Origin of the sequence: Legionella fallonii LLAP-10 (assembly GCF_000953135.1) — a bacterium.
GTDB classification, from domain to species: Bacteria; Pseudomonadota; Gammaproteobacteria; order Legionellales; family Legionellaceae; genus Legionella; species Legionella fallonii.
Genome location: NZ_LN614828.1, coordinates 57,672 through 115,342, shown reverse-complemented (window position 1 = coordinate 115,342; position 57,671 = coordinate 57,672). Strand labels below are relative to the sequence as shown.

The window sequence follows — 57,671 nt, the reverse complement described above, 5'->3', positions numbered from 1 at the left end:
GGCTCTTTGGGATCTTTATGCCAATACCACCCAGCTTCATGCTCGTTCAAATACGAGTGACTTGCAAAAACAAGCGTATTAAGCAATAACATCAACACTACTAAAAACCATTTAACCATTGATGTCTCCTTGACTATAAAAACCCTTAAGACGTTCACTTATACCGTTAGCAGTCTGTTGGTAATCCGGTTCCTTCATTCTTCCTTTAATGTCCTGATAAAATTCAGAAAAATCGATGTGTTCAAACTGGATTAATTGCATTTGCTGCGGCGTAATCCCTGAACAATTTGAATATTGACCATATCCAAAGCTAATCCCTAATTGATTGCGACGGCCTTGTTCCTGAACGATACGCGCTAATTTGGATTGGAAGACACAAAAGGTTTGATGATGCTCCACACAAACAGATCCCCCTGGGAATTTTTTTCGTTTGTAGCAATATCTACCGGTGGGAACTGCTAATTTATTTTCTCGATTTGTTCCTAATTTCTTTTCCTCATCACTGCAATGCGCAAGATTCAGATCAATCCCCCATCCTTCATCACGACAGCAATTGGCCACGTTAAGCATTAAATCGGAACATTCCATTTTTTGGCCTTGAAAAAGGTAATTAGCGTTTCCATTGAACGTTTTCGATGCATCTGCCACTGCGGATAACGAAGACATGGCTTTTTTAAATTCATTTTCATCTGACGGATTATAGGTATGCGTACTGCAATCACCCTCTAAACAAAAAGCATCCTGCCCACAAATCAGTTCATTCTCGGTACATTGGTTTAACGGACATTGATACGTTTGTTGATACGTCATGCATCGTCCATCTGTCTCTTTGACACATACGGAAGCCGATTGCTCACACCTATCTAACTGAGTTGAGTCACAGGTATTTTCTCCTTGTCCCCCACAACTGTAGGACGCGCGTTCCTTCCAACAAGCACGGGTAAATGGGACTTCATTGATTACACGCGTTTGGTTGGGTTCAACACAACTTAATGGTTCGCTAACATGACAAAACCCTTCTTTAGTTTTTTGTTCTAAATGCTGGCATTGATTATCCCAGTACTCTTGGCTTTGGTTGGATTCCACCGTCATGGATACGGTGTGTGTATAAGGTACGTTGCAACGTCCGAATCGGCATTGCCCTACTTTTAAAGAAAGGGTTTTATCGGTACAACTTACCGTTTTTTCAACGACAACTAATCCCTTGTTGTCCGTAATACTAATTTTTACTGAGGTACACTGTTCAGGAAAGACTATGGCGGATGCGACTTGAGAACCTTGATATAGGGTATAGCAGGTGGATTGTCCCTGTGTGCAAGTATCCATTTGGTTCAAATCAATGGATATTGTATAGGGGCTATACTTCCTCCCACGATGTCGAAGGTATAGACTGTAATTTTCAGCTTTATAGGGAACCACCTCCAAACGAAGATGTTTTGCACAATGCAATATTCCGGTTGCTTTACTGCTCAAGCAGGTTTTTTCTTGCCAAGTGTACTGGCACTCTTGGGGTTTTAAAGTACAGGTCGTTTTTTCAGTATTTTCCCCACGCATAATGGCGTCTCCATGTTCGGCAATTTGATCAAGCTTTTGCATGGATTCTGAATTTGGATTAATGCGATAGGAAGGCCGCTGACTAAATCCTTCGACTACCTCTTTTCCCATTGTATTAGTAAGCATCTCCGATTGAGCATCGGACTCAAGACGAGTATGTTTTTGAGTCACTCCGCCGTAATAGTGTTCTTGAGGTAAATTGGCTTGATATCCTGGAATATCGTATACATTTAATGACGTTAAAAGATCAACTGAATACTGTTGATGAGTCGATGCAAATTGTTCTCCATCTTTGTAGGATTGATTCACATTTTTTGCATGACTTTGAGCAAACAAAATCATCACAATGAGTCCTAATATACACTTCATTTCCAGCTCCCTTCCAAGCGATTTATCATCCGTGTTACGCGTCTATCATCTACTGGCTGTGCTTCATTGATTTTTCCCAAGGCATAATTCAACGAGACATCCCCATAAAGCACATCAAAAGCTATAGGTTTACAATCCATATTGGAGGGGCATTCTGGAATATGTTTGGCATAAACCACAGCAGGAACTTGTTTAATGCCAAACGTTTGAAACAAAATAGGATCCAACTGCATCCCAATCCCCACTTTTTTACTCAACTCCTGTATTGCGCTCATCGTCTCTTTAAATGAATTGTTAATCAGACCACGAATCACAGGCGTTGCCCCACTGATTTTGCACTGAAGCAACCAAGACTCAAGACTCTTGCCAGGCATGGAAAATGACAAAAAAACCACGACATGACTTACTTTTTTTAAATGCGTACTCATCGATTCTGAGCGCTCAAAACGCTGCCTTAACTCGGTTGTATACTGAGTCATTTCTTGTGATTGGTTATAGGGTGTAAGTCCTTTGCTAATTTGCTGAATATCATTCCCATACTCCTTAGCACGAATACTCGCCTGTCGTTCAATCTGAGAGAAATGTTCTATTTCTTGGGAAAACGCAGGATTAATTCCATTCAAAAGGAACGTGCTCAAGGTACTAACCAACAGTATTTTGTTCATCACTCATCCCTCAATTAAAAAGCACAACAGTTACGCTTTCGCCAAATCAGATAGCCAAAATCTTCGCCTTTATACGGGTATTCATGCCCTGCTTCCCACAAAGAAGTAGCACGTCCCAAGGGATAACAAGAACCTGTAGTAGGTAAAGGATTAACCATTTGATAGCGGTATCGTGATTTAGGAAGAATGGGGCTGTAATGCGAAGAACAAATTTTAGTATCCAAAAAATTATCAGCAGCGATTGAGTCCGATAAAAGCCCCTGACGATGCATTTTGAAATTCATGCGCTCAGATAACAAGACAGAAGCCTGTACACCACCCACATGCTCTTGCACATGTCCTGTAAGGGGATACATACTTCCTTGCGCACCTGCACACCAAAACAATTTATCTATCGGACTGTCCACAAGAGAAGTTGCAGCATCCGCCGCACATGATGCTTGAGCGGGTAAAGTCCCAAATAAAACCGCCTCAGGATTGATGATGAACCCCAACTCGTCATCATTCCACATGGCATCTAATTCGCTAGGATAGGCAATGTCAAAATCACCTTGTTCCACACAAATGCCATCGGTTAAAACATTCAACCAATACATCAATGGAAATTTGTACCAATGCACATGATAAAACGACTGATTGGATAAATTACTGTCTGTTTCAACAGTGCCTTTGCGGTAATATTTACCAAAATTTAAGGAAATACCACCTAAGTTCACTAAACAAAAAGGTGTTCGGGTGACATCAACCAAGTTGACAGGTTCCCAATAGCCTATAGTGATTCCAATACGAGGGATTGGATTTCCAGGACATTGACATACAGGATATTCAGAATTTTTTGTATCTGGCAAATGATTAGAGGAAATCAAGTTGCTTTGACCAAGACTAAAAGGAAAAAGACACGACCAACACACATCCGTAATGGGATTAACAAAACGACCATGACACGTACCCGCAGACACCATACCTGACATGAATAAAGTAATTACGAAAACAATTGATTTCATAAAGACACCTCTTCAATTTGTAATCGGTTTCCAACTTGATAGACGAGTGCAGGAACATGAGTGATTTTAAATTTTTCACATAAAAAGCCATTTAGATCAAAATAAACGGCTTGCTTCATCTGATTGACCGTATGTTTTATAGAACCCGATATCAGAATAAGTTTTACCTTGGGATGCTTTGTTTGTTCTTGCATAACCCAAGCAACTTGCTCTGTATCATCACCATTAAACAATAACAGTGTGCTACTTAGATTCACGCGATCCAAAGGATTAACAGTAGTTCCTTTGGGTATAATGATATTCCCTTGCGCATTCTTCACATCGTAAGGAACTGTTACTGCCGGATTAAATAGCCACGTTCTATCTGAAGTAGCCCTGGGTAGATTAAGCGGTTGAGGTCGGTTAATATGCTTTTTAACTGTTTTTTTAAATTGATTTTGTACTCGTTTCCACTCTCCATTTTCTTGCATTGATTTCATTTTTTGTTGGATGTACTCCATAAAATCCATTTCAGATATCACAAACGTTTTACCAAAAACCCCTAAATCTTTTGCATAGGCACAAGGCAAGTACACGAAACAAAGAATGATTAGAATGGCTTTCATGATTCAGCCTCTTTTTGAATCATGGAAATTACCGTTTGTGTGTAATCCGTGCCGCCTTTAATCACAGCCTCTTTGGGCAAAATAATCAGTGACTGAGAGCGAGATAATTCGTTTAATGATGCCTCTAAACGATAAGAAAAAGATTTTATAGCCGTTTCTTTTTCCTGTTTGGAATGGTTGTTCTTAGCTTCATTCCTGACAAACTCAGAAGTGATTGCTACAATATCAACTGTTCCAATGTTTTTCGGTTTCATCAACCAGAAATTAAATCCCTGAAGAATCAAAAGCGGAACACCTATCGACAAAACTGTACTCAGTACTTTATTCATAACCATATACCTCTTGAGCCACCTGAGAGAAAGCTTCATGCTTTGGAATGCCTTGAGATCTTAGCCGTTTTAACGCTTCGACTTCTGTACCTCGGGTAGAATTCACTATTCGAGAAAAAGGTTCGACAATAAGACGATGAACGGTAATATTCTCTTCGCAAATCATTACAAATTCAGAATATTCATTAGTGATTTTTAGACTGCGTATTAATCGTTCACCATAAGGATCTAATTGATTACTTTTTTTAAGTACATCAATCGTACTTTTTGAAGCACCTAGAAATATTTTAAAAAAAGCATTGTCATAGCACATTTTTGCGGTTGGATTATTCTCATAATCATCCATTCCATGAGCAATCGTAATAAAATTACCCCCATATTTGGGAGCCCGACGATACCCTTCATTTGCAAAATTAGCATTTCCATTTTTTCCATCATCAGCAAGATGCTCATAGGCCTCGTCCATTAAGCAACTTTTAGGGATGTCTTTGGGTTTGTAATACATTGCATTACCGACTTGATACATCAACAGTTTAGATACGATTTTTTGTAGCTCTTTATTTTTATCTAACCCGCCAAGCTCTAAAAGGACTAAATTCTTACTAAAATCAAGCGAACAAGGCGGTTCAAAGTACCGGCCATACCGTCCGTCCTTAGTATAGCTATGCAATAATCGTCCGAGATTCTTAGAAATAGGATCTTCATTGAGCTCTAAATATTCTGCTATTAACGTAATCGTGGTGGTGTTCTTATATTTAAGCCACATCATCTCAATGGCTATTTCAATATAACTACGCTCTTCATCAGATATATTTCCTGAAGGTCTTGCCATCATTCCAACGAGCTGTATGAGTTGATTGTGTACGTCTTTAAATGCCGTATCATCTTTTGCATGAGCATCGATTGTTGAAAACATATTGAGGCTAATGGGATTTTCATGGGTAAAATCAATCATTTGCCCATCAAGAAGATCACATACTTTGGCATAGGATCCCCCTACATCAATGATATAGACAAACCCTCCTTGGGATAAAAGGCTTTGAATGTAATCATTCATTAAAAATGATTTACCTTTCCCAGGTGGGGCAATAATGACTACATTGTAATTACGTACCACATTGTCAAAAAAATAAATGGGAGTGAACTGTCCTCTGCGTTGAGGATATATTTGCGCGAATCGACCAGATCCTTTCCATTCTCCCTGGATAGGTAATAAATTGACGGTGTTAAAACTTGTAAGAGAACGCAGACGCCCAAATGATTTGTAATCATCAAACATGCCTTCAGCAGGAGTAAAGGGCATAGAGGCGAGTAGCGTTTGTAACTGTAATCCAGAAGGTGTTCGTAAATCAAAATGACTGCTTTTGAAAATATCTTTTGCACGTCTCGCATCACGGCGTGCATTTTGCGGTGTGGTGTATAACAGAACATTGTAATAGGAATCAACAAGCGAATCCTCACTATTCAAACGTTCCCTTAATTCTTCGATTTCAGCATATTTTTTATTAAAATTCTTAACCCATTTAGCAATAAAGGGTTGCTTTGCATTTTGCCCTTCATCGGCATATTTTGCATCAAGTGCTGCCATCACTTTATCTTTATCTTTAATCCGTACAACAAAGCTAAAAAGAAAGGGACAACCAATTTGCAATGAGGTATTAAACATTTTTCCAAAGAGATCGCCCATCTGCCATTGCATCGGTGTTTTTGGAAATTGTCTTACTGATAAACATTTGATCACTTGCGTGCTGTCTTCACGCTCTATATCAATTTGATGCGCCTTGACGCGCATTTTTGCTTCTATGTCAGAAATTTGATGACGTATTTCAGTATTGGGATTGTACTGGGTTTGATCTTCATAAAGCCCATCTGTTGGAAAAAGCCATTCTCGCTTTAAACTAATTACCTGCTCAACGGTAAGTTCTTGACAGGCAATATTAATTGATTTCAAATTGTTTTGAATGTCTTCACGTAACGTACCTAAAACCAATCGATCATCATCAATCGACTTTCTTGGAATAGAAATGCATAGGAACAATCGAAAATCCCGTAAAATAAAATGGCTTTCTTTAGTTAACGAGCGATAAACGCCTTTTCGATAAAACTCTGCGCGACGATGCGCTAAAGCATTTAATACCTCACTTCCTTGATTACGTTGTCGCTCCATCTCATCAATCATCGGGCCAATTTTGGGTGACGCCCAAAATAAAGCGTGCAAACAACTTTCAGGAGGAAGAATGTCTGTTAACAGGCTGGATAAAATCGTTACTGTCTCTTCACTTGCTCCGATGAGCGTGGAACATTCAAACATGATGTGGGAAGATTCTTTATAAGAATAAATATCTTCTTGTGCATCATATACTTCATCAGGAAGATAAGAAGCCAAACTGTACGCATCAAACAAACCTTCTATTTGTTTTCGAGCATGCGTTTCATTTATTCCTAGTTCATCACGTAACGTTTCCATCAATGCACTAAAACCATGACTTAAAAACGTAGCCGAGTTTTTCAGGGAATTTTTTATTTTTTTAATCGACAAACTCATCATCCCCTCCTTATTTGAATGCCCTGGGTGGATTTTGAATCCAATGTCCTTTCTGAACGACACTATAGACTTGGCTTGCTTGGTGGTAGCTTCCTTCGGTGTCCTCATAAGGCGCAATCCATACGCGCATGACTCCTTCACCATAACGCAAAGGATCTCCAGGCCTTCCCTCCATAACCAGAGGATTACGATTAGGTGCTACTGCTAACGACTCCTGCGTGACACCTCCTTCTCCATTGATTAAGTCGTATACTTGATCCATGCGTTTGCACGATCCTCCGTTAGGTGCTGGACAATCAAACTCTGAATTCACTTTGGTACACCCGGTGAACATCAAACAGCTCAAAATAAATCCACTCATTAGTATTTTCATCATATGTCCTTAAAAAGCCTGGAGAAATTTCATTTTTTCATTAATTGTGTTTATACGAAGGCGTCGAAATGTGGCTAAACTCACTGCAAATGAAATGCCCCCTGTTACAACCGCTGGATTCAGATTACTTAACACATTGCCATTTTTTATTAGTTCTATTGGAAGAAAAATCCAAATCAACTGAACGATTAGTTCCATACAGGTAAGGAAAAAATTTCGATACGATTTATTGTTCCTATAAAAATCTGCCATAGTGACCAGTGTTGCGCACGAAGACAGCGAAAAATAAAATCCTGAGCCTAAACCAAGGCAAAAAAGATATTGAGGCCATTGGTGGTGCCACAGTTGCTGAACAAGCTCTTTAGGGTTTGTGGAAAACAAAATGGAAAGAATTAGCCCAATAAATAAATAATAAACAAGGAATAACCCCATCAAAAAATAGGCTCTTCTTGACCAAAAATCTGTTGTTTTATTCATGATTAATACTCCCTATATTTAAATTAAAATGAGTGTTCTTTATAAAATTGATTGGCTGCTTTTTCTTCAGGAGTTACATCAGGAGCGCCTTCAAAATGAGCATTTGGATTTCTTATCTCGCTAGGATTATCTGGAGCTAATGTATCGGTACCCCCATCCAACCAAAACCCTTTAAGAAACACGACATCTACGACCACTTTAGGAGGTAGTTGAATAATAGGGTGGTACATTTCCGCACGTTTAATATTGTATTGGGCATACATTTTTGCCGAACCTGCCGCACCAGCGGAAGCCGCAGCAAGCGGTATGCGGCTTGGATTAACCGTTGACACGCTTCCTAAAGGAGAGGTACTGTATTCGCTAGAATATTGTTGGCCAATATTTCCCATGCTTTGCCAGAAACTACCCCAAAATGCTTTGTTTACCATGGGTTCTTCTCGCCATACTGCACGACCTCGAATACCATTTTTAGAATCTGAAACAATTCCGGTAACCTGAGTATCAATACTTGTTCCATCCGAATGAATGCAACTCAAGCGTTCCATTCTTATCTTTCCTCGCTCACTTGAAATATCCCCAATAACCGCACCACTAACAAAGCAATCCTTTAAATGTGATTTATGACCATTGGGCATAATTCCATCATCAAGAATTTGAAACATCATAATGTCAGGATTTGCCTGGCTTAGAACTCCTGCCGATACATCTGCCCCTTGAAGAACCACTGCTTTAGCAAAGGTATTCGAAAAGACATAATTATCAGGAGTTTTAATGCGTGATTTGGCTCTTTTTTGCAGTTTTGCCGTATATTGAATAAATCCTGAATCAACCTCCATCATGTTGTTCTTTCGATCTTCACCAGCCCGAGGTAACATCCCATTAGTTACTTCACCTTGGTGTAGCTCAGTACCTAAAGGCAGTGGCTTTTGCATTTGCAACTTAACCATTTGTTGCTTGAGTTCGGTCAATGCTGCTTTCATTTCAGAAATTTCTTTCTTTTGAGACTGAATTACTTTCACTTGCTGTTGTTTGTCCACGCCTAATGCTTTGATGCTTTTATCGAAAATCTGAGATTTTTCTTGCTCTGCCTTCCATGCATTTTGTGCTTTTTCAATCCAATGGGCTTCATTACTCGTTGCCGATATTGGGCTTGCCAAATTATGTTTTTTGAAGTTCTCTTTGTCCGTTTCTTTATTCGGAGTTGTTTTACTGCCCCAAAATGCAAACCCTGCAATAATAAGAACAATGAAACTAATTACGATACCCAAAAGGATGTGTTGTTTCTTTTTTAATTGACGAGACATATTAGCTAATCCTGTAAAGTCTGGTGGTTTCAAAAGGAATCAAATGAGTTTTAGCCAGTGCAATTGCTTTCGTTCCAGGCCAGTTAAACGAAGATTCACGAATGTCTAAAGGTCGATTGGTTATATTTTTTAACTCAAAAATTTCACCCGTTAATTGATTGCCCTCAACCGTTAAAAGCCGCTTAAGTTGTGTTATAGGAGATTTATAATAAGAGGTTGTTTTAGGAATGGTTTGTGTAAACCCTTCCGGCAAAGTGCCATTCACTAATGCCTTGATAAAATTAACTAATGATTTTTCATACCCTGAGGTCTTGGGGGCTAATGCACGTATTACAGGCTTTTTATGAATTTTGAATACAATGGTTTGAGAAGGAATTGGTTTTGGATCCACATGTACATTATAAAACATCCCTTTTTCAGTGAGTACGTTAATTGTAAACGAACGTGTATGATATAAAGGAGAAGGCAAGAACGTAAGGATCCCTGTTGATTCGTCAATTAACTTACAGTTTGCTCTCCCATTGCATGCATCAACCAAGGTATTTCCAGGTGCTTTAATTTGCGAAATCCTGTCATCCTCCAGCATAATGCTGTTTGGCTCTTTAATGGATGCTTTAATGGAGATGTCTTCATAATTTCTCACTGTTTTTATTTGTGCTCCCATGACCTCAAAAGCAAATAAAGTTAAAAATAATGTAATCAAAGTTTGTTTCATTTGGACACCTTGGAAAGATTCATAATTTTTAATTGGCCATACTCATAGGAATACTGTACTAAGAAGATTTCCTTAGTTTCCGACATCATTTCTACGCCGACAAAACGCTTCATCAATCCTGAAACTTTGACGCTTAAATGCTTGTTATCGATGTCATAGGTCATGGGATAAAAAACACTGGATAAATGCTCATGGGTAATTTGCTCTACTTCTTTAACCAATTGCGCACGCATATCGCCATAGAGCGAGGGAGACACATATCCTAAAAAGGAATTAAATTGGAGTGCTGCTGAGCTGGAGGTCACGTTAAAACGAAGCTGAGTCAAAAAATTAGACATGTCTCTTAAGTACCCATCCGAAACACCGGTTCCTGATAGGGTAAATTCCTGTGAAATTTTTGGTGGTATAAAACGAATGTCGTGCTTACTGTGTGCGTAATGTAATAAAGCGCCTACAGTAATAGATTGTATTAAAACAACCGCCAACAAAACGCCACTTAGTGATAGCAATAAGACCTTATTCTTTTTCTCTTTAGATAATTCCGATTTTTTATACTCAATCTTCATTGTTACCCCAAAAATTCTCTAATCCAAGATGGTGGCGTTGCGCGCAATTTTGGGGACAATGAAAAGAACCAATAAAATAAATGTACATAATAATAAGGTCCTTCATTTCCTTTAATACGCCGCATTAGAAATAAAAACACACAGGCCAAAATCATTGAGGTGACTACAAACCCACAAACGAAACCCAACACATAAATTGTGAATACAGCCACAATCACCTCATCAATTGTGAAAATGATTAATCGATAAGGTTCATTGAGAAACTGAGGGGTCTTGTATTTTTTGTAGTCCTCCATATCAAATCCCTGCCAGTGCTGCTACAACGTTTAAGAAAATAGCTACCCCACCTACAGCGCCTAACGCCTTAATATTTCGAGTAAAAATTAAGGTCATAATGGCCGCAACCGCCTCCCCAACATAAAGATAGGTTTTTATTGATCCGTTATACGTATCTTTAACGGTTGGTTCGGCAGCCGATAACGCATCCTCAGCAAAACTTCCCTGAGCTATGAGGAAAAGCACCATCAGAAATAAGATTTTCCCATGGTGGGCTTGAATAAAATGAATTACATTATTTTTGTATTGAGCTAATAGTGCCATGTTGTTTCTCCTTTTTTATAATCACTTTTTGTTGGTAACTGCACGGAAAATACGCATCCCCACACACATAATAACGAGGCGGATTAAACGTGGTTTTCTCTCCTTGCCTAAAATCAAACACAGGTAAAGGCTTGGGCATTACCTGTGTTTGGCATGAACTTAAAAGCATGATAGGCAGCATCAATAATCCGCTTTTGTGTATTTTCTTATTTATCAGCCCATATGACCCTATAAAAGAACCAATGTGTTTTAATCTAAGACTCATTACTTTTTTCATGGTTGCTTGCTCTTTTTTAAACAAAACGATCCCCTAGACCAGAATTTCAGCCTATATTTTTATCTTTATGTTTTTTTCTCGGTAGAATTAAGTAATCAAGTAATCACTTACAAAAACTTCGACTTCATGACCTGTTGTTTTGATTTCCTTCATTATCGGATTAATCAATGAATAAAATTGTGTACAGTAGGCACGATTGTTTTTTATTTCTTGCAGTTCTAATTCTGCATATTTAATTGCAGTTAAGATCCTTTCGGGTTTTTCTAATTTGAATTGTTGACCTGTCAATTCTAAAGAACGAGCAACGCTTTCAATATCGCCAACGCAATGGCTATCAGGATTTAATCGCACTAAGCTCCGCAAATGATTTGATATATTCATGCATTGGCTCGCTATATGTTGGCTATTAAGCTCAGACGCATAACAAAAATTTTGTGATAAACCGCATAAAAATAGTGCTGACAGAGCTGTTATTTGTTTCAACATGACGCATTCCTTCTCTTGATTTTCCTAAAAAATTTCGGAAATGTTTTTAACTAATCCTTGCTCTAACGCCCCACGCGCATCAGAAAACTTTAAATTCACTTTATCCGCATTGGATACAATACGAATACGATATTTTTGATATTGACTTGATTTCGAATAACTTTGTAATGTAGTACTGGATGAACCATTAGCTATATTAGATTCGAATTGCTCTTTTACCTGTACCCCCTTTCCTACGCGTTCACTGATTAGAACGTCAGTAATCATTGTGTAATTAACGGCTTTTACCAGTGAATCAGCAGCTAAACCTACCAGACCTCCAGCAACTCCTCCTGCTATCATTCCTGAGCTGCTATTAGAAAACGAACCTAAAGCAGTTCCTGCTACAGCTCCTGCAAATGCAGAACCATATCCTCCACCAAGTGCTGATTCACTGGCAGCAACACTCATTTTCCCAACTTTGAGAATATTAGCTTGCAGCAAGTAATGCGCAAGATTAGGCTGGCTTACCACTCGATATCCTTGATTGCTTAATGCTGTTTTTAATTGATGGGTTATATCAATCGATTCATCTGATGTGTTTTTGATGGATACGTAAATCGTTTTTTGAGCCTTGGAAACGGGTTCGAGAAACAGAGGCTCACTTTGTTTTGTGCTGACCTCCAGGGTGCGGTGCTCCAATGCCGTCTGTGTTGCAGCACAGCCGGTTAACACCGCAATCGTTCCAGCTAATAAGACTTTAGACATCTTTTTTTTATTTGCGTTCATGCTTAATCCTTTTTTTCCTGAATTTTATTTTTATTAAAAACTTCCAAACGATTCACAGGTATTGATTTTGGCGCAGAAATACCAACGTCAACCGTACCATCCAAATTTTTTAAAATGGTGATACATATATCCGTACTGATCATGATGCTTTCTCCTTTTTTCCTAGATAAAATAAGCATGAGCACCCTTTATAGTATTTTTAAACCATTTATTGTTTTTTTAAAATCATATATGGTTTTGCTGTTCATTTCAATAACATTGAAATCATTAATTTGAATTTTTTTTAATAAAGTGGTATTTTTGGAACAATTAAACTTATTTTATGAGAAAAATTTATCATGACATTATTGGTTAATATTATTGGTGCTGGTCACCTAGGAAAAACAATTGGGCATTTACTTGTTAAAAACAAACTAGTAAAGATTGGATCTATTTGCAATAGATCTGAGACAAGCTCTATAAACGCAATTAAATTTATTGGTCAAGGTAAATATTGTCCAACAATTAACGAATTACCACATGCAGACATTACATTTATAACAACGCCAGATGATCTAATATCAGTCACTTGTGAAGAATTAAGTAAAAATAAATTTATAAAAAAAGGCAGCGTAGTTCTTCATTGCAGTGGTTCTATTACTTCCGATGCATTAATTTCAGTTAAAGAACGGGGTTGTTATGTAGCAAGTGTTCACCCTATGAGAAGTTTTGCAAAGCCTGAGTTAAGTGTTGAACAATATGCTGGAACCTACTGTGCTATAGAGGGGGATAAAGAAGCCTTTCCTTATGTTCATTCTCTTTTTAATTCTATAGGCTCAATTACCTACGAAATAGATAAAATAAAAAAATCTTCATATCACGCGGCCGGTGTTTTTGCTTCAAATTATTTAGTTACTCTTGCACAACAAGCCCTTTCATGCATGAAAGAAGCTGGCGTTGAAAATGAAATGGCAATGCACGTTATTACAAATATCATGCGAGGAACTGTATCTAATCTTGAAAAAACCTTGTCACCAGAACAATCCTTAACAGGGCCAATAAAACGAGGTGATATTTCGACGATCATGAAACATATAGAGTCTTTAACAGATGTAGAACAAAAACATTTATATTCTACCCTTGGCAAAGCGACACTTCATTTAACTGATCATAACACAGTAAAAAAAGATAAAATTACGAATGCACTTGCTGTTCGGGATGAAGATTTATTAAATAACTCCATCCCCTTTTTTAAAAGTCGTCTTTAATAAAAAAATTGGGTTAGAGTTTCAAATCTAACCCAATTCATTTTTTTTACCTATTTTACCAAAAGGAATAAATCTCATAATTTTGGCTCTAATGTCTTTTGATGCCTGCTTTTTATATTTTTTAGCATTAACACCTTCTCTAAAGCCTACTCTATAACCCAGATCGTGCGCATCCTCACTTCTCATATCTTTAATCATTTCTCTAGTAGATGAGATGTTTTTTTCTGAAAATCGACATTCTTTTCCAGAAGAATCTCTAAGCAAAATAGTTCCATTTCTATCTATTTCTAGAACTTGATACTTACGTTTACGTTCTTTAATTGTGTAATCTAAACGAGTAATTGTAACGGCATCTTGAGGACTTAAACCAATCATTGCACTAGGATCAGATAATAACTCTTCGGTTGTATATTTTGGAAATGCGCTTTTGCCAACTAACTGCATAACACATATTTCATGACCATGTGATTTACTATAAATTATATCTTCTAGTCGAAGAGTATATTCTGGTTCTAGTTTATTTACTAAACTACCAAAATAACTTATAACATTACTCGCCTTCATACAACTAACTCCTAATTAAAACCATCCTATTTAGACGAAAATTTATATTAATCCAATGTTGTTGGTAGCCTTATTGTCAGCATTATAATTATACAAAAAAGGATTGTAATTTACCCCATGGTCAAATACATCACTTTTTTCCCATTTTTTTACTTTTGAAGCAATAATTGAAACTATAGGTGCTGCTAATAGAGCAAATATAAGCTTGTAATACCATACACTAAGAATTATTTTCCATATTTCAATTGGACTTTTTAACCCCACATACAATGTGGCATAGGCCACAAAGCAAAGAACAAATTCACTAATTGAACTAGACAAAACTGTCCTTATCCAAAAACGTTTTCCATTCATCCATATTTTAAACTTTGACATTAAAAATGCATTCGTAAACATTCCACTGGATACTGACATGCAACTTGTAATATTAGTTCTAATAATATGTTTAAAGGCTTCATTATAATGAATGTTATCTATGTTATCTGTTGGACTAGGAAAATTTACTGCCAACGTTATTAAAATTCCAAATATAAACTGGCAAACAAGTGCATTCCAAATTAATTTTCTTGAAATTTGGTAACCATAAACATCCGCAGTTAAATCACCTAATGAGAAAACAACTGGAATAATTAATCCGCTAACAGGTACGACAGTTCCAAATAAATTAGTCATCCTAAATGCTGTTATATCACAAACTATAAAAATAGTTATAAATAGCATCATAAAAAAATACACATAATTATATTGATTGTAATTTCTTGGACGCACATAAAATTGCGGTGTTTTAGATTCTTTATCTTTCACAACTTACCTATATGATTCAATTGATTTTATAACTACACCTAAAATTTTATAACTCTCATAATGCTTCATGTCTCCAAATCCAGGATTAACCGGTTTAAAATAATAATCATTTCCATCTATAAATATCTGCCTAAAAACAGGTGCATCTTCTTCGCCACTGCCTAAACAACAAAGAACATAATCGCCTTCGACTGGTTTAAGATTTGGATCAATAATTACAATCGAGTTACTTTGAAATGCCGGTGCTAGAGCATCACTATTTATCGAAATACCAAATACATTTTCTCCAGTTATCCCTGCTGCACCAATAAACTTTAATACTTTCGCATTTTTCCTTCCACTTGCTATATCTTCCAATGAATAAACGGAGATGTGTACTAAATCACCCATTTTTTTTCTATTTTGATAATTTGGACTGGACATATCTTCATAAAGAAATGCATCCATGTCGACTCTAAAAAAATCGAGCAATGGTTCAATAGATGACAAAGTTGGATTACTTCCATCTCTTCGCAATCTAGCTAATGTTGCAGGAGGCACACCAGTTTCTATAGACAAATTTTTGATGTCCAAAGCATGTTGTGTAAGTAAATAAGTTAAATTTGAACTAAGAAACAGTGCTTTTTTTCCTTTTTTGGTATCATGTATCATTTTGACCGATTGAATTAGGATTTTGATTAAAAAATAACAGAATATGGTTTTTAAATCAATTTAATATTCATAAATGGTTTTATAAATCTTATATGTTATGGTTGCATGACTTTAAATCATTTTTAAAAAACCAAAAATGATTTAATTACATCAACATTAAAAATTAGCCCGCCAACTAATGCAGTTTCATTTTTTAATATGAGAAATCCAAGTTTATTTTTTTATAAATCTATTAAAAACATATAGTTACACTCAGTTTCATTTATGAAACTGAGTGTTCAGCCATGTACTCATTTAATGCTTCTAATACAACATTTTTGATTTCTTCAGGGCTAAAGTTGATTAAATTCGATTTATTAAGTTCGAAAACAACTTTTCTCGAAGTTATCTCATTTGTCTTAATTATTACTTTTTCATCCAACTTAAACGCCCTATATGTTTTGTTTTTCTTTTTATCTTCATTATCTACTGAGCCTATTAATTCATTAATAATAACATTAGTTTTTATTGGTGATTTTCTACTTGATATTACATCGCGCAAATATTCTGCTTTTTTAATTATTAGCTCTTCATTCATACTGCTCTTTTCTAACAATATAACTAGAGAATATACTGGGTTAATTTTTAATAGGGTAATATCTTTAAAAAGTTCTATAATCTCTTTGTATTCTACAATTTTAGCAGCAGATAACATTTTAGACAGCTTACTCTTTTTAAGATCTAGAGCTATAGCCATCTCATCTTGACTGTCAAATAAATTAGCTTCAAGTTGTTGTTTGAAACTTATAGCATCTTCAAATTCACTAATGTCATTTCTATCTTTATTTTCTAAATTCATTAAAATCGCACATTCACGATCATTAGCATCTGTTGCTTTAACGCGAATTTTTATACCCAAATGATTACATGCAAACCATCTTCTTCTTCCCGCTATAATCTCCCAATTTTTCCCATCAGGATCATTCTCTATTTTTCGTGCAAATATAGGAACTTTTTGTCCATTCTTTCTAATAGAAGAAATAAGATCTTGGCATTTATCTACATTCATCCAAACATTATCTCTATTATGGAATTTCCAAGGACGACAGTCAGATGGTTCAACTAAAAACTCTGTTCCTCTAACTGCCTCGCTATGATTGTTTTTTTTATCTTGATTCAAAGTCCTTGATGTAGCAGGTAGTATAATTTTATTATTAATTACTGCTACCTCCGAATCATTAGCTATAACACCAGAAAGAGATCTTTTCTTACGCGTAGACATTTTCACCTCCTAATACAAATTTTCCTTCTTTTTCTAATTTCTTAAATTTGCTTGGCCATGTTTTCCATATTTCTACTTCAATCTCCTTACAAAAAGAATTAATAATGTTAAGAGCTCTTTTTTGTGGCCTTCGCACCTCTAGTGCAGTTTGAAAATCAATGGCAGCATTACCTATTTCAGTAGTATGTAAAAAATACTTGCTCATCATATGATACCCAAATACATCCTGCATAATAGGGAGAAATTCTCTATGATTAATTTGATTTGGGAAAACATCTGTTGCTAAGATTTTAATGAATCTATATTCTTTTTCAGAATTTATCATTTCAATGACATTTTCTATCATTCTAAGATATTGAACAGTAGAGCTAAACTCATAAAGTGCTGGCGGTGTTGGAACAATAATGGCATCTGCCGCACATAAAATATTCATCGAAGTAAAACCTAATGCAGGTGGGCTATCTATAATAACTAAATCATATGAATCTTTAACCGTGTCAATTCCTTGCTTAAGCTCTGTAAAAACATAATTTTTTTCAATTGTTGGCAAATCCCTGATTTGTTCTGCTATACCAAGCTCAAGATTATAAAGTTGTAAATTTGATGGGATAATATCCAATCCTTCCCAATATGTTTTCCTAATACAATAATGCAAACTATCTCTTTCCCCTTTGAAATATGGTAACAATGTACTATTGTCATCAATATCGCGATCAGGAATATAACCAAAGCTACTCGTAGAAGACGCTTGTGAGTCCATGTCTATAAATAAAACCCTATACCCCATGGTGGCAAAATATTGCGCTGCGGCAACACTGGTCACTGATTTTCCAACACCTCCTTTAAAAGTTTGAATGGCCAAAGTTAAGCAGTCATCTAAAGACGAATCTCTTCTTGGAAAAGTTTTAAAATGACTTCTAAATTGATTTATCTGTTTTAATGTATAACCAGAAATTCGATTCGTTGATTCATATTTTTCAAGATTATCAAGAAGTCCATCAGCAATCAGTTGATTTTGTATTTTAAGAATAGAACTACTTGATCTATCCACCAACTCAGCAGCTTCTTTCAATGACCATCTTCTTTCCAATATTTTTTTATTGTTTGGTGTCCTTCCACTTTCTTCTATTTGTCGTAAAACACTTTCTCCACGAGCTATTAATGATCTTATATATTCAATTCCCGCCTGATTTTTCATTTATTTCCTTTTTATAAAAAAGATGAAATTTAAATTTATAGGTTAATTCGTTATTTATCAAGTGATAAATTCTAAATTCCGTGTTTTTTATTTTTTATAACGATATATTGCGGATTTTATTGGGTTGTTATAGAGTATTGAAAGAGTAGTTGTACACAAAGAGATTTTGTAATTTAATAGCAAGCCATATGAACTAGTTAGTTAATGTTGGGTGATTAAATTAAGGACAATAAAATGATGAGAGGTATATCGTAAATTAAGAGCATTGAGGAAAAGTCTGCAAACTCTTCCTCAACAAAATATAACAATTAGCTCGGAACAAAGCTAAACACCAAAAATACTCAATAAAATTGAAATTTTTGGATCAACACACTGACTAGTTTAGCTTTGTTCCCTATAAACATCAAGATTTTTTGGTGTAAGGGACATGTATAATGGGATTTTTTAATAAGAATAATAACTCGTCAGAACGAGTGAGTAGTAAGTCTTTTGCCCAGTGGGCAACGGAGAACAAGCACTCCATCGAGGCTCGATTGATTGATGAGGCAATTGCATTTCTGAATATTCATGGGGAAGACCTACGAACACCTGTAAGCAGCCTAATCGTAGATAATCGATGGCATTACATTGATAAACCGGCTAAAAAACAAAGCTATCGCGCAACGATAGAATATAACAGCGATGGGATCCCCTATCTCGCTTTGACCTATTACACCTTTCGACACGGTGGTCACTCTGAGCGCTTTGATAGCAAGTCCGTACTTAAAGCACTATGGCAAGAGGCGAGGGGAGGGCTTTTTTCATCACCCGCAAAGACAGCAATTAAACCCCGTATTGAGCCAATAACACCAGAAATCAATCCCATTGACTGGATTGCTCGTGATAAAGAATCCTGGCAATCCATGCCTGATACGGGCGATAGTCACTACCTCAAACGAAAAGGGTTATCCGAGGGTATTATTCCAGGAATTAAACACGCCAAGCATCACATTGCAGTAGCCATTATTGATACCCATAATACTTTTTTAGGTCTGCAACGCATTTTTAATGACGGCCAGAAACGATTTACTAAAGGCTTATCTAAAAAAGGTCATTTTACGCTGATAGGTTGTCCTTCCTTACCTGAAAAAATATGCACCATTCATGTATGCGAAGGGGTGGCAACTGCTGCCAGCATCCATCGTGCGATTGGTGAGCCTGTCTTTGCAGCCCTTGATGCTTTTAACTTGCTCCCTGTATGTAAATCATTAAAACGCCACTATCCTAAAACACAGATTATTATCTGGGCTGATAATGACTGGCAAAAAGCCGATATTAAAACTAAATTTGGTAGGGTTTTAGGCAACACCGGACTCATTCAAGCTAACCGTACTGCTTTTAAACTAAGAGGCACCTTGGTCTGCACGCCTGATTTTTCAACATTCGATTCAGAACTGATTAAAGAGGCTACTGACTTTAATGATTTACATCGGTTAGACGGATTAAATCGCTTAGTCTCAACCATCCCCCAAAAACCTGATATCCATTTAGGCTTATGGCATGAATTACGACATTTTAACCAACATGCCCATGGAGCGGTGGCACCTGGTCAATTTAGAGATGGCGTAAAGCTATCCTATAACAGTCGTTATTTACCCAATGATGTATTTAAACGAGAGGGCGTACATTTAGTGCGTTCTGCCATTGGTACAGGAAAAACGGCCATCGTAGAACACCTGGTGAAACAAAACCCCAAACAATCCATTTTATTCACGACCCATCTTATTTCATTAGTGGAAAGTGCAGCTTCTCGTTTAGGATTAACCAGCTACAATGAATGTGATAATTTTGACTTACAAATCGAGCATCGCCTGGCCATTTGCCTCAATTCTTTAGGAAAACTCACCGCAGAAGGCTCACTGAGACACTATGATGTGGTCATTATTGATGAAATCGAACAGGTTCTTGCACGCCTGACTTCCCATATTGAACAAAAACCCCTGATATTTTCTGTACTGCAACACGTCATGACAAATGCCAAAAGTCTGATTTGCCTTGATGCACATCTGTCTCAAGCAACAGTACAAATGGTTCAACGATTTTGCCCTAATCAACCCGTCACCATTCATTTTAACCGCTTTGAGCCAGGAAGTGCGCGCCAAATAGCCTTTCACGACAGCCCCGAAAGCGTGCAAATGACCGCCATGCAGGCTTTAGAGCAAGAACAAAAAGTATATCTCGCCTTTAATTCCAAAAAGGAAGCCTTTAAAACCTATTCAGCGCTGAACATGGCCTTTCCTGAAAAGAAAGGTCTTTATATTTCCAGTGATAATGCGGGTGACACTGAAAATCAGGCTTTTTTTAATAACGTCAATGAAGTGTCAAAACGTTATGATTACCTGGTATGTACTCCATCGGTGAGTACCGGTGTTTCTATTGATAACGGCCATTTTGATTTTGTAGGCGGTGTGTTTAACGCACAGGTCAATACCGCCAATGATTGCATGCAAGCGTTAGGACGAATCCGAAACCACAAAACCTTGCACGTCTTTTGTGATAAACGACAAGCCTTTAAATCCTTAAACCCGCAAGTAATTGCCTCTAAGTGGTTAAACACACATCAGTATGATATTGGCCTCATGAATCTGGATAAAGAGGGACAACGTATCATTCTAAACCCTGATTACGAACAGTTAACTCTTTTAGTGACCCAGGCGCGTCATGCAAGCTTTAATGATTTTTACCAACAATTTGCCCTGCTGGCGTTACATGATGGCATGAAGCTCACCTATTTTGATACCACCCTTGATGTAACCACCCAACAACAATTGCGTCAATTTAAAAATGCCTGCATTGAACAAGATGCCTCCCTTATCAGCCAGGAGCAGCTACCCTTAACCGCGGCTCAATTAGTAGCGCTTGCTCAAAAACCACGCAAAACAATGAGCGAATCCAGGCAGTATAAAAAACAGCAGCTTATTGAGTTTTATAATCTGTCGGAACGAGATGAAGTATCCATTACCGCCATGGCGAATATGGATAATGATGGACGCTTTAAAAAACAGGTATTAGCCTTAGAGCTTGCTTTGGGTGATGCAGCCCTTGCGCAAAAACGGTTCGTTGCCCAACTTGAAGATGGGGCGCAATTTGCAGCGGATTTAACGCATTTTAGTACCTTGCAACTGCTTTATAAAAAAGTGCTGGAAACACTGCATTTAACCACAACCCATCAGACCTTAGCGCTTCACGATTATCAATACACCAAAGACACCATTCTTCACAGTGGTTTTGTAACCTGGATAGAAGAACATCGTGCCATTCTTCAAGGGCTCATCTCCGTTCCCTCCGCGCAACTTTTGCAACGCGACCCTTTACGCTTCCTTTCTATGTTACTTGGTAGAATGGGTTTAAAACAAAAGAGAGTAGGGAAAGCCGAACATGGATTTTATCATCTGGATATTGAGCGCATTAACCTGTTAAATGCATTGATTATGCGTCGTGCTAAGGGTCTTGCTGGTATTTCAGCGCCTCTGGATACCTCAAATTGCCGCTTAAAAGAGCCGTCAACCACTGAATTTTTTATTGAAACATTCAAGAAAATAAAGCGGTTTTTCACGCTAGACAATCCAGATATTCCCGAATTCGCTTAAATTTTTAAGTAATTTTAATCTAAAATGCCTTTAGATAGGCAAAAACCCCATCGCCCCTAATAAATAAACGTTTAAATTTAATTCAATATGTTATTTTTAATACATCAATAAGAATGAATTTAAGAAACTATAGTACTCATTTTTTTAATGTAACTTACTGTTCAATGTTTTTTTTGGGGAACACTTAAGCTTGAGATCTCTATATATAAAGCCTTCACTGTTCCCAATAATAAATACCTTCCAAATACAGTTTCATAAAATTATCCACAAATTCTGTGGGTAACCATGTGCGGTAAGTAAGGATAAGAACAATAAATTATTTCCTGATTGATAGGATTTAAACAATTCTTCTGTTTGGAGGAACATCAAGACTGTAAGTTCATAAAAAAGAAAGTGACTGAGCACAATTTATCCGATAGAATGACCAAGATTTAACCGTTCCAGGAAAAGCGCTCGGTTGATTGTTGTTTCAAACCAAATTAAGGAAACGTGGTAATGAGTAACATTCTGAATATTAAAAATCAATTTCCCCTCTCAATAAGCAACCTTAAGACCTTATTTTCACGGTTTTTATACGCTGCTTCAAAAACCGCAGATACACCTCAATCCAATACGTAAAAAAGGTACTGGTAATTAACTCAATAATTAAGAGGTTATCCGTTACCCTGCTTATCGTAATTTTACTCTGATAATCAGGTGACACCATTTCGATTTAAAAAAAATGGATGACCCATTCGTTGTAAGGAAGAATCATGTCGTATCAAAAAGTGGAACTTGAGTTGGTGTCTTCAATCCATCAATCAGAACACATGGAACAGGACACTCTCGCTCAGAAAACAAAAAAAGATGAAGAACGTTTTGAAAAGATCGTAACGACTCAAAATAAAATACAAAAAATTAAAGAAGATCTTAATAAACTGATTCAATCAATGAATAACAATTCCAGTTGGCTGTCACGTGCTGCCAGTTTCTGGAATGAAATCCCCTTGGGGCAAAAAATTACCGCAGGTGCAGTGCTCACCATACCTCTTTTGATGATTGGACTCATTGCAAATCTAGCAGCCCTTATTACGCTCAGTATTGTTACGATAATTGTTTATACAGCCACTAGCATTCTTCTTGATAATCATCAGAGTCAAAATACAGACAATATCGAACATTTGAAGGCAGGAATTTCAAGTCTTGTGGATTTGCTGGATTCGGTTATTTCAACTTTAGAACTTTTACGCGAACAACTGGCTATTGAAATCGATGTATTCCAGAAAGAAAATACGCGCCTTACCCAAAATGTTGATCAATTTTGTGAGCAGATTAACACATTAAAATCAGAAATCATTGAGCTGACTGATACCGAAAAAAAACTTCGTGCAACCCAGGTTGATCTTGAACATACCACCACATCCCTTAAAGGTTCTGTAGAGGAGCAGTCTCAAGTATTAGAAAATACTCAAAAACAATTAGAACAGGTTGTTCAGGCGTATAAAGAAAATCAAAATCAATTATCTGATAAAATAAAAGAAATTGATGACATTAAAGTGAAAATGGGAAAAGAGGTCGAACAGGCGAGAGCTGTTGGACTTGTCTTAAGTGGAACAGTTGAAACCTTCTCTAACATGGTTATTCAAGACAAAGAACAGCGAGCTGCTTTTTTAAAAAGATTAGAGGACTTTTTAACCAATAAAGAGAAAAGCTTTGTTGAGATAGCAGACCGAATATGTGATGCCGAACGCAAACTCTCTGTAGTTACAAAACAATTAGAAGAAAGTAATCAGAGGTATCGTAAGCTTTTAGACAGGCAGGAACAACAGATTATTCGCCTGGAACAAATTGATGTGGTTCAACCCGATGAGGTGCAGGAATCGTTTGATGGTGTTAAGCCAAGCATCAATGGGTTTTATGCAATAAAAAAAGAGCCTCCATTTTTTCATGAACCTAACCTTGGGGCTACGTTGATAGCAGTACTGTAAGTGCCGAATAGTTTACTTTGGTTTGCCATGATTTACTCCATGAACCATCCATGACTGACAATAAGAGATTGTCCGGTTAACGCATTAGATTCAAATGATGCAAAAAATAAAGCAGTTTGGGCTACATCATCGGTGGTAGTAAATTGACCATTAACGGTATCTTTAAGCATTACTTTTTTAATGACCTCGTCTTCACTGATACCTAGTTCTTTAGCTTGTTCTGGAATTTGTTTATCCACCAGAGGAGTGCGGACAAATCCAGGGCAAATAATATTAGCTCTCACATTGTGAGCCGCACCTTCTTTAGCGACTACTTGACATAAACCAATCAAACCATGTTTTGCTGTAACATAAGGTGCTTTAAGAACAGAGGCTTCTTTAGAATAAACAGATCCCATATAAATAATACTTCCACCTTTACCTGAAGCATACATATATTTTAGAGCCGCACGAGTAGTTAAGAAGGCACCATCTAAATGAATGGCTAGCATTTTTTTCCAATCGGAGAAGGCTAATTTATCGATTGATTCTATGATTTGAATTCCTGCATTGCTGACCAGAATATCCACTGCGCCAAACTGTTTTACGACGGCATCAACACCTTCATTGACCTGTTGTTCGTCAGCGACATTCATGGTTACTGCCATAGCCTGTCCACCTTGGGATTTTATTTCGTCAACAACATCATGTGCTGCCTCCAAATTGAAATCAGCAATAGCAACTTTTGCGCCTTCTTTGGCATATACAAAAGCGATTTCTTTACCTATTCCACTGGCAGCGCCTGTAACTAGGGCTGTTTTATTTTTTAATCTCATGAGTACACTCCCTGTAACTACATCGGTTTTTTTCAAAAAAGACATCTATGCTGCTTGAACGCAGCATAGCGTTTGGAAAGTCATCTGACTTTATCTTCGCCTTCTCTCCGGAGTTTTTCTAAATATTCGCACGCGCATGGTGCTACATGTATTGGCCACCATTGATATCAAAGTTTGCCCCTGTAATGAAACCACTTTGCTCATCAGCAAGAAAAGTAACTAATCGAGCGACTTCTTGGGGATTTCCTAAGCGTCCCACTGGAATTTGAGCGATGATAGAATTTAAAATATCTTCCTTGATGAATGCAAGCATTTCAGTTTTAATATAACCGGGTGAGATTGTATTCACCGTAATCTCTTTTTTAGCTACTTCTTGGGCTAAGCTTTTAGTAAATCCATAAAGTGCTGATTTACTTGCCGAATAATTACACTGGCCAAACTGACCTTTACGGCCATTAATAGAAGAAATAGTAATAATGCGACCGTACTTATTATCCAACATAGTGGGTAATACAGTTTTCGTCATATTAAAAACGCTATTTAAATTCGCATTAATCACATCATGCCATTGTTCTTGCGACATTTTTTTTAATGTTGCATCATTGGTAACCCCTGCATTGTTGACGAGCACATCGATTGTACCGTATTTTTCTATGACCAAATCCGTTAAGTGTTCACAGTCTTTGAATGAAGAACTATCCGCATAAGCAATATCAATCTCAAATCCTTGAGCTACTTGTTGCGCTTGCCAAGCTCTTGCTAAATCGTGATCACCATTTTTGAAATAACAGGCAACTACTTGATAATTCAATTGGTGCATCTCTTGACAGATAGTTGTTCCAATACCTCCTGTTCCACCTGTTACTAAAGCAACTCGTTTATTCATCTATTCCTCCTTGAATTTTATTTGTCTTAAAAGTTAATTAATTGTATTTTAGTAAACTAAAGATTTATTTATAGAGATAAATAGGCTACTAATTAGTGACTATATGAGTTCAACTTCTTCTGCCTGCAGACCTTTTTGTCCTTTACCTGCTTTAAACAGAACGTTTGCACTTTCTGGCAACGTTTTAAAACCGCTACTTTGAATTCGCTCTAAAGAGAATTATCGCATAGAGTGTGATAATGATCCCTCTGAAATAAAGCCTATAATCAAACACCTCGCTCCAACCAAAAAGGTTCTCCATATCTATTCCATTTAAATTAGTTAAACTGGGATGATAATTTTATTGTGCCTGTTACGATGATACGTGACAATCATTCTTTACGTTGACATCTAGTTATTTCTATTTTATTACGATAAATTAATCAAAGAAATTGCTCTGAGTATCTGATTAAAAATTTGCCCTAATCCGCGTGATATACACGGTAATAAAACTGCGGGGATTAGTACCACCAACTACGCGCGGCTATTACAAAACCCTATGGGAAAAAAACCAATATCCGGTGGGTGATGTGAAAATCATGCTCCCAATTTTTTATTCTTTAAGATTTATACTTTTCTTGATAAATCAAAGGTTAATACGCCTTCTTCATGACTTGGACGCTTAAAAATTTGGGGGTATTGAAGCGTTCTCACCGTGTCTGCATAACCCGCATTCCAATGTTCTCTCATGGTTAAAAGAGAGAATTCATAATCTTTGGAATGTCCTTCATATTGTTTTGGGCGATGAATCAATTGCACAATATTATATACTTTGTGATCCGCTATTTCTTTAAGAAGGGACGCTTCTTTGCCTTCAGATAAATGAGGCGGTAATTTGGAAAGCAGACTGGCAAGTGCGCAGCGAATACTTTGGAGTCTTTGGAAATGAAAAGTACTGGCACGTGTCCTGCTGGAATATTGGATTTCTTTTTGGCGAGTCATGGTCTCGGCAATAGAACGTGGTAGTGTGCCTTGAGCATTCCAAAGATCTACTTGAAAGGCAAGAGTATCCTGACGCGTCTCACCTTCAACTACCCACTCTAGCGGGGTATTAGAAATCAACCCCCCATCCCAATAGAATTCCCCATCAATTTCAGTGGCGGCAAAACCTGGGGGCAGTGATGCGCTTGCTATGACATGTTCAGGACGAATAGTGTGCGTTGTATTATCAAAATAGATGAAATTGCCAGAGGTTACATTGACGGCTCCTACACTAAAACGAATCGGTTCATTATTGATTCTGTCAAAGTCTACAAAACGTTCTAACGTGGTTTTAAGAGGGTTAAGATCATAAAAACTTGTCGCCTCAATTGTTCCATCGGGGTAAAAAAAAGGGGCGGGATTGCGAGGGATAAAGAAATTAGGCACCCCATTCATTAAACTTGACCAGGCACTTGTCTGATTGAACAGGTTACGCCCTAGGATATGGGTAGACGTTATTGGAGCAACGACACTTGACCAATCGAGTAAAGGATTCGCACTGAGATGTTCCCAAAATAGTTTAAGTTGTGCGACCCGATTATTGATTGGGTTGCCTGCTATAATTGCGGCATTGATAGCACCGATTGATATACCTGCCACCCAGTCAGGAAAGAGATCAACCTCTGCAAGAGCTTCATAGACTCCTGCTTGGTAGGAACCTAAAGCGCCTCCTCCTTGTAAAACAAGTGCAATACACTCAAAGGGTGGCCGTTTTATCGTGTTTGGTAACTTGTTCAGCCGTGATGCTCTATGTCCGTTGCTTTTCAAAGAATGCCCCTGTTATCTTGAAAAATCCATTTACGGATTTAGTGTACCTTTATTAAATACTAAGATAGGCATTATTAATGAATTAGGCAACTGGCTCCTGACATTGAATGAACTATTAAGTGGGTGGTGCTCTAAAAATCTATTATCTTTTAGTGTCGAACACATAAATGATCTTTAATTGGAGTTTTTTTACAGAATCCCAAATGCATTCCTTGTCATTTAACAAATCAGAATTAGTTTTATGGGGGATGATGCGTTATGTCAATAGGGATTACGTTGTTATCATTTCATCTCTCGAAGGAGAAAAAGACTCACATCATCCATGGTTTCATGCCCCTCTCTAAACGGTTTTTCTAATACTCTGATGAGACGTCCGATATAGAGGAAGAAATAAGCAATGAAGCCAAAAAGTATAAATGATTCTGGAGATCCTTCAGTCTTTAAGAACAGAAGAAACAAGGTGAGAAAGCCTATTAAGGATTCTGCCAAAATATGGACGGATGGAATAAATTGAGTTCTTTGAATTTGATATATGCGTAAGATTATTTTTCGCAATGTCCCTTGCTCTGTTTTTAATCGCACAAGAAAATTAGGTGGCATCCCTAATTGTTCCATCTCTAAAAAAGAAGATGCCAATTGATTGATAGCATTTAGGCATGGATCTAAATCGTGGTGATCTCCTTCATGATCTATTCCTTTAAAAAAGAGCCGAACTATTTGACTAATGGTGGTATGAATTTTTTTTAAATCAAACGCCTTATTTTTCTGATGAAAAAGGGTTGCTTCTTCTAATATATTTTCAAGAATTGCTCGGATTTCTGCTGGAAATTTTTCGGCCTCTTTAAAATCTGCCAAAATTCCAGCAAGTAAAATACTGATGATAAAAATGGCCCCGGCCATCGTGCTGGTAAATAGAGGACTTACGGCTACAAATTCTAAATTAAAACGATGAATAAAAAATTTGATAAAAACCAATAAAATCATAAGGGGTATAACCCACAAACAGATATGAAATTTTTTGAACCCGTTGTTTTTCTTTTGATGTTTATGGGGCATTGTAACTTATCATCCCTGGCTGATGGTGCGTGGATAAAATACGTATCATTATCCCTATACTCAACTATACATTGATTTAGGGAGGATTCAATTTATTAATTAGTGCGTCACTCATCAAAAAGAAAGTTACAGGTTGCTATTGTACCTGTTTTTTAATGGAGTAATACGTGTGGAGTTCATTGATAATGGTTCTTAGTTTATTCAATTGGTCTTGAGTTGCCAAGGAGTCATTTGCATCACTACTTGCATCCATTTGAGTGGCTAGTTTTTTAATGGCAGCAATATGCTTTTGAATCATCTTTAATTGTGCATGTGATACAGCTTGGCTTAATTTAGGTATGCGTTTACCAATTCAAAAATCGCGAACACATGATAATGCACTTTACTTAGTTGCTTCATCTCAAGCATTTTATCAAGAGCCGCGCTGTATTCGTCTATTTCTTGAAAGATTTCTGGAATGGTATTAGGAATAACTACTTTTGACACGGGATGTTCACTTGCGAAAGATAAAGCTATAGAGAATATAAAAAGCAAAATCACTTTAGCATATAGGGCCACTTGCGTGTTCCGTATTAAACGTTCCCTATTCATCAGTGCCTCATCTCAAGAAGTAACTACCTCTTATTAATATTAACGTCCTGGGTGTCCCGATGGGTGGTAGCCTCCTCCAGGTCTCTTATGCGAGTGTGTCTCTCCCGTTGTCGAAGAACAAGAGGAGAGAACCATTAATATTAAAATTAGGGTACTTATTTGATTTAAGATCTTGAAAAATCTCATGGGCTGTCCTTAGTCGTTTATAATTCTTAAAAATGAATCAGTGTGTTGGAATGGTATGAAAATATTTCTTATATAAAGTCATATAAATGTCATTGTTGGTAATTTTTCTAAGCGCTTTATTCACTCTCGTAATGAGTGTCAAAGAGTCATTTTTAGCCATAATTCCATAGCCTGTCCCTATAAGTAATGGTTCTCCAATCCCTGTAAAAGACTGCTGATTATTAATAATCCAATAGTCTGCTGAAAAATCATCCATCAAAATACCGTCCACTTCATTATTATTCAATGCACTGATTAATTGTTCTGTAGTAGGATATTCTGTAATGGATATTCCTGGCAATTTAAGGGTGATCCATTGTTTAAAGATACTTCCTTGTATCACGCCTACATTTTTTTTATTGAAATCATCCATCGACGTGATTGAGTTTTTTGATGTGGTAATAAAACGTGCGTTACTTACTAAATAGGGAAGACTAAATGTAAATTGTTTTTGTCGGTCATCGGTTATGATAATTGCGGCAATGGCTAAATCGATTGTTCCTTTATTTAATTGGGTAAAGAGTTGATTAAAGGGCATGGGTTTAAACTGGCATTGGGTTTTCATTTCAGTACATAGACTGCTCATAAGCTCTATATCAAAACCAAAGTAATGATCATTATCTGCACGCACAGTAAATGGGGGATCGTAAGATACAATGCCTACTGTTAAAGGTTTGGCTATTATGAGAGAGGTATGCATCAACAGAATTAAGCCTATAAAACGAATCAACATAACAGAATCACTTATAATAAAGCATTAATTTAATGATCAATGTATTTGTTTTAACATGTATCCCTAAGTTTTGAAATGATTTTTAAAGAATAAATGGCAGGGCTGTATAATTAATCTGTTTAAGAGTAAACTCAGAAGAAGATTGCTATTGCAGACATTTTAAGGTAGGGAATGCTTTATTTTTCAAGAGGAGTGCTTGGGTTTTTATGCATCTTTGTGTTCAACGAAGTGATGGCTGCTCACCTCCTAACATTTAAAGAAGCAGTCGATATTGCTTATCGTAACAATCCAGAATTGCAGGCTGAAATTGATAAAGCGCATGCCATGCGTGGGTACTTCATTCAAAGCGGACTCTACCCTAATCCCCAAGTGACCTTAACCGCAGAAAACTTTGGTGGTTCAGGTTCTTATTCAAGCTATGAAGCCGCAGAAACCACAGCATCCATTACCCAACCTATCCCTTTAGGAAACCGTCTGTATTATCAACAAAGAGCTACGTATGGTGATTACCTCGCTTCTTTAGCACAAATTCAGGTATATAAGGTCACGTTATACATGAATGTAGGCACCGCTTATGTAGATGCTTTGTATGCAGGTCAGTGGCATGAGGTTACGAAAAAATTGACTCGTGTCAACGAGGATATTGTAGCCGCTATTGATAGACGGGTAAAAGCAGGCGCTGGCGCGGAACTGGATTTACGGTTAGCTCAAGTGCGACTAGGTGATGCGCGCATTCAAGAGAAAAAAGCAGGTCGAGATACACTGGCTCAACGCGCCAAATTATCGCGCCTTTTGGGTGATGGTTTGCGAGAAGACCGTCGTTTAGTCGATAAAGGGCTTCCTGATGTGACATTGAAATGGCCAGAGTTAATTAAGAAACTGCCACAAAGCCCGCAATTACAACAAGTACAAATCCAATTACAAGCCAAGCGTGCTACCATCACTGCCGTTAAAAAGGCCGTATGGCCTGACTTAAATGTGCAATTGGGCGGACGACATTTTGAAGACGACGGTTCTAATGCGGTGGTGGCCTCAGTTAATGCTGAGGTGCCGGTATACAATAGAAATCAAGGAAAAATTCTTACTGCAGAAGCCCAATACACGCAGACTGCCCATCTGTATCAAGGCACACGCCTTGATGTGAGACAAACTGTTTATACCGCCTTCTTGCAAGCTCAGCAGAGCCAATATGAAGCCAATTTGGTAACCAATTCCCTACTTCCTTTGGCGCGTAAATCGATTAAATTAGCCCAAGAAGGTTATAAAATGGGACGTTACACCTACCTTGAATTGTCACTTTCTTTAAACACCTTGTTTGAAGAGGAGCGCCATTACCAACAAGCTCATGCGGATTATCATAAAACCTTAATCCAGCTCACAGGACTCTTGGGATTACATCCCACTAAGGAGAGTAAATGAACCGACTGCTATTTAAAACTTTGTTTATGCTCATCATTTTTTGGGTAAGTTTTAGTTTTATCTCAGGCTGCTCTAATGAATCTAATGTGCCTCAGGAGGAGAAGAAAGAAGAGCCCATAGAGAAGGGGCCAGCAGGCGGCCGTTTACTTAAAAAAGGAGCGCTAAGTCTTGAGCTTCAGTTATTTAATCGGGGTATGCCTCCTCATTTTCGCGCCTATATTTATCAAAACGATACACTAATTTCTCCAAGCCAAGCCAAGCTTACGGTACAACTAACCCGTTTTAATCAGAAAAAAGAAGACATTACGTTTATTCCTATTGAGGACTACTTGCAAAGTAATCAAGTGATTCAAGAGCCTCATTCGTTCGATGTCTCAGTTAAATTAGTGTTATCTGGAGCATCGTATGAATGGAACTACGCAAGCTATGAAGGACGCGTAAAACTGCTGCCAGCCACGCTTAAAGCCGCGGACATTCAAACAGAAACTGCAGAAAGCCAGATTATAAAAACACAAATCAAAGTCGTGGGCAAAATAGTCCCTAACCGAGATACGATGGCACCTATTTATGCGCGTTATGCCGGCATAATTAAGTCGATGAATAAGAATTTAGGCGAAGAAATCACGAAAGGCGAACCGCTGGTAACTATTGAAAGCAATGAAAGCTTACAAAACTATACGATTAACGCCCCTATTACCGGCACCATCGTCCAAAAATACGTAACTAATGGTGAGTTGGCACAAACCACCAAACCTATTTATGATGTGGCGAATTTAAGTAATGTTTGGGCTGATTTTAGTTTATACCGCAAAGATGCACCACTGGTGAAACAAGGTATGGTTATTAGGGTAACAGGTGATGAAGGCAAGCCTAATTCGAGCAGTACTATATCCTATATAGCTCCTCTTGGTATTGAGGACAGTCAAACTACATTGGCACGTGCTGTTTTACTCAATGAAAATCGTCTTTGGTTGCCCGGCATGTATGTTAATGGGGAAATTATAATTAAAGAAAAGACAGTACCAGTCGCCGTACTTCTTTCAGCGATTCAGCGTATTGGTGACCAAGATGTAGTCTATGTACAACAAGGTGATTATTTTGAAGCAACGCCTGTGGTTCTTGGGCAAAAAGATTCGCAATGGATTGAAATCCTGTCAGGACTGGATGCAGGGCAGAAGTATGTCACTCAAAACAGTTTTTATATTAAAGCGGAGCTTGGCAAGGAAGGCGCAAGCCATGACGACTAAGGATAAAAGATGCTCGAAAAAATCATCCGATTTTCACTAAGACACCGTTGGTTTATCCTGTTGTTTACATTGGTTATAGCACTCTTTGGCGTCTATAACTTTCAAAGGCTTCCCATTGATGCGGTTCCTGATATTACCAATGTGCAGGTGCAAATTAATACCCAAGCCTCAGGCTACTCGCCCTTCGAGGTCGAGCAACGCATTACTTTTCCTATTGAATTAGCGATGAGTGGGTTGCCTCATTTAGATTATACCCGCTCTCTTTCTCGTTATGGTCTATCCCAAATCACGGTGATTTTTAAAGATGGAACAGACATCTATTTTGCGCGTCAATTAATCAATGAGCGCTTGCAGGAAGTAAAGAATAAATTACCACCCGAAGTTGAAACCTCCTTAGGCCCCATCTCCACAGGACTTGGAGAAATTTTTATGTACACGGTAACCAACAAACCCAACCTTCCAGAGAAACAACAATACAATCCAACAGAACTGCGCACGATTCAAGATTGGATTATTAAGCCTCAGTTGCGCAACGTAGAGGGCGTTGCCGAGGTTAATACGATCGGGGGGTATGAAAAACAATTTCATATTACGCCCGATCCTGCAAAATTAGTGCGTTACAACTTAAGTCTAACCGATGTGGTTGAAGCACTTCAGCGCAATAATGCGAATGTAGGCGCGGGATACATTGAGCGTAATGGAGAGCAAAGTCTTATCCGAGTTCCAGGGCAAGTACAAAATATTCCTGATATTGACAATATTGTGGTGGCAAGCTTTGAAGGAACGCCAGTACGTATTCGTGATGTGGCCGATGTAGCGCTGGGCAAGGAGCTACGTACAGGAGCTGCCACAGAAAATGGCAAGGAAGTGGTGTTAGGAACAGTATTTATGCTGTTGGGAGAAAACAGCCGCACTGTTTCAGAGCGGGTGGCTACCAAAATGAAAGAAATCAATAAATCACTTCCAGATGGCGTTGAAGCAGTGACCGTTTATAACCGTACATTGTTGGTTAATGCGACCATTAATACCGTGAAAAAAAATCTCCTTGAAGGGGCTTTATTAGTTTGCATCATTCTCTTTGTGTTTTTAGGCAATATTCGCGCCGCCCTTATTACTGCGATGGTTATCCCTCTGTCCATGTTGCTGACCATTTCAGGTATGGTGACGAATAAAATCAGCGCAAACCTCATGAGCTTAGGGGCTCTTGATTTTGGCTTGATTGTTGATGGCGCGGTGATTATTGTTGAAAATTGCATCAAATATTTAGGAGAAAAACAGCACGAACTAAAGCGGCTTTTGACCCTTGAAGAACGATTAAAAGTCATTGCCTATGCAACCACTGAAGTCATTCGTCCTAGTATTTTTGGGGTGTTCATTATCACGGTCGTGTACTTGCCTATCCTCACACTCACAGGCGTTGAAGGGAAAATGTTTTTGCCCATGGCTGAAACGGTGATTATTGCGCTGATGGCCTCCATGCTTTTTGCCTTAACCTTTATCCCGGCGGCTATTGCTATTTTCTTGCGCGGACGCGTTCAGGAAAAGCAAAACTGGTTAGTCCATTATATTTCCCAAGGCTATGAGCGCGCCCTAAGGCGGTGCTTTCATGCGCGAATTTGGGTGGTTAGCAGTGCTGGTGTTTTAGTGGTTGTAAGCCTTATTATTGCTTTTCGTCTGGGTGGCGAATTTATTCCAAGCCTTGATGAAGGAGACATTGCCATGCAGGTCATGCGCATACCGGGAACCAGTCTCACCCAATCCATTGCCATGCAGGATATGGTGGAAAAAAGGGTAAAGCAATTTCCTGAGGTTAACAGCGTGTTTGCTAAGATTGGGACTGCCGAAGTGGCAACAGACCCTATGCCGCCTAATGCGGCAGATACCTTTATCATGCTAAAGCCACGTGACGAGTGGCCAAATCCTAAAAAAACCAAACAAGAGTTGGTGCAAGAAATTGAAGAGGCCATAAAAAAAATCCCAGGGAATAACTATGAATTTACCCAACCCATTCAAATGCGGTTTAACGAATTAATTTCTGGTGTTCGAAGCGATGTGGCTGTGAAAGTGTTTGGCGATGACATGAATACTCTATTAAAAATTGCTGAAAAAATTGATGCCCAACTTGAAAAAACACCGGGCGCTGCGGATGTGAAGGTGGAGCAAGTCAGCGGCCTTCCTTTGCTGACAGTGGACATTAATCGAGATGCACTGGCACGCTATGGCTTACAAATTGGTACCGTCCAAGACGCGGTTGTCATCGCTACCGGTGGTAAAAAAGGTGGGGAACTCTTTGAAGGGGATAAGCGCTTTGACTTAGTGGTTCGCTTACCGGAATCATTGCGGCTTGACCCGGACGTGCTAAAACAGGTTTTTATTCCATTACCCCTATCTAAAGACGGTATGCGTCATTTTATTCCATTGAGTGAGGTTGCAAAACTGACGCGCAGCGAAAGTCCAAATCAAATTAGCCGGGAAATAGGCAAGCGTCGAGTGGTTGTTAGTGCGAATGTTCGAGGTCGGGATCTCAGCTCCTTTGTATTGGATGCAAAACAACGTATTGAACAAAATGTTAAAATACCTAGTGGCTATTGGATTACTTGGGGTGGTCAGTTTGAGCAGTTGCAATCGGCCTCTTCTCGGCTACAAATTGTTATTCCCATCACCTTGGTGACCATTTTCTTGTTGCTGTTTATGAGCTTTGGCAGTGTAAAGGATGCGCTGTTGGTGTTCTCTGGGATCCCCCTGGCATTAACGGGGGGTATCTTTGCCTTATGGTTAAGAGGTATCCCTTTGTCCATTTCAGCAGGTGTTGGATTTATTGCATTATCGGGTGTTGCTGTATTAAATGGACTGGTGATGATTACCTTTATCAAAAAGCTAAGAGAACAGAACAAGTTTTATTTAAAAGATGCGGTATTGCAAGGCTCACTAGCAAGACTTCGCCCAGTATTGATGACCGCGTTAGTCGCCTCCTTGGGTTTTGTGCCTATGGCACTTGCAACAGGTACCGGTTCTGAGGTGCAACGCCCTTTGGCAACAGTAGTTATTGGCGGGATTATTTCATCCACTTTCTTGACCCTGTTGGTTTTACCAGGACTATATTTCATGTTTCATGACCGCCGTAAAAAAGGGCAACTCAGTCCACAAAAAAAGCCAGAGTGAATTTGACAAAACACGGTATTTAGCTATAGTAATAGTTAAATACTTGTTTAACTGTTTAAGTCATTATGCTAACTCACGATCAAATTGTAACGCTAAGCGATATTTTACATTTAATGGGTGAACCTAATCGCTTAAGACTTTTGGTGACTTGTTTAGACGGTGCTCAGTCTGTTTCTGAACTGGCACAACAATTACAATTATCGGTACCACTAACCAGTCATCATTTGAGTTTACTTCGTTCGGCTCGACTGCTCGTTGCTAACCGAGAAGGTAAACACATTTATTACAGTATTTATGATGCGCATGTACGCTGTATTTTAGATGACATGCTGAAGCACTTTACCGAAGAGACGGACAGTGAATAGGATTGTTCTAATGGAACACGTCTTTGAAAACAGGGTGTTGGATATCTTAACTGGTGTAACAAGGCCTATTTGGGAGTGTTAACTATGACCACACCTTTAACATTAACGACCTTTTTTGTTGCAGGACTTGATTGTCCTTCTGAGGAACAATTAATCAGAAAGCAATTACAAACTATACCTGAAATAAAACAATTAGATTTTAATTTCATCGCGGAAGAAGTAACCGTACACCATTGTTTACCCACTATTGAGCCCATTCAGCAAAAAATTGAAAGCCTGGGTATGAGCGTTCGTCCTAAAAGTAGCAATGTGTCAGACCAAAAGGGCAAGCGTTTTGGTATTGATGCGTCTTGGGGTGCCATTGGCATTGCTGGATTATTTGCACTTTTTTCAGAGTTAGCTGCGTATTATTTTGCATCAGAACAATCCATTTGGGTCATTGTTCCTGCCTTATTCGCTATAACGTTAAGTGGTCCTGCAACCATTAAAAAAGGGTGGATTGCTTTACGCACGAAAGCGATGAACATTAACAGCTTAATGTTAATTGCCATAACGGGTGCTGTTTTTATTGGTGCCTGGCCAGAAGCGGCAATGGTGACCGTTTTATTTGCACTGGCTGAACGTATTGAGCGTTATTCCTTAGATAAGGCACGTCAGGCAATTCGAAGTTTAATGGAAATTGCCCCCGAGGTCGCTCTTGTTAAAATGGAGAACGGTCAATGGCAAACACTTCTCGTCACGGAAGTACAACCTGGTGCCGTATTTAGAGTAAAACCCGGTGAGCGTATTCCTCTCGATGGTCATTTGATTTCAGGTCAAAGTACGGTGAATCAAGCGCCTATTACTGGAGAATCAATGCCGGTGAGTAAACGAGTAGGGGATAGTGTATATGCTGGAACACTCAATGAACATGGTTCGTTTGAGGTCAAAGTGAGTAATGCTTCAGGGGATACCCTACTCGCAAAAATTGGCAAAGCGATTGAACAAGCACAAAGTGAGCGTGCGCCAACTCAGCGATTTGTCGATCAATTTGCGAGATACTATACCCCAATAATGGTCCTCATTGCCGTTCTAATCGCCCTCATCCCACCCTTGGTATTTGGCTATCCCTTTTATGATTGGATCTATAAAGCATTAACCTTACTGGTCATTGCGTGTCCTTGTGCTTTAGTTATCTCGACACCTGTTACAGTGGTCAGTGGTTTAGCCGCTGCAGCAAAGAGCGGGATACTCATTAAAGGGGGAAGTTATTTAGAAAATGGATATCGCTTAAAATTAATTGCCCTGGATAAAACAGGCACATTAACTGAAGGAAAACCGGTAGTTACCGATTTTATTGCTTATGATAAAAACCATACAAAGAACGAGTTATTACTATTGGCCGCAAGTCTTGACTCTCACTCAGAACACCCCGTGGCCAACGCATTGGTGGCCTATTGGCATCAAGAGCAACCTGATGCAGAGATGCTCTTTATCGATCAATTTAGCGCATTGCCAGGACGTGGTGTTAAAGGCCTGGTTGACCAAGAACTTTATTATGTAGGTAATCATCAATTAGCAGAGGATAATGAGGTCTGTAGTTTGGGAGTTGAACAAGCGCTCGAACGATTGGAAGAAGAAGGGAAAACAACCGTGATCTTAAGCAATAAGACTCAGGTTTTAGCGATTTTTGCTGTAGCAGATACACTTCGTCCTACCAGTCAGAAGGCTATTGAAGCCTTGCATCAACAAGGCATAAAAACTGCGATGCTCACCGGAGATAATGCCATTACCGCTCGTGCTATTGCAACGCTTGTAGGAATTGATGAAGTACAAGCGAATGTATTACCTACAGACAAAATGAAGGCTATTGGTCTTCTTCTGAAGGAATATAAAGCAGTAGGGATGGTCGGTGATGGAATTAATGATGCCCCAGCCTTGGCTGCAGCTACTATAAGTTTTGCTATGGGAAAAGGCACTGATACTGCTTTAGAAACAGCCGATGTCGCTTTAATGAATGATAATCTGGCGATGCTGCCTTTATACATTCACTTAAGTCGTAAAACGTCTCGTATTCTACAGCAAAACATCAGCCTATCCCTGATTATTAAATTGGTGTTCTTTATTTTAGCTCTTAGTGGATTAGCTACCTTGTGGATGGCTGTATTTGCTGATATGGGTGCTAGTTTAATTGTGGTGGCAAATGGTTTACGATTGCTGAATTCTCATAAAAGCTATATGAAAAAGAGTCATTTGGCCGAAAGTGACCTGTTGATTAAGTGATTAAAGGGTGTAAATAGGACGCTTGTTACATGAGTCAGGAGGTCGTTATGTTGCAGTATAAAGGCTACATTGGACATGTGGTATTTGACGATCTCAATGAATTGTTTTTTGGAGAAATAATTAATACGCAGACGGTAATTACTTTTCAGGCAACCGTGGCTAATCAGTTAAAAAATGCGTTCATGGAAGCGATTGATAATTGGGTGTTATTACAGGAACGGGGCAAATGCGACCAAGACCACCTATTTCTGTCATTAATTTAACCATTTCAGACTAAATCTAAAATTTTATCTACTGAAAAATTTTACTAGCTAACACCCAAAAACAAACTAAAACCCTATGCTACATAAGGGATTAGCCACTATAGCCTTCATTGCAATCTAATCGCATAACTTGGTCATATGCGCCTGTCATAAAGAGCCTTAAATATGCCAATGACTATGCCGATTTAAAATTAATTACATCATCCAATGAATAATCAGGGTCGTTAGCACTTAACAAATTACTGAAATCGTAAGTCCCGTGCAAGTTGACATGTCGCCAGGTTAATATCGATGCGCTGAGAATATTTTCAAGCAATAAAGCTCGTTCATCGACATCTGATCTCATAATGATTTTGGTTAATTCAATGTAATTCCACAGAATAATGATATTTTGGATAATTGTTCTGCACATTACTGAAATCTCTTGATCCTCACTGTGCGCCTCCAGTATATTTTGATCTGCAAATGAGATTGCTCCGGAAAATTTATTGGCCAGCTCACCCTTGTTTAGTTGTTTTTCGATTGTCTGCCGTAATTCTACGTCATCAAAATATTTCAGCATAAAAATTGACTTGATGACCCGGCCAAATTCTTTTAATGCCTCTTGTAGTGGGTGTTGATTGGAATACTCACCTAATCGTTTCAGTATCGTCGACGCACGGTGCTCACGAAGTTTTATCGTGGCAATCAGACGCAATATATTGTCCCAATTACGTCTGATCCGGTGTTCGTTGACATAATAAGTTGGTTTAATTGGATAGCCTTTAGTGGTTAACTCGGATTTTATTTTGCTGAAACTAACTAAAATTTGCGCGGAGGGATCTTTTATTCGCGGAGCAAACGTCACACCAATTAAATGGGATACAGCAAAAACCATTTCGGTATAACCATGTGTATCCGTTGAATGTATATTGCTAGCAACCGCATCGTTGTGGAGCAGTCCGTCAATGACGTAAGCCGCATCCCGTTCTGAGCTACTGAATACAGTAGAATAGAATAAAATCCCGCGTTCATCGATAAATCGATAAACACTCGAACCTTTGCCATTACCAAAATATTTGAACGATTCGTTAGCATTTAATGACTCAGCCGACACACATTGTTTTTTCCCATCGCTGGAGGTGTGCAGTAGATGTTTTTCGCGTTTAAATTTTTCAGGCAACCACAGCTTACCCATCAGATCAGTCAGGGACTGGTTTACAGCATGTAAATTTTCTAATGAAAAATACCAATTCACCGTGTTTGACAACGTGTTGTAGTTAATTCCAACTGCGGTGTTAGCCAATTTATGCAAGCCTATATTGCTCGCCAAACCAAACAGACCAGCATAAAAAATTTCGTTATTTGGCGCACCCGCCGCACCCTTAATTTTATGGTGCTTGAAATTAGATGTAAATGTTGTCAACGTATTCATTTCAGCCATCATTTGTAAAATTGGAATATATCTGTCGTTACCAATAATCAGTGAAATGGAATCATAGTCTGGCTTTTCAACTGCGGGTGTATGGACAGAAAAGCTACCGTCCTTCTGAATGGTAATGTATTTGTTCGCGCCATTGAGAATACCCTGATTTACATCTATAAATTGCTTGTCTAAAATACCACGAAATGCGGGCAACATTGCCTCAATGTCGCTAAATTGTTCCAATCCAAGCTTCTCTAACAAGTGCGCTTTATGCTCTTTCCAGTATCTCTCTGAGATCAAATAAGAATCAATTGAAAGGTATCGATAAGAATAAACCAGACTGATTTGGCCGCATTTAATTGCAGCAGCAATTTTGCAAAAAAGTACAGCTTTATAAAGTGACACATTGAATTTTTCATCTCGATGAATCGCGGTGTACTCAAGATCACTTAAAAATGAGTCGGGTGCCGTTGATGTGATTTTTTTCGCTGATTGGTAGTGCTCGATAGCAGAGTAAAGGTCTTCTGCGCCTTTGCACGCTTCAAATTTCAAGTGTTTCACAATATCAGACACGCGATTTTGCAGTTTTCTGGACAAACTACTCAACACATCAAATTCGTCGTTCTGCGTTTTTTCTGCTTCGAGTTGGCGTTTTAGCTTCTCTGAATCTTCGTCTGTTTTGCTCAAGGGCGCATCTTTTTCCTGACTGGGAACGATCTGGTATAGTTTTAAAATTTTGTCATCATTACTCAATGCAGGATCGTGCACAACGACTCGAACGGCATTAACGGTGCCTTGTGAGTCATCAAGCCCAGATAGAATAGAGGCGGTCAGTCGATTTTTTTCTGGCATGCGATCGATTAACATCTTACCGACAATGCGTTCAGCTTTATTTAATTGTTGCTGAACGCTTTTTAACAGCATATCAACCAACGTGTCTTGCCAAATTTTATAGCTGTGGTCAATGAAAGACATTAAGTATAAATGTCGCTTATGGGACTCGGTCATCTCTGCAATCTGTGTGGTTTTAGCCTTGATTACCCACTGTGCGTAATATTTGGTTGCCTCTGTTGATAAAGTCAATTTTTCAATAATAGGGATTATTTCTTCGTGAAGCTTTTTGATGATAAGAAAACTACGTATACCGCTTTTTATTTTGGCAGGCCTCAAGGATTGAGTGATAACTTTTAACCGAGTCAGCAACGATCTATCATAATGATTGTCAGTGGTCATCGTCAGTTGCTCTAATGCTTCTACTTGTGCCGGCGAGATCAGATCTGCCATCGTTTGTATGATATTTTTTTCAAAGTCATGAAATTTATCTGTGATTGTCCTGGTAATCCGGTCATAGCTTGGCAGTTCAATTTTTTTCTGACGCAGTTGCTCAACAAGCACATAAAACATTTTACGTGGGTGCATTTGCTTATCAACCATATCGGCTACTGATTCCTCAAAAAATTGAATAGCACTTCCAAAGTCAACATGTCCGGAAATATCAAGAATTAATAATCGATGCTTTTGGTGCATACGATCAGTGTATTTTTCTAGAAAATCCGTTGGAGGCGCTACACCGAGTATTTTTGATACAAATTTGATATCACTCGATTTAAATGACTTACTTGTGAAAAATTTTCCGCTGGCTTTAAAATAGCCGTACTGAAGCAATAGGCCAATTTGGCTATCGGTTTGCTTGGCATTATCAATGGATTCGCGAAGAGGCTCGTCTACCTTGAAATGATTTTTTCGGTCATCACCATTAAACGTTGGCGGTTGGCTAAAACGCTTGGCCTCTTTGCTGGGCAGTACATCCATCAAACGCATTAATCAAGTTCTCCGATTTTTTCAACAGCGTCGCTTAGATCAGCAAATGACGGTTGACAGTATAATTTTGTTGTATCTAATCGTTCATGCCCAGCCAACATAGCCACTTTTTCCAAACTGATCCCTGCATCAACCAAATTTTTACAAAACGTGTGTCTAAAGTGATGGGGCGAGATAACACCAAGCTCATCAGGAATACGTAGCCGATTTAGCATCAACTGCACACCTCGTGGACTAAGCGCGCCACGTTGACCTTTAAAAACAAAGGCGTCACTGCCAGCATGTATTGTATAATCCAAATTATATAAAGCAAGGCGTACATCCTTATTTAATGGGATCTCACGATACTTGCATCCTTTGCCAGCATTAACCTGCAACCTGCCTTTACGCTCACTCATGGTGATATGCGCCCATTGCATGTCGCACAATTCACTGACACGTAAGCCTGTATTCAACAATATTTTCACAATGGCAGCATCTCTTTTGTTGCCATACTGCTCTACGTGACGAAGTAATTGATTTTGCTGGGAACGGGTTAGCCACTTAGGCATCGACTGTGATTGTTTCACTGTCTTTGGCAGTGGGAATCGATATTTTATTTTCTTTGTTTCCCATCCCCACCCCAAAAAATATTTCAGTGATAACAACCGTCGATTAATAGTTGGCGGCCTGAGATTTGAATCAATCAAATGTTGCTTGTATTGGCGTGCATCAGTTGGCGTAATGTTAATCAATTTCATTTCGACACCATTGATTGATTCAAACCAAATAGCAAATTGGATTAGGTCGCTACGATAACTCGCCAACGTTGCTGGTGATTTATCAGTCGATTTTTGATAAGCGATGTAATTTTCAATATACGTGTTTTTGCTCATTAATAATTATGCGATTAGATTTTAATACGATAATCTACCACAATAAAACCAATTATGCGATGAGTCGAAGGGTAACTAATCGCATAATGATTATTATACGATTAGTTTCATAGGATTATTTATTCGAATCCCATCCTGCTATTAGTTTCTGATTATAAAAAGATCACAATTGTGGTATTATTACACCTCTTTAAAGGATTATTATGGACTAGCCTTTGGCTAGGTGGAACGGATGAATTATTAATAATGTTAGAGAGGTGTTATTATGAAGATTACTGGAGAGCAGCGTAATGCAGCGTCATTATATTGGAATCAGATTCTAACGGGTGAACTAAACCCTAAAGCGCTAATAGCTAGTAAATCGGGTTTACCTTCTTTTATGGCTTCAATGGAAGCGATGGATAGACGAGGCTATCTTGAGAAACTGGAAACAGAAAATCCTACCTGGTCATTAAAATTTATGAATATCCTAGACTCTTTACTCATTGATGCAGAGGATACTCTTTGTTTAAGATTAGAAGATCATCCTGAAGGTTTATTAAAACAAGCAGCAAACGAAGCTGGTATTCCTGAAGGATTATTTCCATCTGGAAAATTGAGCATGACTTTTGATAATGAGAATCATATTATAGCTGGAAATGAAAAAATCGACGCAGATGACTTTATTAAAGATGCCGCTCAGAAAATGACAGCATTTTTATAAATCAATTCTTAGGTCTGACATTCTAACATGATATTGAATTGTCCGACTATCATCCTCTTAAGTACCCAATCAAAATTACTTCCAAAACTCATTAAATTTTGTGCCTTCAAAAATATTATGATCTTCATTACCGAATATTCAAATGGAATGATCTGGCTGTTTTACTCACCCGGACCCCCAACTTACACGGGACTTACGATCTCAGCAATTTGTTAAGTGCTATTGACCCAGATTATTCATTAGAAGATGTAATTAATTTTAAATCGGCATAGTCATTAGTATATTTAAGGCTCTTTATGATAGGCGTGAACCAGTGAAGTTGTTCAGTAGATAAATTTTTAGATTTAGTTTGAAATGGTTAAATTGATGACAGAAACAGGTGGTCTTGGTCGCATTTGCCCCGTTCCTGTAAAAACACCCATCAATAGGGTCTTGGATGCTAATAATCCCAATTCCTTTTTTTATTAACTCATTAAACGTGGTAATCAGATGCTGCAATGACCGACCCATCCGATCCAGTTTCCATATGATTAAAGTGTCACCTGATTTTAACACTGATAGCAATTCATTTAATTTAGGGCGGTCGGTTTTAGCTCCTTTTGCAACCTCTCTAAATATTTTATGGCAACCTGCTTTTGTCAGTGCGTCAACCTGTAAATCTAAATTTTGCTCTTTAGTTGATACTCTGGCATATCCATACTTTAATCCATCGTTCATTTTATTAGCTCTTTATAAGTTATTTTAACTTTGATAGAATTAACCAATTTTGTTAACTATAAAGCCTTTGTTTTCTGGTTACTAGTAAAATTATCGCTTAGTTAATATTAACCAGCCGGCCTGTTGTAAAAGCTGGTTTTCTCTTGACCATTAATTTGCTGAAAAAAAATAAGCAAAGGAAAAAGACAAATCGTTTGATGTTGATAGCGATTGCTGCCAGATACGACTGAATCTGCACATTAACTAAACCGCGATAACGTGCTTTTCCTAAGCCATGATAATGTTTTAACTCATTCATAATCCCTTCAACTTTCCATAAGCGTTCACTTAATGTTTGTTTAAATGGTTGAGTGCTCATTGCTGTAATAACTTGTTGAAATAATTCGGAATGAATATGCCTGGTAATAACGCGAAATTTACCATTGTTCTTTTTGGCGGCCTGACACTCTTTTGAAAAAGAGCAGTTGTAACAATCGTTCACTTTCGAATGGTAAGTAGCTGTATCATTACAAAGTGCTTTTGCACGTTTAAGTTCACAATTAGCTGGACCAATATAGCAATCTTTTCCTGTATCATAATAAAACCCAGGAATCTGTCCAGACGTACCACTACGAGTACTAAATAAAGGAATCGTTGTGGCAATACCTGAAGTATGTAATGTTGAAATAATATGTCCAACCCCATAAGCTCTGTCAGCCACTGTTTCTTTGATATTAAATCCTAAATGATTTTCAATATAATTAAGCTGTTCTAAGTAAGGTTGTGAATCATGAGTAGCCCCTGTTGTGATTTTAATCGCAATAATGAGACGACTTTCTTTTTCTATCGTCACATGCGCTTTATATTTTAAAGTTCGGGATGTACCTTGCTTAAACGCAAGTGTGGCATCAGGATCGGTAATGCTTCTGTGGGTTTTATTTAACAATTTACGTTTTTCTAACCGCTTATAAGTTAACATCTCAGTCTTTCTTTCCGTTTCGTCTATTCGTTGCATGGAGTTTAATGAGGCATTGGCATTGAATAACAAACTATCAGTCATCGTAGTAATGTCTTTTTTATTAAGGAAGCCTGCACTGACACATTGTTCTAGAATGGCAATAAAGAGTTGCTCAAAGACTTCGCTAGGATAACGTTTTTTAATTCGACTTAGGCTTGCATGATGAGGGATCGATGACGTTAAACTTAAGCCACAAAACCAACGATAGGCAATATTATACTGGATTTCCTGAATAAGGCGCCTTGTTGAGTGGATACCAAATAATGCTCCTAATAACATTATTCTAAAATACAGCTCAGGTGGAATTGAGGGTCTGCCATTATTGGGACAATAATACATTTCTGTTAATTGATTAACAATTGATAAATTAAACCAGTGATTTATTTTTCTTAACAAATGATTTGCTGGGATTAATTTATCTATTAGTAAATAGTCAGCGTCCTTGCTCATATCTTTTGGCTGACCTAGCATAATTTAAATAACGTATTGAAAATAAAGTAAATTAGATCATGATAAGTTATTTGAGTAAAGTTTTTTCAGCTTTTACAACAGGCCGCAGCGTTTTTTTTAACTCCTTCCTCTGACCAAAAAAACTCACTGAGTTCAATTTGGAATAATCCTGTGGCTATTAGTGATCATCTTTCCATCTTATCTCAAGAAGAGATAAGTTCACTTTACGATGTGCCTAAAATTGATGAAGAAGACCGTCAATTATTATTTGAAATAACGCCCGAGGATGAGGCTTATCTAAATAAACAGACTGTTGTAAACAATAAAATCAATTACCTTCTGCAAGTAGGATATTTTAGGGCAACTAGAAATTTTTATAAATTTACCTTTCAGCAAGTAAAAGACGATACGCTATATATTATCAATCAACATTTTCCAGAGACTAACTTCCCCAAAAAAGACATTGATATTAATAAACATTACGCCGCCCAAAAAATGATTTGTGATATTTATAAGTACAAACGTTCAAATGCTGAATTTATTGCTAATTTTAACCGTTATGCCAAAAGGCTAACCACCCGTGATTTGCAGCCAAAATTTATTTTCGATGAACTCCTGGAGTTTTGTGAGCAACATAAAATCATTCGTCCTAAATATTCAACCCTACAGGGCATTGTTTCAAAAGCTATTAGTCGTGAAGAAAACAGACTAACTTTAAAATTAGAACGTCTATTAAATAAAATCGAAAAAGCTAACCTTGATAGCTTATTGGCAAAGGAAGATCTATTTCACAATTTAACCTTGTTGAAAAAAGATCCGAAAAATTTTAATACTAAAGAAATGCAGAAAGAACTCTCCAAACAAAGAAAAATTCTCGCCTTATTCAATAAAGCAAAAATGGTGATACCCCTATTGAGTATCTCACGGCAGAATATTCAATATTATACAGGGCTTGCTGAGTTCTATGACATCAACATACTTCAAAAAATAAACAGAAAAAAGGCACGACTATATTTGATCTGCTTTGTTTGGCAGCGTTTTGTTAAGTTAAACGATCACCTGACTTCATTTTTTATTCACAAAATGGGTACTTATGAAGATTCTGCCAAAACTCATGCATAAGCCGGTGTATTGGAAGCAAAGCTTGGAATAGATCCTGCTCGAAAAACAGCAAGTAAAATTCTAAAAATTATTGCCAATCATGACATTGTTCCTGACTATATCAGGCCTAATTGCTATGAGATTATTGAGCAGAAGAATTTTAGTTTATTTGCAGAAAAATTAGCAAATCCATCGATTGATGAACGAGACTATACATGGGCTATTACGACAATGAATTTGGAGCTATTAAAACAAATTTGAGCTCTATTTTTACAGCTTTGGACTTCAATTCTGAGCAACATGCAGATTTAGGTAACGCAATTGAGTTCATGAAGCAACTAATAAATAGTAAAGACAAAGTAGAGGATACACCGGCACTTGGAGTCCCCATCGCATTTGTCCCATCAGGGATGACAAAATTTTTAATTTATAAGAAACCAGTTCGATCTTCTGGCAAGGGATTAAAGAAAATTAAGTTTGTTGATATCAAACGTTATGAGGTAATGCTGTACAAGCAAATTACTAAAGAGCTAAACTCTGGAAGTCTGTTTATTTCAGACACAGTGAATTATCGTCGATTGGAAGATGAGTTAATTTCTAAGGATTCATGGTTAAAGAACAAAACAAAAATACTTGATAATTTATCGGATTGCCTAATTCTAAAGCCTATAGCTGAGTTGCTTAAAGCTATGGAGAAAGAGATTGACGGACTATATAAGCGAGTCAATCACCGAATTGTTTCAAAGCAGAATAAAAACATTAAAGTCGATGAGGATAAGTTAATCTGGCGACTACCTTATAAAAAGAAAGAAGATCTCGCTAATAACCCTTTTTATAAAAAACTTGAAACAGTTAGTCTTGCCAGTGGCATTGAGTTTACAGCCCAAGCAACAGGTTTTTTTGATAGCTTTAGCCACATTTTAAATAAAGGAACTAAGACATTGGTAAAACCTGAACATGCCAAAGCCTACCTTATAGCGCAAGGAGCCTCTATTGGGAAGAAGCGATTGGCTGAGTCTTCTGATGTAAGTATTCAAGATTTAAATAATGTTGAAGGTACTTTTATTCGGCTTGATTCGCTGGTTGATGCTGGCGATCAAATTATTAATCACATTGCGAAACTACCTATATTTGAATATTACAATTTATCTGACTATGGAATACATGCAAGTCTTGATGGACAAAAATTAGAAACAAAATATCAAACCATTATGGCAAGGTACTCAACAAAATATTTCGGTTATGGAAAGGGTGTTGTTTCTTATAGTTTAATTGCTAATCATCTACCTGTTAATACTAAGGTAATTGGTGCAAATGAGCATGAAAGTCATCATGTTCTAGATATTGTTTATAACAATATCAGCGATCTAAAGATTACAGCCGTATCTGGAGACATGCATAGCATTAATCGAGTTAATTTCGCACTGCTGTATTTGTTTGGATATGATTTTATGCCGAGGTTCACCAAAATAAACAGAAAAGCTGACAAAAATCTTGTTGCCTTTAAAAAGCCAAGCGAATACAGTAATTTTTAATAAAACCCTCTAAAAAAATAAGCCAACAATTAATTATTGATGAATGGGATAATATCTTAAGAATTATCGCATCCATTGCAATGAAAGAAACCTCACAAAGTACGGTGATAAGAAAACTATCCTCTTATACCAAAACAAACTCTACCTTAAAGGCACTAATCGAGTTTGATAAGATTATTATGAGCATTTATATGCTTAAATATATTGATGATGTTGAAATGAGACGTTGTGTTCACCGTGCATTAAATAGGGGTGAAGCATTTCATCAGTTACGTTCAGCCATACTCAAAATCAGTGGCAAGCAATTGTTAGGAAAAACTGACAAAATGTTAGAAATTAATAATCAATGCAATGAAATTAAACGATTATCACCGGTTGCTTGGCAACATTTTAATATGCTTGGGACATTTACATTTTGCAAATCAGAAAAACTTATTAATATTCATGAGGTTGCGAAATTACTGTTGGACGATGAAACCATCAATGCTGGCTCTACAAGCCTTACTGCATAAGGGTTATAGAGAGTCATGCTGATAAACCAGCGCTATATGGAATTAACCCCTAATTGCAGCAATTTTAGATCAAATGCGAGACATTAGCCTCCGGTTTTGTATTGGAAGATATTTTTGTGGAAAAGATTCTCGGTGCATTTATTGGCAATTACTGCTAATATTAAGTTATATATTGTTTATACAGGATAAGCATGGCTACTTTAAATGTATCATTACCTGATCAATTAAGATCGTGGATAACAGAACAAGTGGAGGAAGGTAGGTACTCAAGTGCAAGCGATTACCTACGTGACCTGATTCGTGAAGATATTAGACATCAAGAACAAGGCATACAATTACTATCAAATTACTTAAAACCCTTGGTTGATACTCCTAATAATCTATTTGTTTCTATCTCAGCAACTGATGTTAAATCAAGAGCGAGAAGCAAAATGAAGGAACAATCTTGACTAAAAAGTCACTCTATAGTTTCCATCCAGAAGCAATTGAGCAGCAAACAAATATCTGGATATATACTTGCCAACATTGGGGAGAAGAACAAGCTGACGTTTATATTGATGGGCTACATGATAGATTATCTATAGTCGCACAAGATTTTACTTTACTCAGAGAATTGCCTAACAGGATTTATCCTCAAGTAAAATTTTTCCATTATGAACGTCATTACGTCTTTTTAAAAATCGCTTCCAGTGATTGCTATGAAAAAATTCAAGTGCTTGCAATTCTTCATGACAGTATGGATATTCCCATCAAATTACGTGAACTTCTTCGCTAAGCCGGAGACCCCCCGGTTTTGGATGCTCTCCATGTTTAGGCACATCCAAATTTATGGAACTTATCATTTTGAGGATATTTGACATGGATTTTTATGGAACACCTTGGACTGTAACTGGCATTGCGATATGCGTGTGACAACTCTAGTTTTCTCAGGTGACTCGTGCCCGTACGTATAAAAGTGGTAAACCGAAAGCTCTCCATAAAGAAGTTGATCCTGGTTGTAAATCTCTATGACGAGAAGAAATATACCGTCGATCAGGATCTAGAAACAAACCCTATATAAATAAATTGAAGCAACAAGGGGGGATATAGAGCAATGACAAGAACTATCAGCAAAGTAGCCAAAGAACTCGATATTAATGTTGAAACCATTCGTTTTTATGAGCGTAGAGGATTAATCAAACAACCATCCAAGCCAGAGATTGGATATCGGCATTATCCAAAGGATATAGTGAATCGCATTCGCTTCATCAAGCGCTCGCAAGAGCTAGGTTTCACCCTGGATGAGATAGCCAATCTATTAAACTTAAATGACAGACCTTGTAGGCTGGTTCATCAACTAGCTGAGCATAAACTGATAGCCGTCCAGGAAAAAATGACTGATCTGAGACGTCTTGAGGAAGCACTTAAGAAACTTCTGGAGCAATGCCACAGCAACAATGATGATACTCATTGCCCGATCATCGACTCGCTGCAGCCTTGGTCAAATTAATCTTTCTTATAAGTACAATACCATTTGACTCCGTACATAGATACGGCTTCTATACTTGATTAATCAACTGATATCAAAAAAACAAAGGGGAAAACATGGTCAACCTATTGAAGCTTTTCACTCGCATAGGCGATAAGGCAAGCTCTCTTGGAGCGCTGATTTCAGCCATGGGTTGCGCAATGTGCTTTCCGGCCATTGCCAGTCTGGGTGCTGTAGTAGGGTTGGGCTTTTTAAATCAGTGGGAAGGTCTGTTCATTAACACTCTGTTACCCCTGTTTGCCTGGATTGCCCTGGCAATCAACGGTCTGGGCTGGTTCAGTCACAAACAATGGCGTCGCAGCGCACTTGGTATGCTTGGCCCAACTTTATTGTTATTGTCACTGTATCCGCTGTTTCAGTTCTGGTGGAGTACCTACGTCACTTATTTGGCACTGGTGTTGATGGTTGCCGTATCAATTTGGGATATCTTTTCACCAGCAAGCAAGCGTTGTGGCAATAAAGGCTGTGCAATATAAACAAGGAAACGTAATGTCTGAAATTAAAGAAAATATTGATTGCTCATCATCGTTATCTAACAAGTCAAGTCTGCTACATGTAGCTATTATTGGCAGCGGATCAGCTGCCTTTGCCTGTGCTATCAAAGCAGCAGAAGGTGGTGCAATAGTCACTATCATTGAAGGAGCGAAAGTGATTGGTGGATGCTGCGTCAATGTTGGCTGTGTTCCTTCAAAGATATTGATTCGCGCTGCACAGTTGGCTCAGCAACAACGTGTTAACCCATTCGTTGGACTGAAAAATCATTCCCCGGTATTGAGCCGAACTTTCTTGGCAGAGCAGCAAACCGCACGGGTTGAAGAGCTTCGCGCAGCCAAGTATCAAAATATTCTCGATTCCAACCCGGCGTTGAGACTGGTGAAAGGTTATGCACGATTTAAAGATGCCAATACCATAACTATTACCAGGGCAGATGGCGTTGAACAGGACATTCGTGCCGATAAAATTCTGATAGCGACTGGCTCAACACCGACGATTCCACCTATTGACGGATTGGCAAATACTCCTTATTGGACATCAGATGAAGCATTATTTGCTGAGGAATTACCTGACCACCTGGTGGTTATAGGCTCTTCTGCTGTCGCTTTGGAAATCGCCCAGGCTTATCGTCGCCTGGGTAGTGATGTCACGATTCTAGCTCGTCACACGTTGCTCTATCAGGAAGAACCTCTGCTGGGTGAGAAACTCACTGAATGCTTTGAGAAAGAAGGGATTCGTATTTTGACCCATACTCAGGCAGTGAGCATATCACACGATGGGCATCTATTTAGCCTGGATACCAACGCAGATTCTTTAATTTGTGACCGCTTATTGATCAGTACTGGACGTCACGCCAATATCGATGCACTAAATCTGGAAAAAGTGGGAGTTAACATCGGGAAAAATGGAACAATTATCGTGAATGAACGCATGGAAACCACGGTTCCCGGCATTTATGCGGCCGGCGATTGCTCTAATATGCCACAATTTGTTTATGTCGCCGCTGCTGCCGGTAGTCGCGCGGGCATAAATATGACTGGCGGCGAAGCCTATCTCGATCTGTCTACGATGCCGGCAGTGATATTCACTGATCCGCAGGTGGTCACGGTTGGATTGACCGAAGAACAAGCCAAAGCGCGAAACATCGATACCATCAGCCGGGCTTTAGACATGGAAAATGTACCGCGTGCTTTGGCTAATTTTGAAACCGATGGTTTTATCAAGCTCGTTGCAGAACGTTCCACTGGTCGCTTAATCGGTGCGCAAATTTTGGCGCACGAAGGTGGCGAAGTCATTCAAAGCGCGGCGTTGGCCATTCGCAATCGCATGACCGTGACTGACTTGGCCGATCAGCTCTTTCCATATTTGACCATGGTGGAAGGACTGAAACTCTGTGCGCAGACCTTTAATAAGGATGTGAAAGAATTATCCTGTTGTGCTGGATAGTTGATTAGTCATAAGGAACACATCTGACAATAGATCTCTGTTGTTGGCAGGATTAATATCACCGAAAGGTTTATTAGGAATACCTGAGGACTGTTGCGAACAGGCAAGCTTTTTCTGTATCAAAACCGTAAATTTCTGTTTAAATGCCCCATTGATCCTCATAAGCATAATTACAAATGATTTGTGATTTGCTAGCGTTGATTTGAAAAATTAACCCACAATAATGGCGGGTTGATTATTCGCATAATATGCCACCTGCGAAAACTGTAATTTGCTTACTGACCCCCCTATAGGTTGTTTACCGCATTGAAGCAGAAACAAATACTGTTGTTCTTATTGCTATAAGACACCGAAAAGAAGTTTATGATAATTTTTAAAGAGCTTCTGTCCAGTGTGACAGTTTGGGCTACTAAGTATATAAAATCCATCCTCTTCGGTAGGATATCTACATGTATTGCCCCCCATTAATATCCAGATTAGCGCCGGTAATAAATCCAGACTCAGGAGAAGCCAAAAAAGCCACGGCATTGGCAATCTCTCGCGGCTTGCCTAAACGCCCTACAGGAATGTGCGCAATAATAGACGTTAAGATGTCTTCTTTCATCGCGGAAAGCATAGGCGTTTCAATGTAACCTGGCGAGATGGTATTCACCGTAATTCCTTTACTTGCCACTTCTTGAGCTAAACTTTTGCTAAAACCAAATATGGCGGCCTTGGTAGCGGCATAATTGCATTGCCCAAATTGTCCCTTGCGTCCATTAATTGATGAGATGCTGATAATTCGACCATAGCCTTGATCCAGCATGGCAGGTAACGCATTGCGCGTCATATTAAAGACACTAGTCAAATTAGCATCAATAACCTGCTGCCATTGTAGTGAGGTCATTTTCTTTAAAGTAGTATCGCAAGTAATCCCCGCATTATTGACCAAAACATCAATCCGCCCGTATCGTTCCATCAATAAATCGGTAAGTTTCTCACAATCAGCAAATTGGGTGGTATCACCATAAAGAACATCAACATCAAAACCTGCTGCTTTTTGATTCTCTTGCCATCGCTTTGCCTCGTCATGTTGGCCGCCTTTAAAATAACATGCGATGACTTGGTAATCAGCTGCAAGACGTTGACATATTGCAGAACCTATCCCACCTGTACCCCCTGTTACAACCGCTGTCATTCGTTTCATAAACAACTCCTTTGTTTTGAACGTTTATTAATTTTTGGATAAGAAAATAAATGAATCGTTAGATAACCTCAACTTCTTCAGCCTGCGGACCTTTTTGGCCTTTGCCAATTTTAAATAAAACACGAGCGCCTTCAGAAAGGTTTTTAAAGCCACTCCCTTGAATGGAGCTGAAATGAACAAAATAATCTTTGCCGCTGCTCGCAATAAATCCAAATCCTTTCTCTTTATTAAACCATTTCACTCTTCCACGTATTTTATTTGTCATCTCAATCACCTTAAATGATAAGAAAATAATACGGTTTAGCCTTGCTCCAAAGCTTTTAAGCGTATTTGCGCACTAGCATTTCCTTGCTGAGCTGCTTTTCGAAGCCACTTCATCGATTCAGCATCATTTTTCTCAACCCCTACTCCATCATGGTATACGGCAGCAAGGGCAAACTGGGCTTCAGGCAAACCCTGTTCTGCTGCTCTACGAAAATACTGCACCGCTTTCGAATCATCTTGGACAACACCTTTGCCAGTGACGTATTTAACACCAAGATTGTACTGTGCGGTGGCATCCCCTTGTTCCGCGGCTTTGTTAAACCACTTCACTGCATCCACATCGCTTTGTTGAATGCCTCGTCCAGTAGACAACATAATCGCAAGGCCGAGCTGAGCCAAAGAATTTCCTTGTTCTGCCGCCTTACCAAACCACTTCACTGCTTCTGCATCATTTTGCTTAATCCCTAAGCCTTCTGCATACCGTGTACCTAAATTGAATTGAGCTAGAGCCAATCCTTGTCGTGCTGCCTTATCAAGCCATTGGGTTGCTTCAATGTCATTTCGTGCTACCCCTTTGCCATTTGCATACATGAGGCCCAGATGCAGTTGAGCCATCTTCTCTCCTTGTTCTGCTGCCTTATGAAACCATGTGAAGGCTTCCGTGTCACTCTGCGGAGCCCCTTTCCCATCAACATACATTGCTGCAAGATTCAGTTGAGCAAAAGGGTCTCCTTGATGAGCGGCTTTGCTAAACCACTTAAAAGCTTCAGTATAATTTCGCTTTATCCCTTTACCAGTCCCATACATGAGACCTAGATTGCGTTGCGCAATCGGCAATCCTTGATGCGCGGCTTTACGAAACCATTTCACGGCTTCGCTTTCATTTTTTGCGACCCCTTTTCCAGTAGCACACATCACACCAAGATTCAGCTGGGCTATGACATCCCCTTGTTCTGCTGCCTTACGAAAATATTGAGCGGCTTTAATATCACTTTGTGGAACCCCCTTACCAAATGCGTACATAATGCCAAGGTTGCGTTGCGCCACGGGTAATCCATGTTCGGCCGCTTGACGAAATCGCTTCACGGCTTCCACGTCATTTTGGGGTACCTCATGGCCTACAGCATAAGCTACGCCACGATCATTCAAAAGAGAGAACGTTTCATTGAGAGTTCTATCCTCAGTAATAGGAGATTGCGAGATATTCACTGTTTCCGCATAAGTACTCGTATGCAGAGCCAAGATCATTAAAAATAAAATTGAATAAAAATGATGTGGTCGCATTTCATCTTGGGCTTTTGTCATGAAGAACATAAGCTTACACTAAATGGAGAAGAATTGCTCTACTAACCCACTGAATTTTATAGAAACGCTCCGCGCCATTTACTAGCCAATCCAATATTGGGAACAATTAATGCAAATATGTTCAATTGTTTTCTATGATAACGGGCTTTTCATAAACCGAACGATTCATAGTATTCAATCGTTTTATTGTAGGCATTGTTTGCGAAGGGCATCGATAGGCACTTCCTTCAATGGAATGTATTTCGATGTCTGTATGCCGATTCGGACTCAACGTGTAGTATCGTTTAACCAAGGTTTGATGTTTTTCAAACACAACGACATTGGCATTGAATTTTTCCCCCTCATTTTTAAGAAAATTAACATCATCTTTTTTGAGATTCTTTTCCAATCCCCATGAAAATTGCAGCTTCATACCATGCACATCCTTACCTGATATTTTCCCCAGCAACTTACAATTTTTTGCAATTTGCATGTTTTGACCATAGATAATCGTAATATTTTTCGCATCAGGTTCCAGATGCCTTGGCATACAACCCACCAAAATGCTCATTGCAAAAACTGTCATTGAAAAAAGAGTTTGATTCATCAGTAATCCTTTATAAAGTCCAACCCACATTCGCCACCAATAAATAAGAATTCCTTGTTTGATTCCCATATAAATTTTGGGTAACAGGCAGCCCAACACCCAATTGAGCAATCAGTTTTTTTGAAGAAACCCAGAGCGAAGGCGTCACATAGACTACATTTCCACCCGAATTAAAATCGATGGCTCCATTGATTTTATTTCGCGGTGCATATTGTCCATCCCCTTCAACCATCCATGCAAACATCCATCCCTTAATGTTAATAATGTGTCTTCCGAAACCACCCTGATAAAGAAATTGATTTCCAAACTTGGTGTCATTATGCCTTGTAGTTAATACTACCCCAGGTGATGCAAATACAAACCAATCGGCATACATACGAGATAGTGTACCCCCTATAAAAAAACTTGGGGATCCAAAACCCGTTGGCGGTTGCTTTTGCGCAGAGCCCGTAGGGAGCGTAAGATTCATCACAAGGGTTGCTTGCTCTACAAAAGAAGACGTTTTTTTGGTATAGAAAGCATCTTCAAGTTGCACGAAAGCATCTTCAAATCCTGAAGATTTCTTTCCATTTTGCAGATAACTCGCAGCCATCGGTGCATTAATAAAAATCGATAAATCATCAGTAATGCCATACAAAATACCGGGCATCACATCGACAAAATGTTTTTCTACGCCAGCAAAATCATCAGCAAATAGAAAGAGTTGGGTCTCATTTTTTTCAATAATATTTTCGCCAAAACTCACTAAGGGACCGGGTTGTTGCGATAAAGGCAATGCAAAGTTGCCAATCTTTGGCGGCTCATCATCGGATTTTGTTTCTTTTGGAACTGGATGAGTACTTCCATAGGTGAATGAAGAAAGAAACAAAGTCATGGTGAAAACCACTAATTTCATGAGCTCTCCCTAGGAGAAGCCCATAGCTTGGGAATAAATGCAGGCGTTGTTTTTGCATACTGTTGGTATTCTTCGCCAAACTCCTTAAAGGTTTCCTGTTCTTCTTGATGCGCCAGTTTCACATACATAATAACCAGGATGGGAAACATGATTAAGGTGAGAATAGTTGGCCATTGCACTAAAAAACCAACCATAATCAGAATAAAACCATCGTATTGCGGATGACGCATTTTGGCATAAAGTCCTGTTGTGGCGAGTTGATGGTTTTTTTGTGCACGATAAAGGGTGCCCCAAGCAGAAGCAATCATCCACAGACCACCCAGGATGAACACAAAACTTAAGAGATGGAGTACATCAAAATGAGGGTCCCCTTTTAAACCAAAAAGAGTATGGAGTAAATGGCCGCTGTCATGGCCGTATAAATTAACTCCAGGGTAATGTCGAGTCAGCCATCCTGACAGTAAATAAATGGTTAAAGGAAAGCCGTACATTTCGGTAAAATAGGCGACCACAAACGCAGAAAAAGTTCCAAATGTGCGCCAATCACGCCCGGTTTTAAATTGAGTAAAGCTGTACGCAAATAGAATGAAAATCGCCGAATTGACGATGACCAATAACCAGAAGCCATAGGCATAAGAGGTATGTTCCATCGTGGTTACTCCTTGTTTTCAGAAGAATTATTATCCTCTTCATCATCTGATTTGTGATGATGCTTGCCTCCACCATGTCCTTTATGCATGAACAAATGCATCAGTGGGCAAAGTAAAATAAGAAGCAAAAAAGGCGAGGCGCCAAGGAGGCTTGCGATATGAGCCCCATGCTCAGTAATGAGATAATAGCCGATAATTACAATAATTATTAGGGCAATAACCCCAGGAGGAGTGCGCCAAAAGTGTTTCTCTTTTTGTGGCTTCTGTTGTGGATGATACGGGTGTTCCGATGACATGATGCATCTCCTTTTAAATTAATCCTGAATATTATAACCGCCATCCACGTAGATGATTTGGCCCGTAATGTATCGGGCTTGATTGGATATGAGAAAGGCAGTGGCCTCACCAATCGCATCAATAGTAACCAGCT

General features: G+C 38.4%; 61 protein-coding genes and 1 pseudogene (2 of these 62 cut by a window edge). 19 read left to right on the top strand and 43 right to left on the bottom strand.

Annotated elements, in window-relative coordinates; genetic code table 11:
* The 18 genes from traF to LFA_RS19655 all read right to left on the bottom strand — a co-directional run.
* Positions 1 to 119, bottom strand: partial view of a type-F conjugative transfer system pilin assembly protein TraF gene (gene traF, locus LFA_RS17980; RefSeq protein WP_045097822.1) — the 5' end (the start) only. Its footprint begins 667 nt before the window's first position; the window shows 119 of its 786 coding nt (coding positions 1-119); it begins with the start codon at positions 117 to 119; its stop codon lies off the left edge, out of view.
* Entirely contained in the window at positions 112 to 1,923 is a 1,812-nt protein-coding gene (gene traN / locus LFA_RS17975) for a type-F conjugative transfer system mating-pair stabilization protein TraN (RefSeq protein WP_045097821.1), read from the bottom strand. The genes traF and traN overlap by 8 nt, the downstream gene beginning before the upstream one ends.
* A complete protein-coding gene (trbC, locus tag LFA_RS17970) occupies positions 1,920 to 2,588 on the bottom strand; it encodes a type-F conjugative transfer system pilin assembly protein TrbC (protein WP_045097820.1) in 669 nt (222 codons plus the stop codon). Before trbC ends, traN begins: the two co-directional genes overlap by 4 nt.
* A gap of 14 nt (positions 2,589 to 2,602) precedes the next feature.
* A complete protein-coding gene (traU, locus tag LFA_RS17965) occupies positions 2,603 to 3,592 on the bottom strand; it encodes a conjugal transfer pilus assembly protein TraU (RefSeq protein ID WP_045097819.1) in 990 nt (329 codons plus the stop codon).
* Positions 3,589 to 4,197: a type-F conjugative transfer system protein TraW gene (gene traW / locus LFA_RS17960; protein WP_045097818.1), complete on the bottom strand. Its 609-nt coding sequence runs from the start codon at positions 4,195 to 4,197 to the stop codon at positions 3,589 to 3,591. The genes traU and traW overlap by 4 nt, the downstream gene beginning before the upstream one ends.
* Positions 4,194 to 4,526, bottom strand: coding sequence for a TrbI F-type domain-containing protein (locus tag LFA_RS17955; RefSeq protein ID WP_172653505.1), 333 nt, complete (start codon positions 4,524 to 4,526; stop codon positions 4,194 to 4,196). Before LFA_RS17955 ends, traW begins: the two co-directional genes overlap by 4 nt.
* Positions 4,519 to 7,074 carry a type IV secretion system protein TraC gene (traC, locus tag LFA_RS17950; protein WP_231865959.1) on the bottom strand — a complete coding sequence of 852 codons (2,556 nt, stop codon included), beginning with the start codon at positions 7,072 to 7,074 and terminating at the stop codon, positions 4,519 to 4,521. The genes LFA_RS17955 and traC overlap by 8 nt, the downstream gene beginning before the upstream one ends.
* A gap of 7 nt (positions 7,075 to 7,081) precedes the next feature.
* The gene (gene traV, locus LFA_RS17945) at positions 7,082 to 7,447 is read right to left on the bottom strand and encodes a type IV conjugative transfer system lipoprotein TraV (protein ID WP_231865958.1); all 366 of its coding nucleotides are present in this window, start codon (positions 7,445 to 7,447) and stop codon (positions 7,082 to 7,084) included.
* A gap of 6 nt (positions 7,448 to 7,453) precedes the next feature.
* Complete coding sequence (locus tag LFA_RS17940) at positions 7,454 to 7,921, bottom strand: hypothetical protein (RefSeq protein WP_045097814.1); 468 nt, start codon at positions 7,919 to 7,921, stop codon at positions 7,454 to 7,456.
* A 23-nt stretch (positions 7,922 to 7,944) separates the two neighbouring features.
* Positions 7,945 to 9,225 (bottom strand): TrbI/VirB10 family protein, encoded by a 1,281-nt coding sequence (locus LFA_RS17935; protein WP_045097813.1) that lies wholly within the window; start codon positions 9,223 to 9,225, stop codon positions 7,945 to 7,947.
* A gap of 1 nt (position 9,226) precedes the next feature.
* Positions 9,227 to 9,940, bottom strand: coding sequence for a type-F conjugative transfer system secretin TraK (gene traK / locus LFA_RS17930; RefSeq protein ID WP_045097812.1), 714 nt, complete (start codon positions 9,938 to 9,940; stop codon positions 9,227 to 9,229).
* Positions 9,937 to 10,506: a type IV conjugative transfer system protein TraE gene (gene traE, locus LFA_RS17925; RefSeq protein ID WP_045097811.1), complete on the bottom strand. Its 570-nt coding sequence runs from the start codon at positions 10,504 to 10,506 to the stop codon at positions 9,937 to 9,939. The genes traK and traE overlap by 4 nt, the downstream gene beginning before the upstream one ends.
* Positions 10,507 to 10,508: 2 nt before the next feature.
* Positions 10,509 to 10,802 (bottom strand): type IV conjugative transfer system protein TraL, encoded by a 294-nt coding sequence (gene traL, locus LFA_RS17920; RefSeq protein WP_045097810.1) that lies wholly within the window; start codon positions 10,800 to 10,802, stop codon positions 10,509 to 10,511.
* 1 nt (position 10,803) lies between these two features.
* Positions 10,804 to 11,106, bottom strand: coding sequence for a hypothetical protein (locus LFA_RS17915; protein ID WP_045097809.1), 303 nt, complete (start codon positions 11,104 to 11,106; stop codon positions 10,804 to 10,806).
* On the bottom strand, positions 11,078 to 11,407 hold the full coding sequence (locus LFA_RS17910) for a hypothetical protein (protein WP_045097808.1): 330 nt from the start codon (positions 11,405 to 11,407) through the stop codon (positions 11,078 to 11,080). The genes LFA_RS17915 and LFA_RS17910 overlap by 29 nt, the downstream gene beginning before the upstream one ends.
* A gap of 63 nt (positions 11,408 to 11,470) precedes the next feature.
* Positions 11,471 to 11,869: a hypothetical protein gene (locus tag LFA_RS17905; RefSeq protein ID WP_045097807.1), complete on the bottom strand. Its 399-nt coding sequence runs from the start codon at positions 11,867 to 11,869 to the stop codon at positions 11,471 to 11,473.
* A 24-nt stretch (positions 11,870 to 11,893) separates the two neighbouring features.
* The gene (locus LFA_RS17900) at positions 11,894 to 12,637 is read right to left on the bottom strand and encodes a complement resistance protein TraT (RefSeq protein ID WP_045097806.1); all 744 of its coding nucleotides are present in this window, start codon (positions 12,635 to 12,637) and stop codon (positions 11,894 to 11,896) included.
* 2 nt (positions 12,638 to 12,639) lie between these two features.
* Entirely contained in the window at positions 12,640 to 12,780 is a 141-nt protein-coding gene (locus tag LFA_RS19655) for a carbon storage regulator (RefSeq protein WP_230305024.1), read from the bottom strand.
* Positions 12,781 to 12,975: 195 nt separating this feature from the next.
* Between LFA_RS19655 and LFA_RS17895 the strand changes: the two genes are divergently transcribed.
* A complete protein-coding gene (locus LFA_RS17895) occupies positions 12,976 to 13,884 on the top strand; it encodes a Rossmann-like and DUF2520 domain-containing protein (protein WP_045097805.1) in 909 nt (302 codons plus the stop codon).
* A 27-nt stretch (positions 13,885 to 13,911) separates the two neighbouring features.
* Here the strand turns inward: LFA_RS17895 and LFA_RS17890 are convergent, their stop codons facing one another.
* From LFA_RS17890 to LFA_RS17870, 5 genes are all read right to left on the bottom strand, one after another.
* Positions 13,912 to 14,448, bottom strand: coding sequence for a hypothetical protein (locus tag LFA_RS17890; RefSeq protein ID WP_045097804.1), 537 nt, complete (start codon positions 14,446 to 14,448; stop codon positions 13,912 to 13,914).
* A 42-nt stretch (positions 14,449 to 14,490) separates the two neighbouring features.
* Positions 14,491 to 15,252: a VUT family protein gene (locus LFA_RS17885; RefSeq protein ID WP_045097803.1), complete on the bottom strand. Its 762-nt coding sequence runs from the start codon at positions 15,250 to 15,252 to the stop codon at positions 14,491 to 14,493.
* Between the two features lie 3 nt (positions 15,253 to 15,255).
* Positions 15,256 to 15,903, bottom strand: coding sequence for a LexA family transcriptional regulator (locus LFA_RS17880; protein WP_045097802.1), 648 nt, complete (start codon positions 15,901 to 15,903; stop codon positions 15,256 to 15,258).
* Positions 15,904 to 16,165: 262 nt separating this feature from the next.
* Positions 16,166 to 17,164 carry a ParB/RepB/Spo0J family partition protein gene (locus LFA_RS17875; RefSeq protein ID WP_045097801.1) on the bottom strand — a complete coding sequence of 333 codons (999 nt, stop codon included), beginning with the start codon at positions 17,162 to 17,164 and terminating at the stop codon, positions 16,166 to 16,168.
* Positions 17,151 to 18,362, bottom strand: coding sequence for an AAA family ATPase (locus tag LFA_RS17870; RefSeq protein WP_045097800.1), 1,212 nt, complete (start codon positions 18,360 to 18,362; stop codon positions 17,151 to 17,153). The genes LFA_RS17875 and LFA_RS17870 overlap by 14 nt, the downstream gene beginning before the upstream one ends.
* A gap of 434 nt (positions 18,363 to 18,796) precedes the next feature.
* Here LFA_RS17870 and LFA_RS17865 point away from each other — a divergent pair, with 434 nt between their 5' ends.
* Together LFA_RS17865 and LFA_RS17860 are read left to right on the top strand one after the other, a co-directional pair.
* On the top strand, positions 18,797 to 21,991 hold the full coding sequence (locus tag LFA_RS17865; RefSeq protein WP_045097799.1) for a plasmid replication protein, CyRepA1 family: 3,195 nt from the start codon (positions 18,797 to 18,799) through the stop codon (positions 21,989 to 21,991).
* A gap of 752 nt (positions 21,992 to 22,743) precedes the next feature.
* On the top strand, positions 22,744 to 23,958 hold the full coding sequence (locus tag LFA_RS17860) for a LegC2/C7 family Dot/Icm T4SS effector (protein ID WP_084602257.1): 1,215 nt from the start codon (positions 22,744 to 22,746) through the stop codon (positions 23,956 to 23,958).
* A gap of 32 nt (positions 23,959 to 23,990) precedes the next feature.
* On the opposite strand, the gene LFA_RS17855 is transcribed toward LFA_RS17860, so the two are convergent.
* The 8 genes and pseudogenes from LFA_RS17855 to LFA_RS17830 form a co-directional block, all read right to left on the bottom strand.
* Positions 23,991 to 24,773 (bottom strand): 3-hydroxybutyrate dehydrogenase, encoded by a 783-nt coding sequence (locus LFA_RS17855; protein WP_045097947.1) that lies wholly within the window; start codon positions 24,771 to 24,773, stop codon positions 23,991 to 23,993.
* Positions 24,774 to 24,915: 142 nt separating this feature from the next.
* Positions 24,916 to 25,659, bottom strand: a complete 744-nt coding sequence (gene phbB / locus LFA_RS17850; RefSeq protein WP_045097798.1) for an acetoacetyl-CoA reductase — start codon at positions 25,657 to 25,659, stop codon at positions 24,916 to 24,918.
* 99 nt (positions 25,660 to 25,758) lie between these two features.
* A pseudogene (locus LFA_RS19650) lies at positions 25,759 to 25,863 on the bottom strand (cold-shock protein); the annotation flags it as partial.
* Between the two features lie 402 nt (positions 25,864 to 26,265).
* Positions 26,266 to 27,447, bottom strand: a complete 1,182-nt coding sequence (locus tag LFA_RS17845) for a patatin-like phospholipase family protein (protein WP_084602256.1) — start codon at positions 27,445 to 27,447, stop codon at positions 26,266 to 26,268.
* Positions 27,448 to 27,729: 282 nt separating this feature from the next.
* Positions 27,730 to 28,503 (bottom strand): hypothetical protein, encoded by a 774-nt coding sequence (locus LFA_RS17840; protein WP_045097797.1) that lies wholly within the window; start codon positions 28,501 to 28,503, stop codon positions 27,730 to 27,732.
* Positions 28,504 to 28,639: 136 nt separating this feature from the next.
* The gene (locus LFA_RS20425; RefSeq protein WP_231865957.1) at positions 28,640 to 28,801 is read right to left on the bottom strand and encodes a hypothetical protein; all 162 of its coding nucleotides are present in this window, start codon (positions 28,799 to 28,801) and stop codon (positions 28,640 to 28,642) included.
* Between the two features lie 29 nt (positions 28,802 to 28,830).
* Positions 28,831 to 29,094, bottom strand: coding sequence for a hypothetical protein (locus tag LFA_RS20420; RefSeq protein ID WP_231865956.1), 264 nt, complete (start codon positions 29,092 to 29,094; stop codon positions 28,831 to 28,833).
* Positions 29,095 to 29,317: 223 nt separating this feature from the next.
* Positions 29,318 to 30,052: a transporter substrate-binding domain-containing protein gene (locus LFA_RS17830; RefSeq protein WP_231865955.1), complete on the bottom strand. Its 735-nt coding sequence runs from the start codon at positions 30,050 to 30,052 to the stop codon at positions 29,318 to 29,320.
* Positions 30,053 to 30,223: 171 nt separating this feature from the next.
* On the opposite strand from LFA_RS17830, the gene LFA_RS17825 reads away from it, so the two are divergent.
* The 6 genes from LFA_RS17825 (at position 30,224) to LFA_RS17800 (ending at position 38,770) form a co-directional block, all read left to right on the top strand.
* On the top strand, positions 30,224 to 31,471 hold the full coding sequence (locus tag LFA_RS17825) for a TolC family protein (protein WP_045097796.1): 1,248 nt from the start codon (positions 30,224 to 30,226) through the stop codon (positions 31,469 to 31,471).
* On the top strand, positions 31,468 to 32,718 hold the full coding sequence (locus tag LFA_RS17820) for an efflux RND transporter periplasmic adaptor subunit (protein ID WP_045097795.1): 1,251 nt from the start codon (positions 31,468 to 31,470) through the stop codon (positions 32,716 to 32,718). Before LFA_RS17825 ends, LFA_RS17820 begins: the two co-directional genes overlap by 4 nt.
* A 9-nt stretch (positions 32,719 to 32,727) precedes the next feature.
* Positions 32,728 to 35,880 carry a CusA/CzcA family heavy metal efflux RND transporter gene (locus tag LFA_RS17815; protein ID WP_045097794.1) on the top strand — a complete coding sequence of 1,051 codons (3,153 nt, stop codon included), beginning with the start codon at positions 32,728 to 32,730 and terminating at the stop codon, positions 35,878 to 35,880.
* Positions 35,881 to 35,945: 65 nt separating this feature from the next.
* On the top strand, positions 35,946 to 36,245 hold the full coding sequence (locus tag LFA_RS17810) for an ArsR/SmtB family transcription factor (RefSeq protein ID WP_045097793.1): 300 nt from the start codon (positions 35,946 to 35,948) through the stop codon (positions 36,243 to 36,245).
* Between the two features lie 84 nt (positions 36,246 to 36,329).
* Positions 36,330 to 38,507, top strand: a complete 2,178-nt coding sequence (locus tag LFA_RS17805; protein WP_045097792.1) for a heavy metal translocating P-type ATPase — start codon at positions 36,330 to 36,332, stop codon at positions 38,505 to 38,507.
* 47 nt (positions 38,508 to 38,554) lie between these two features.
* Complete coding sequence (locus LFA_RS17800; protein ID WP_052674070.1) at positions 38,555 to 38,770, top strand: hypothetical protein; 216 nt, start codon at positions 38,555 to 38,557, stop codon at positions 38,768 to 38,770.
* Between the two features lie 175 nt (positions 38,771 to 38,945).
* Here LFA_RS17800 and LFA_RS19110 read toward each other — a convergent pair whose 3' ends face one another.
* Both LFA_RS19110 and LFA_RS17790 read right to left on the bottom strand, forming a co-directional pair.
* A complete protein-coding gene (locus tag LFA_RS19110) occupies positions 38,946 to 41,996 on the bottom strand; it encodes a Tn3 family transposase (protein ID WP_052674069.1) in 3,051 nt (1,016 codons plus the stop codon).
* Positions 41,996 to 42,871 carry a tyrosine-type recombinase/integrase gene (locus LFA_RS17790; protein WP_045097791.1) on the bottom strand — a complete coding sequence of 292 codons (876 nt, stop codon included), beginning with the start codon at positions 42,869 to 42,871 and terminating at the stop codon, positions 41,996 to 41,998. Before LFA_RS17790 ends, LFA_RS19110 begins: the two co-directional genes overlap by 1 nt.
* A 265-nt stretch (positions 42,872 to 43,136) precedes the next feature.
* On the opposite strand from LFA_RS17790, the gene LFA_RS17785 reads away from it, so the two are divergent.
* Positions 43,137 to 43,574: a hypothetical protein gene (locus tag LFA_RS17785; protein WP_045097790.1), complete on the top strand. Its 438-nt coding sequence runs from the start codon at positions 43,137 to 43,139 to the stop codon at positions 43,572 to 43,574.
* Positions 43,575 to 43,868: 294 nt separating this feature from the next.
* Here LFA_RS17785 and LFA_RS17780 read toward each other — a convergent pair whose 3' ends face one another.
* Together LFA_RS17780 and LFA_RS17775 are read right to left on the bottom strand one after the other, a co-directional pair.
* Complete coding sequence (locus LFA_RS17780; protein ID WP_052674068.1) at positions 43,869 to 44,291, bottom strand: recombinase family protein; 423 nt, start codon at positions 44,289 to 44,291, stop codon at positions 43,869 to 43,871.
* 97 nt (positions 44,292 to 44,388) lie between these two features.
* Positions 44,389 to 45,759: an IS1182 family transposase gene (locus tag LFA_RS17775; protein WP_045097789.1), complete on the bottom strand. Its 1,371-nt coding sequence runs from the start codon at positions 45,757 to 45,759 to the stop codon at positions 44,389 to 44,391.
* A gap of 150 nt (positions 45,760 to 45,909) precedes the next feature.
* Here LFA_RS17775 and LFA_RS17770 point away from each other — a divergent pair, with 150 nt between their 5' ends.
* The 9 genes from LFA_RS17770 to merA all read left to right on the top strand — a co-directional run bounded on the left by LFA_RS17770 (position 45,910) and on the right by merA (position 52,355).
* Entirely contained in the window at positions 45,910 to 46,860 is a 951-nt protein-coding gene (locus tag LFA_RS17770) for a DUF4158 domain-containing protein (protein WP_045097788.1), read from the top strand.
* 9 nt (positions 46,861 to 46,869) lie between these two features.
* Positions 46,870 to 47,100, top strand: coding sequence for a hypothetical protein (locus LFA_RS17765; protein WP_045097787.1), 231 nt, complete (start codon positions 46,870 to 46,872; stop codon positions 47,098 to 47,100).
* Positions 47,055 to 48,374: a Tn3 family transposase gene (locus LFA_RS20520; RefSeq protein WP_045097786.1), complete on the top strand. Its 1,320-nt coding sequence runs from the start codon at positions 47,055 to 47,057 to the stop codon at positions 48,372 to 48,374. The genes LFA_RS17765 and LFA_RS20520 overlap by 46 nt, the downstream gene beginning before the upstream one ends.
* Positions 48,374 to 48,886, top strand: a complete 513-nt coding sequence (locus tag LFA_RS20515; protein ID WP_084602254.1) for a Tn3 family transposase — start codon at positions 48,374 to 48,376, stop codon at positions 48,884 to 48,886. The genes LFA_RS20520 and LFA_RS20515 overlap by 1 nt, the downstream gene beginning before the upstream one ends.
* 191 nt (positions 48,887 to 49,077) lie before the next feature.
* Positions 49,078 to 49,335: a type II toxin-antitoxin system ParD family antitoxin gene (locus tag LFA_RS17750; RefSeq protein WP_045097784.1), complete on the top strand. Its 258-nt coding sequence runs from the start codon at positions 49,078 to 49,080 to the stop codon at positions 49,333 to 49,335.
* Positions 49,332 to 49,661 carry a type II toxin-antitoxin system RelE/ParE family toxin gene (locus LFA_RS17745; protein WP_045097783.1) on the top strand — a complete coding sequence of 110 codons (330 nt, stop codon included), beginning with the start codon at positions 49,332 to 49,334 and terminating at the stop codon, positions 49,659 to 49,661. Before LFA_RS17750 ends, LFA_RS17745 begins: the two co-directional genes overlap by 4 nt.
* 318 nt (positions 49,662 to 49,979) lie before the next feature.
* The gene (gene merR / locus LFA_RS17740) at positions 49,980 to 50,375 is read left to right on the top strand and encodes an Hg(II)-responsive transcriptional regulator (RefSeq protein ID WP_045097782.1); all 396 of its coding nucleotides are present in this window, start codon (positions 49,980 to 49,982) and stop codon (positions 50,373 to 50,375) included.
* A gap of 95 nt (positions 50,376 to 50,470) precedes the next feature.
* Positions 50,471 to 50,890 carry an organomercurial transporter MerC gene (gene merC / locus LFA_RS17735; RefSeq protein WP_045097781.1) on the top strand — a complete coding sequence of 140 codons (420 nt, stop codon included), beginning with the start codon at positions 50,471 to 50,473 and terminating at the stop codon, positions 50,888 to 50,890.
* A gap of 13 nt (positions 50,891 to 50,903) precedes the next feature.
* Positions 50,904 to 52,355: a mercury(II) reductase gene (gene merA, locus LFA_RS17730; RefSeq protein WP_045097780.1), complete on the top strand. Its 1,452-nt coding sequence runs from the start codon at positions 50,904 to 50,906 to the stop codon at positions 52,353 to 52,355.
* A 445-nt stretch (positions 52,356 to 52,800) separates the two neighbouring features.
* Here merA and phbB (LFA_RS17725) read toward each other — a convergent pair whose 3' ends face one another.
* The 8 genes from phbB (LFA_RS17725) to fabI all read right to left on the bottom strand — a co-directional run.
* A complete protein-coding gene (phbB, locus tag LFA_RS17725; protein WP_045097779.1) occupies positions 52,801 to 53,541 on the bottom strand; it encodes an acetoacetyl-CoA reductase in 741 nt (246 codons plus the stop codon).
* A 58-nt stretch (positions 53,542 to 53,599) separates the two neighbouring features.
* On the bottom strand, positions 53,600 to 53,806 hold the full coding sequence (locus tag LFA_RS17720) for a cold-shock protein (protein ID WP_045097778.1): 207 nt from the start codon (positions 53,804 to 53,806) through the stop codon (positions 53,600 to 53,602).
* Between the two features lie 35 nt (positions 53,807 to 53,841).
* A complete protein-coding gene (locus LFA_RS17715) occupies positions 53,842 to 55,110 on the bottom strand; it encodes a tetratricopeptide repeat protein (RefSeq protein WP_065814384.1) in 1,269 nt (422 codons plus the stop codon).
* Between the two features lie 121 nt (positions 55,111 to 55,231).
* Positions 55,232 to 55,696: a DUF4156 domain-containing protein gene (locus LFA_RS17710; protein ID WP_084602263.1), complete on the bottom strand. Its 465-nt coding sequence runs from the start codon at positions 55,694 to 55,696 to the stop codon at positions 55,232 to 55,234.
* Positions 55,697 to 55,706: 10 nt separating this feature from the next.
* The gene (locus tag LFA_RS17705) at positions 55,707 to 56,591 is read right to left on the bottom strand and encodes a hypothetical protein (protein WP_052674066.1); all 885 of its coding nucleotides are present in this window, start codon (positions 56,589 to 56,591) and stop codon (positions 55,707 to 55,709) included.
* Positions 56,588 to 57,241, bottom strand: coding sequence for a methyltransferase family protein (locus LFA_RS17700; RefSeq protein ID WP_045097777.1), 654 nt, complete (start codon positions 57,239 to 57,241; stop codon positions 56,588 to 56,590). The genes LFA_RS17705 and LFA_RS17700 overlap by 4 nt, the downstream gene beginning before the upstream one ends.
* Positions 57,242 to 57,246: 5 nt before the next feature.
* Positions 57,247 to 57,537 carry a DUF2933 domain-containing protein gene (locus tag LFA_RS17695; RefSeq protein ID WP_045097776.1) on the bottom strand — a complete coding sequence of 97 codons (291 nt, stop codon included), beginning with the start codon at positions 57,535 to 57,537 and terminating at the stop codon, positions 57,247 to 57,249.
* An 18-nt stretch (positions 57,538 to 57,555) separates the two neighbouring features.
* A protein-coding gene (gene fabI / locus LFA_RS17690; RefSeq protein ID WP_045097775.1) for an enoyl-ACP reductase FabI crosses the window boundary here: on the bottom strand, positions 57,556 to 57,671 show its end. The gene runs 640 nt beyond the window's last position; only the last 116 of its 756 coding nucleotides appear in the window; the start codon falls outside the window, past its right edge — the gene reads right to left on this strand; the stop codon is at positions 57,556 to 57,558.

Bases quoted from the DNA above. Each gene is read 5' to 3' on its own strand.
- LFA_RS17810 (WP_045097793.1), top strand. From the start codon at position 35,946: ATGCTAACTCACGATCAAATTGTAACGCTAAGCGATATTTTACATTTA.
- traV (WP_231865958.1), bottom strand. From the start codon at position 7,447: ATGATGAAAATACTAATGAGTGGATTTATTTTGAGCTGTTTGATGTTC.
- LFA_RS17700 (WP_045097777.1), bottom strand. From the start codon at position 57,241: ATGGAACATACCTCTTATGCCTATGGCTTCTGGTTATTGGTCATCGTC.
- LFA_RS17830 (WP_231865955.1), bottom strand. From the start codon at position 30,052: ATGTTGATTCGTTTTATAGGCTTAATTCTGTTGATGCATACCTCTCTC.
- LFA_RS17825 (WP_045097796.1), top strand. From the start codon at position 30,224: ATGCTTTATTTTTCAAGAGGAGTGCTTGGGTTTTTATGCATCTTTGTG.
- LFA_RS17805 (WP_045097792.1), top strand. From the start codon at position 36,330: ATGACCACACCTTTAACATTAACGACCTTTTTTGTTGCAGGACTTGAT.
- LFA_RS17865 (WP_045097799.1), top strand. From the start codon at position 18,797: ATGGGATTTTTTAATAAGAATAATAACTCGTCAGAACGAGTGAGTAGT.
- LFA_RS17890 (WP_045097804.1), bottom strand. From the start codon at position 14,448: ATGAAGGCGAGTAATGTTATAAGTTATTTTGGTAGTTTAGTAAATAAA.
- traW (WP_045097818.1), bottom strand. From the start codon at position 4,197: ATGAAAGCCATTCTAATCATTCTTTGTTTCGTGTACTTGCCTTGTGCC.
- LFA_RS17720 (WP_045097778.1), bottom strand. From the start codon at position 53,806: ATGACAAATAAAATACGTGGAAGAGTGAAATGGTTTAATAAAGAGAAA.
- LFA_RS17750 (WP_045097784.1), top strand. From the start codon at position 49,078: ATGGCTACTTTAAATGTATCATTACCTGATCAATTAAGATCGTGGATA.
- traU (WP_045097819.1), bottom strand. From the start codon at position 3,592: ATGAAATCAATTGTTTTCGTAATTACTTTATTCATGTCAGGTATGGTG.
- LFA_RS17820 (WP_045097795.1), top strand. From the start codon at position 31,468: ATGAACCGACTGCTATTTAAAACTTTGTTTATGCTCATCATTTTTTGG.
- LFA_RS17955 (WP_172653505.1), bottom strand. From the start codon at position 4,526: ATGAATAAAGTACTGAGTACAGTTTTGTCGATAGGTGTTCCGCTTTTG.
- LFA_RS17775 (WP_045097789.1), bottom strand. From the start codon at position 45,759: ATGCTAGGTCAGCCAAAAGATATGAGCAAGGACGCTGACTATTTACTA.
- LFA_RS17695 (WP_045097776.1), bottom strand. From the start codon at position 57,537: ATGTCATCGGAACACCCGTATCATCCACAACAGAAGCCACAAAAAGAG.
- LFA_RS17855 (WP_045097947.1), bottom strand. From the start codon at position 24,773: ATGAGATTAAAAAATAAAACAGCCCTAGTTACAGGCGCTGCCAGTGGA.
- phbB (WP_045097798.1), bottom strand. From the start codon at position 25,659: ATGAATAAACGAGTTGCTTTAGTAACAGGTGGAACAGGAGGTATTGGA.
- LFA_RS17880 (WP_045097802.1), bottom strand. From the start codon at position 15,903: ATGATACATGATACCAAAAAAGGAAAAAAAGCACTGTTTCTTAGTTCA.
- LFA_RS17940 (WP_045097814.1), bottom strand. From the start codon at position 7,921: ATGAATAAAACAACAGATTTTTGGTCAAGAAGAGCCTATTTTTTGATG.
- LFA_RS17860 (WP_084602257.1), top strand. From the start codon at position 22,744: ATGTCGTATCAAAAAGTGGAACTTGAGTTGGTGTCTTCAATCCATCAA.
- LFA_RS20520 (WP_045097786.1), top strand. From the start codon at position 47,055: ATGGGCTATTACGACAATGAATTTGGAGCTATTAAAACAAATTTGAGC.
- LFA_RS17780 (WP_052674068.1), bottom strand. From the start codon at position 44,291: ATGAACGATGGATTAAAGTATGGATATGCCAGAGTATCAACTAAAGAG.
- LFA_RS19110 (WP_052674069.1), bottom strand. From the start codon at position 41,996: ATGCGTTTGATGGATGTACTGCCCAGCAAAGAGGCCAAGCGTTTTAGC.
- phbB (WP_045097779.1), bottom strand. From the start codon at position 53,541: ATGAAACGAATGACAGCGGTTGTAACAGGGGGTACAGGTGGGATAGGT.
- merR (WP_045097782.1), top strand. From the start codon at position 49,980: ATGACAAGAACTATCAGCAAAGTAGCCAAAGAACTCGATATTAATGTT.
- LFA_RS17935 (WP_045097813.1), bottom strand. From the start codon at position 9,225: ATGTCTCGTCAATTAAAAAAGAAACAACACATCCTTTTGGGTATCGTA.
- trbC (WP_045097820.1), bottom strand. From the start codon at position 2,588: ATGAACAAAATACTGTTGGTTAGTACCTTGAGCACGTTCCTTTTGAAT.
- traN (WP_045097821.1), bottom strand. From the start codon at position 1,923: ATGAAGTGTATATTAGGACTCATTGTGATGATTTTGTTTGCTCAAAGT.
- LFA_RS17875 (WP_045097801.1), bottom strand. From the start codon at position 17,164: ATGTCTACGCGTAAGAAAAGATCTCTTTCTGGTGTTATAGCTAATGAT.
- LFA_RS17900 (WP_045097806.1), bottom strand. From the start codon at position 12,637: ATGAACGCAAATAAAAAAAAGATGTCTAAAGTCTTATTAGCTGGAACG.
- LFA_RS17915 (WP_045097809.1), bottom strand. From the start codon at position 11,106: ATGGCACTATTAGCTCAATACAAAAATAATGTAATTCATTTTATTCAA.
- LFA_RS20425 (WP_231865957.1), bottom strand. From the start codon at position 28,801: ATGATTCAAAAGCATATTGCTGCCATTAAAAAACTAGCCACTCAAATG.
- LFA_RS17870 (WP_045097800.1), bottom strand. From the start codon at position 18,362: ATGAAAAATCAGGCGGGAATTGAATATATAAGATCATTAATAGCTCGT.
- LFA_RS17815 (WP_045097794.1), top strand. From the start codon at position 32,728: ATGCTCGAAAAAATCATCCGATTTTCACTAAGACACCGTTGGTTTATC.
- traC (WP_231865959.1), bottom strand. From the start codon at position 7,074: ATGATGAGTTTGTCGATTAAAAAAATAAAAAATTCCCTGAAAAACTCG.
- LFA_RS17715 (WP_065814384.1), bottom strand. From the start codon at position 55,110: ATGACAAAAGCCCAAGATGAAATGCGACCACATCATTTTTATTCAATT.
- LFA_RS17905 (WP_045097807.1), bottom strand. From the start codon at position 11,869: ATGTTGAAACAAATAACAGCTCTGTCAGCACTATTTTTATGCGGTTTA.
- LFA_RS20420 (WP_231865956.1), bottom strand. From the start codon at position 29,094: ATGAATAGGGAACGTTTAATACGGAACACGCAAGTGGCCCTATATGCT.
- traL (WP_045097810.1), bottom strand. From the start codon at position 10,802: ATGGAGGACTACAAAAAATACAAGACCCCTCAGTTTCTCAATGAACCT.
- LFA_RS17895 (WP_045097805.1), top strand. From the start codon at position 12,976: ATGACATTATTGGTTAATATTATTGGTGCTGGTCACCTAGGAAAAACA.
- LFA_RS17710 (WP_084602263.1), bottom strand. From the start codon at position 55,696: ATGAATCAAACTCTTTTTTCAATGACAGTTTTTGCAATGAGCATTTTG.
- traE (WP_045097811.1), bottom strand. From the start codon at position 10,506: ATGAAGATTGAGTATAAAAAATCGGAATTATCTAAAGAGAAAAAGAAT.
- LFA_RS17705 (WP_052674066.1), bottom strand. From the start codon at position 56,591: ATGAAATTAGTGGTTTTCACCATGACTTTGTTTCTTTCTTCATTCACC.
- merA (WP_045097780.1), top strand. From the start codon at position 50,904: ATGTCTGAAATTAAAGAAAATATTGATTGCTCATCATCGTTATCTAAC.
- LFA_RS19655 (WP_230305024.1), bottom strand. From the start codon at position 12,780: ATGATCAGTACGGATATATGTATCACCATTTTAAAAAATTTGGATGGT.
- LFA_RS17785 (WP_045097790.1), top strand. From the start codon at position 43,137: ATGAAGATTACTGGAGAGCAGCGTAATGCAGCGTCATTATATTGGAAT.
- LFA_RS17790 (WP_045097791.1), bottom strand. From the start codon at position 42,871: ATGAGCAAAAACACGTATATTGAAAATTACATCGCTTATCAAAAATCG.
- merC (WP_045097781.1), top strand. From the start codon at position 50,471: ATGGTCAACCTATTGAAGCTTTTCACTCGCATAGGCGATAAGGCAAGC.
- LFA_RS17840 (WP_045097797.1), bottom strand. From the start codon at position 28,503: ATGCCCCATAAACATCAAAAGAAAAACAACGGGTTCAAAAAATTTCAT.
- LFA_RS17800 (WP_052674070.1), top strand. From the start codon at position 38,555: ATGTTGCAGTATAAAGGCTACATTGGACATGTGGTATTTGACGATCTC.
- traK (WP_045097812.1), bottom strand. From the start codon at position 9,940: ATGAAACAAACTTTGATTACATTATTTTTAACTTTATTTGCTTTTGAG.